The 57671-nt window shown below is 36.6% G+C and carries 60 protein-coding genes, 1 tRNA gene and 2 pseudogenes (1 of these 63 running past the window's edge); 54 read left to right on the top strand and 9 right to left on the bottom strand.

From position 1 onward, the window contains the following. From FEZ13_RS18825 to spoVT, 20 genes are all read left to right on the top strand, one after another. Positions 1-762: the 3' portion of a TatD family hydrolase gene (locus FEZ13_RS18825; RefSeq protein ID WP_146553929.1), read on the top strand. It extends 3 nt beyond the left edge of the window; 762 of the gene's 765 nt are visible here — the last part of the coding sequence; its start codon lies off the left edge, out of view; its stop codon occupies positions 760-762. Positions 763-907: 145 nt separating this feature from the next. Then, the gene (locus FEZ13_RS20340) at positions 908-1900 is read left to right on the top strand and encodes a 3D domain-containing protein (RefSeq protein ID WP_186725987.1); all 993 of its coding nucleotides are present in this window, start codon (positions 908-910) and stop codon (positions 1898-1900) included. Positions 1901-2159: 259 nt separating this feature from the next. After that, on the top strand, positions 2160-2345 hold the full coding sequence (locus FEZ13_RS18815; protein ID WP_146553928.1) for a hypothetical protein: 186 nt from the start codon (positions 2160-2162) through the stop codon (positions 2343-2345). Positions 2346-2451: 106 nt separating this feature from the next. Then, positions 2452-3021: a ribonuclease M5 gene (gene rnmV / locus FEZ13_RS18810; RefSeq protein ID WP_146553927.1), complete on the top strand. Its 570-nt coding sequence runs from the start codon at positions 2452-2454 to the stop codon at positions 3019-3021. After that, entirely contained in the window at positions 3014-3895 is an 882-nt protein-coding gene (gene rsmA, locus FEZ13_RS18805) for a 16S rRNA (adenine(1518)-N(6)/adenine(1519)-N(6))-dimethyltransferase RsmA (RefSeq protein WP_146553926.1), read from the top strand. The genes rnmV and rsmA overlap by 8 nt, the downstream gene beginning before the upstream one ends. A gap of 143 nt (positions 3896-4038) precedes the next feature. Next, complete coding sequence (gene veg / locus FEZ13_RS18800) at positions 4039-4302, top strand: biofilm formation stimulator Veg (protein WP_146553925.1); 264 nt, start codon at positions 4039-4041, stop codon at positions 4300-4302. A 142-nt stretch (positions 4303-4444) separates the two neighbouring features. Next, positions 4445-4627, top strand: a complete 183-nt coding sequence (locus tag FEZ13_RS18795) for a small, acid-soluble spore protein, alpha/beta type (protein WP_304621406.1) — start codon at positions 4445-4447, stop codon at positions 4625-4627. Positions 4628-4857: 230 nt separating this feature from the next. After that, on the top strand, positions 4858-5724 hold the full coding sequence (gene ispE, locus FEZ13_RS18790) for a 4-(cytidine 5'-diphospho)-2-C-methyl-D-erythritol kinase (protein WP_146553923.1): 867 nt from the start codon (positions 4858-4860) through the stop codon (positions 5722-5724). Between the two features lie 57 nt (positions 5725-5781). Next, on the top strand, positions 5782-6609 hold the full coding sequence (gene purR / locus FEZ13_RS18785; RefSeq protein ID WP_146550901.1) for a pur operon repressor: 828 nt from the start codon (positions 5782-5784) through the stop codon (positions 6607-6609). A 1-nt stretch (position 6610) separates the two neighbouring features. After that, the gene (locus FEZ13_RS18780; protein WP_146550902.1) at positions 6611-6982 is read left to right on the top strand and encodes a RidA family protein; all 372 of its coding nucleotides are present in this window, start codon (positions 6611-6613) and stop codon (positions 6980-6982) included. Between the two features lie 1128 nt (positions 6983-8110). Then, entirely contained in the window at positions 8111-8404 is a 294-nt protein-coding gene (gene spoVG, locus FEZ13_RS18775) for a septation regulator SpoVG (RefSeq protein ID WP_146550904.1), read from the top strand. 405 nt (positions 8405-8809) lie between these two features. Continuing rightward, complete coding sequence (locus FEZ13_RS18770; RefSeq protein ID WP_370467737.1) at positions 8810-9859, top strand: FecCD family ABC transporter permease; 1050 nt, start codon at positions 8810-8812, stop codon at positions 9857-9859. A gap of 7 nt (positions 9860-9866) precedes the next feature. Continuing rightward, positions 9867-10628, top strand: coding sequence for an ABC transporter ATP-binding protein (locus FEZ13_RS18765; protein ID WP_146553922.1), 762 nt, complete (start codon positions 9867-9869; stop codon positions 10626-10628). Positions 10629-10637: 9 nt separating this feature from the next. Further along, positions 10638-11693 carry an ABC transporter substrate-binding protein gene (locus tag FEZ13_RS18760; protein ID WP_146553921.1) on the top strand — a complete coding sequence of 352 codons (1056 nt, stop codon included), beginning with the start codon at positions 10638-10640 and terminating at the stop codon, positions 11691-11693. 224 nt (positions 11694-11917) lie between these two features. After that, positions 11918-13288, top strand: coding sequence for a bifunctional UDP-N-acetylglucosamine diphosphorylase/glucosamine-1-phosphate N-acetyltransferase GlmU (glmU, locus tag FEZ13_RS18755; protein ID WP_146553920.1), 1371 nt, complete (start codon positions 11918-11920; stop codon positions 13286-13288). A gap of 23 nt (positions 13289-13311) precedes the next feature. Next, positions 13312-14271, top strand: coding sequence for a ribose-phosphate diphosphokinase (locus tag FEZ13_RS18750; RefSeq protein ID WP_146550909.1), 960 nt, complete (start codon positions 13312-13314; stop codon positions 14269-14271). Between the two features lie 257 nt (positions 14272-14528). Then, complete coding sequence (pth, locus tag FEZ13_RS18745) at positions 14529-15086, top strand: aminoacyl-tRNA hydrolase (RefSeq protein WP_146550910.1); 558 nt, start codon at positions 14529-14531, stop codon at positions 15084-15086. A gap of 58 nt (positions 15087-15144) precedes the next feature. Further along, entirely contained in the window at positions 15145-15372 is a 228-nt protein-coding gene (locus FEZ13_RS18740) for an anti-sigma-F factor Fin family protein (protein ID WP_146553919.1), read from the top strand. 96 nt (positions 15373-15468) lie between these two features. Then, on the top strand, positions 15469-18996 hold the full coding sequence (gene mfd / locus FEZ13_RS18735; protein ID WP_146550912.1) for a transcription-repair coupling factor: 3528 nt from the start codon (positions 15469-15471) through the stop codon (positions 18994-18996). Between the two features lie 86 nt (positions 18997-19082). Beyond that, complete coding sequence (spoVT, locus tag FEZ13_RS18730) at positions 19083-19619, top strand: stage V sporulation protein T (protein ID WP_146550913.1); 537 nt, start codon at positions 19083-19085, stop codon at positions 19617-19619. A 61-nt stretch (positions 19620-19680) separates the two neighbouring features. On the opposite strand, the gene FEZ13_RS18725 is transcribed toward spoVT, so the two are convergent. Continuing rightward, positions 19681-20013 carry a hypothetical protein gene (locus FEZ13_RS18725; RefSeq protein ID WP_146550914.1) on the bottom strand — a complete coding sequence of 111 codons (333 nt, stop codon included), beginning with the start codon at positions 20011-20013 and terminating at the stop codon, positions 19681-19683. A gap of 207 nt (positions 20014-20220) precedes the next feature. Between FEZ13_RS18725 and FEZ13_RS18720 the strand changes: the two genes are divergently transcribed. Continuing rightward, complete coding sequence (locus tag FEZ13_RS18720) at positions 20221-20412, top strand: hypothetical protein (protein ID WP_146553918.1); 192 nt, start codon at positions 20221-20223, stop codon at positions 20410-20412. Beyond that, positions 20384-20542, top strand: a complete 159-nt coding sequence (locus tag FEZ13_RS20555) for a transposase domain-containing protein (protein ID WP_370467740.1) — start codon at positions 20384-20386, stop codon at positions 20540-20542. Before FEZ13_RS18720 ends, FEZ13_RS20555 begins: the two co-directional genes overlap by 29 nt. 397 nt (positions 20543-20939) lie before the next feature. Here FEZ13_RS20555 and FEZ13_RS18710 read toward each other — a convergent pair. After that, a pseudogene (locus tag FEZ13_RS18710) lies at positions 20940-21235 on the bottom strand (AAA family ATPase); the annotation flags it as partial. A 10-nt stretch (positions 21236-21245) separates the two neighbouring features. On the opposite strand from FEZ13_RS18710, the gene FEZ13_RS18705 reads away from it, so the two are divergent. Continuing rightward, positions 21246-21620 carry a P-loop NTPase family protein gene (locus FEZ13_RS18705; protein ID WP_146553917.1) on the top strand — a complete coding sequence of 125 codons (375 nt, stop codon included), beginning with the start codon at positions 21246-21248 and terminating at the stop codon, positions 21618-21620. A gap of 115 nt (positions 21621-21735) precedes the next feature. Here the strand turns inward: FEZ13_RS18705 and FEZ13_RS18700 are convergent, their stop codons facing one another. Next, positions 21736-22317: a C40 family peptidase gene (locus tag FEZ13_RS18700; protein ID WP_146553916.1), complete on the bottom strand. Its 582-nt coding sequence runs from the start codon at positions 22315-22317 to the stop codon at positions 21736-21738. Positions 22318-22410: 93 nt separating this feature from the next. On the opposite strand from FEZ13_RS18700, the gene FEZ13_RS18695 reads away from it, so the two are divergent. After that, positions 22411-22716 carry a hypothetical protein gene (locus FEZ13_RS18695; protein ID WP_146553915.1) on the top strand — a complete coding sequence of 102 codons (306 nt, stop codon included), beginning with the start codon at positions 22411-22413 and terminating at the stop codon, positions 22714-22716. A 384-nt stretch (positions 22717-23100) separates the two neighbouring features. Here FEZ13_RS18695 and FEZ13_RS20280 read toward each other — a convergent pair. From FEZ13_RS20280 to FEZ13_RS18680, 3 genes and pseudogenes are all read right to left on the bottom strand, one after another. Next, positions 23101-23547 (bottom strand): annotated as a pseudogene (locus tag FEZ13_RS20280) (AAA family ATPase); the annotation flags it as partial. 32 nt (positions 23548-23579) lie between these two features. Then, positions 23580-23966, bottom strand: coding sequence for a hypothetical protein (locus FEZ13_RS18685; RefSeq protein ID WP_146553914.1), 387 nt, complete (start codon positions 23964-23966; stop codon positions 23580-23582). A 95-nt stretch (positions 23967-24061) separates the two neighbouring features. Next, positions 24062-24529 carry a hypothetical protein gene (locus tag FEZ13_RS18680; RefSeq protein ID WP_146553913.1) on the bottom strand — a complete coding sequence of 156 codons (468 nt, stop codon included), beginning with the start codon at positions 24527-24529 and terminating at the stop codon, positions 24062-24064. A gap of 115 nt (positions 24530-24644) precedes the next feature. Here FEZ13_RS18680 and FEZ13_RS18675 point away from each other — a divergent pair, with 115 nt between their 5' ends. Further along, on the top strand, positions 24645-25454 hold the full coding sequence (locus FEZ13_RS18675) for an Ig-like domain-containing protein (protein ID WP_146553912.1): 810 nt from the start codon (positions 24645-24647) through the stop codon (positions 25452-25454). Positions 25455-25731: 277 nt separating this feature from the next. Here FEZ13_RS18675 and FEZ13_RS19740 read toward each other — a convergent pair whose 3' ends face one another. Beyond that, positions 25732-25902: a hypothetical protein gene (locus FEZ13_RS19740; RefSeq protein WP_186725986.1), complete on the bottom strand. Its 171-nt coding sequence runs from the start codon at positions 25900-25902 to the stop codon at positions 25732-25734. Positions 25903-26008: 106 nt separating this feature from the next. On the opposite strand from FEZ13_RS19740, the gene FEZ13_RS18670 reads away from it, so the two are divergent. After that, positions 26009-26758: a hypothetical protein gene (locus FEZ13_RS18670; protein ID WP_146553911.1), complete on the top strand. Its 750-nt coding sequence runs from the start codon at positions 26009-26011 to the stop codon at positions 26756-26758. 256 nt (positions 26759-27014) lie between these two features. Then, complete coding sequence (locus FEZ13_RS18665; protein WP_146553910.1) at positions 27015-27470, top strand: GNAT family N-acetyltransferase; 456 nt, start codon at positions 27015-27017, stop codon at positions 27468-27470. Positions 27471-27610: 140 nt separating this feature from the next. Here the strand turns inward: FEZ13_RS18665 and FEZ13_RS18660 are convergent, their stop codons facing one another. Continuing rightward, positions 27611-28837 (bottom strand): IS110 family RNA-guided transposase, encoded by a 1227-nt coding sequence (locus tag FEZ13_RS18660; RefSeq protein ID WP_146551745.1) that lies wholly within the window; start codon positions 28835-28837, stop codon positions 27611-27613. A 715-nt stretch (positions 28838-29552) separates the two neighbouring features. Between FEZ13_RS18660 and FEZ13_RS18655 the strand changes: the two genes are divergently transcribed. The 12 genes from FEZ13_RS18655 to FEZ13_RS18605 all read left to right on the top strand — a co-directional run bounded on the left by FEZ13_RS18655 (position 29553) and on the right by FEZ13_RS18605 (position 38535). After that, complete coding sequence (locus tag FEZ13_RS18655; RefSeq protein WP_146553909.1) at positions 29553-31181, top strand: putative polysaccharide biosynthesis protein; 1629 nt, start codon at positions 29553-29555, stop codon at positions 31179-31181. A 5-nt stretch (positions 31182-31186) separates the two neighbouring features. Then, positions 31187-32674 carry a bifunctional methyltransferase/pyrophosphohydrolase YabN gene (gene yabN / locus FEZ13_RS18650; RefSeq protein ID WP_146553908.1) on the top strand — a complete coding sequence of 496 codons (1488 nt, stop codon included), beginning with the start codon at positions 31187-31189 and terminating at the stop codon, positions 32672-32674. Then, complete coding sequence (locus FEZ13_RS18645) at positions 32661-32945, top strand: RNA-binding S4 domain-containing protein (RefSeq protein WP_146550919.1); 285 nt, start codon at positions 32661-32663, stop codon at positions 32943-32945. Before yabN ends, FEZ13_RS18645 begins: the two co-directional genes overlap by 14 nt. 572 nt (positions 32946-33517) lie before the next feature. Then, positions 33518-34789 carry a helix-turn-helix domain-containing protein gene (locus FEZ13_RS18640; protein ID WP_146553907.1) on the top strand — a complete coding sequence of 424 codons (1272 nt, stop codon included), beginning with the start codon at positions 33518-33520 and terminating at the stop codon, positions 34787-34789. A gap of 28 nt (positions 34790-34817) precedes the next feature. Further along, on the top strand, positions 34818-35048 hold the full coding sequence (locus FEZ13_RS18635; protein ID WP_146553906.1) for a hypothetical protein: 231 nt from the start codon (positions 34818-34820) through the stop codon (positions 35046-35048). Between the two features lie 204 nt (positions 35049-35252). Then, positions 35253-35516 carry a hypothetical protein gene (locus FEZ13_RS18630; RefSeq protein ID WP_146550921.1) on the top strand — a complete coding sequence of 88 codons (264 nt, stop codon included), beginning with the start codon at positions 35253-35255 and terminating at the stop codon, positions 35514-35516. Positions 35517-35710: 194 nt separating this feature from the next. After that, positions 35711-35860: a hypothetical protein gene (locus FEZ13_RS19735; RefSeq protein WP_186725985.1), complete on the top strand. Its 150-nt coding sequence runs from the start codon at positions 35711-35713 to the stop codon at positions 35858-35860. Between the two features lie 81 nt (positions 35861-35941). Next, complete coding sequence (locus tag FEZ13_RS18625; RefSeq protein WP_146553905.1) at positions 35942-36616, top strand: HAD family hydrolase; 675 nt, start codon at positions 35942-35944, stop codon at positions 36614-36616. A gap of 123 nt (positions 36617-36739) precedes the next feature. Then, a complete protein-coding gene (yabP, locus tag FEZ13_RS18620; RefSeq protein WP_146550923.1) occupies positions 36740-37039 on the top strand; it encodes a sporulation protein YabP in 300 nt (99 codons plus the stop codon). Further along, positions 37036-37494 (top strand): spore cortex biosynthesis protein YabQ, encoded by a 459-nt coding sequence (gene yabQ, locus FEZ13_RS20550; RefSeq protein WP_146553904.1) that lies wholly within the window; start codon positions 37036-37038, stop codon positions 37492-37494. The genes yabP and yabQ overlap by 4 nt, the downstream gene beginning before the upstream one ends. Before the next feature lie 76 nt (positions 37495-37570). Continuing rightward, positions 37571-37987 carry an FtsB family cell division protein gene (locus FEZ13_RS18610; RefSeq protein ID WP_146553903.1) on the top strand — a complete coding sequence of 139 codons (417 nt, stop codon included), beginning with the start codon at positions 37571-37573 and terminating at the stop codon, positions 37985-37987. Positions 37988-38103: 116 nt separating this feature from the next. After that, a complete protein-coding gene (locus FEZ13_RS18605) occupies positions 38104-38535 on the top strand; it encodes a S1 domain-containing RNA-binding protein (RefSeq protein WP_146550926.1) in 432 nt (143 codons plus the stop codon). Between the two features lie 311 nt (positions 38536-38846). Here the strand turns inward: FEZ13_RS18605 and FEZ13_RS18600 are convergent. After that, a tRNA-Met gene (locus FEZ13_RS18600) sits at positions 38847-38920 on the bottom strand. A gap of 184 nt (positions 38921-39104) precedes the next feature. On the opposite strand from FEZ13_RS18600, the gene FEZ13_RS18595 reads away from it, so the two are divergent. From FEZ13_RS18595 to lysS, 15 genes are all read left to right on the top strand, one after another. Continuing rightward, positions 39105-41513: a SpoIIE family protein phosphatase gene (locus FEZ13_RS18595; protein WP_186725984.1), complete on the top strand. Its 2409-nt coding sequence runs from the start codon at positions 39105-39107 to the stop codon at positions 41511-41513. 15 nt (positions 41514-41528) lie between these two features. Further along, positions 41529-42938, top strand: a complete 1410-nt coding sequence (tilS, locus tag FEZ13_RS18590) for a tRNA lysidine(34) synthetase TilS (protein WP_146553901.1) — start codon at positions 41529-41531, stop codon at positions 42936-42938. A 30-nt stretch (positions 42939-42968) separates the two neighbouring features. Then, positions 42969-43511 (top strand): hypoxanthine phosphoribosyltransferase, encoded by a 543-nt coding sequence (hpt, locus tag FEZ13_RS18585; RefSeq protein WP_146553900.1) that lies wholly within the window; start codon positions 42969-42971, stop codon positions 43509-43511. Positions 43512-43640: 129 nt separating this feature from the next. After that, on the top strand, positions 43641-45662 hold the full coding sequence (gene ftsH / locus FEZ13_RS18580; RefSeq protein ID WP_146553899.1) for an ATP-dependent zinc metalloprotease FtsH: 2022 nt from the start codon (positions 43641-43643) through the stop codon (positions 45660-45662). A gap of 114 nt (positions 45663-45776) precedes the next feature. After that, positions 45777-46565 (top strand): type III pantothenate kinase, encoded by a 789-nt coding sequence (locus FEZ13_RS18575; protein ID WP_146553898.1) that lies wholly within the window; start codon positions 45777-45779, stop codon positions 46563-46565. Beyond that, positions 46558-47448: an Hsp33 family molecular chaperone HslO gene (gene hslO / locus FEZ13_RS18570; RefSeq protein WP_146553897.1), complete on the top strand. Its 891-nt coding sequence runs from the start codon at positions 46558-46560 to the stop codon at positions 47446-47448. Before FEZ13_RS18575 ends, hslO begins: the two co-directional genes overlap by 8 nt. A 211-nt stretch (positions 47449-47659) precedes the next feature. Continuing rightward, the gene (gene cysK / locus FEZ13_RS18565) at positions 47660-48589 is read left to right on the top strand and encodes a cysteine synthase A (RefSeq protein WP_146550933.1); all 930 of its coding nucleotides are present in this window, start codon (positions 47660-47662) and stop codon (positions 48587-48589) included. Positions 48590-48897: 308 nt separating this feature from the next. Continuing rightward, on the top strand, positions 48898-50289 hold the full coding sequence (locus tag FEZ13_RS18560; RefSeq protein WP_146553936.1) for an anthranilate synthase component I family protein: 1392 nt from the start codon (positions 48898-48900) through the stop codon (positions 50287-50289). After that, positions 50286-50870, top strand: coding sequence for an aminodeoxychorismate/anthranilate synthase component II (pabA, locus tag FEZ13_RS18555; protein WP_146553896.1), 585 nt, complete (start codon positions 50286-50288; stop codon positions 50868-50870). The genes FEZ13_RS18560 and pabA overlap by 4 nt, the downstream gene beginning before the upstream one ends. After that, on the top strand, positions 50867-51706 hold the full coding sequence (gene pabC, locus FEZ13_RS18550; RefSeq protein WP_146553895.1) for an aminodeoxychorismate lyase: 840 nt from the start codon (positions 50867-50869) through the stop codon (positions 51704-51706). Before pabA ends, pabC begins: the two co-directional genes overlap by 4 nt. A 5-nt stretch (positions 51707-51711) precedes the next feature. Further along, positions 51712-52539 carry a dihydropteroate synthase gene (folP, locus tag FEZ13_RS18545; RefSeq protein ID WP_255473248.1) on the top strand — a complete coding sequence of 276 codons (828 nt, stop codon included), beginning with the start codon at positions 51712-51714 and terminating at the stop codon, positions 52537-52539. Between the two features lie 352 nt (positions 52540-52891). Further along, the gene (gene folB, locus FEZ13_RS18540; protein WP_146553894.1) at positions 52892-53260 is read left to right on the top strand and encodes a dihydroneopterin aldolase; all 369 of its coding nucleotides are present in this window, start codon (positions 52892-52894) and stop codon (positions 53258-53260) included. Then, entirely contained in the window at positions 53257-53796 is a 540-nt protein-coding gene (gene folK, locus FEZ13_RS18535) for a 2-amino-4-hydroxy-6-hydroxymethyldihydropteridine diphosphokinase (protein ID WP_146553893.1), read from the top strand. Before folB ends, folK begins: the two co-directional genes overlap by 4 nt. Positions 53797-53961: 165 nt before the next feature. Next, a complete protein-coding gene (dusB, locus tag FEZ13_RS18530) occupies positions 53962-54981 on the top strand; it encodes a tRNA dihydrouridine synthase DusB (RefSeq protein WP_370467739.1) in 1020 nt (339 codons plus the stop codon). Positions 54982-55352: 371 nt separating this feature from the next. After that, positions 55353-56843, top strand: coding sequence for a lysine--tRNA ligase (gene lysS, locus FEZ13_RS18525; protein WP_146553891.1), 1491 nt, complete (start codon positions 55353-55355; stop codon positions 56841-56843). Positions 56844-57671: the final 828 nt, after the last annotated feature.

Here is a 57671-nt window from a genome sequence, read left to right as displayed (position 1 = left end):
TTTATAGATACGCATGTCCATTTGAATGCTGAACAATACGATAATGACTTACAAGATGTAATCGATCGTGCTCTAGCAGCCGATATCAAAAAAATGATCGTAGTGGGTTTTGATCGTCCAACAATCACTCGCGCAATGGAATTGATTGATCAATATGATTTCCTGTATGCGGCGATAGGATGGCATCCGGTTGATGCGATAGATTGCACAGAAGAAGATTTGCGATGGATCGAAAAATTAGCAGCACATTCAAAAGTTGTGGCAATTGGTGAAACAGGATTAGATTATCACTGGGACAAGTCACCAAAAGACATTCAACAAGAGCTGCTACGAAAACAAATCCATTTAGCAAAACGTGTCAAATTACCAATTGTGATTCATAATCGTGAGGCAACAGCAGACTGTGTGCGTATTTTACAGGAAGAACACGCCGAAGAAGTTGGCGGTGTCATGCACTGTTTTAGTGGTAGCGTTGAAACAGCACAAGTATGTATCAAGATGAATTTTATGATTAGTCTAGGTGGTCCTGTTACATTTAAAAACGCAAAAAAACCAAAGGCAGTAGCAATGGCAATCCCTTTACAATATTTGATGATTGAAACAGATGCTCCGTATCTTGCACCACATCCATATCGTGGTAAAAGAAATGAGCCCTCGTTTGTGCCATTAGTCGCGCAGGAAATCGCACGATTGAAGGGTTTAACGATGGAAGAAGTAGCGCAAAAAACGACTGAAAATGCGCATCGTTTTTTCAAAGTGTAAGCTTAAAAAGAGTTAAATAAACAAATGTCTCCCACATTCAAAATAGGATCTTCAACTCTTTTTCAATAATTTGTAAAATAGAATATCTGTTAACCATCAAAAAAGAGTCTATATAATCCAGAGTGAATGATAAGGAGACATTTATATGATAAATAATTCCACAAGAAAACTATTTTTAAAAGCATTAAAAAAACATCGAATAACAAGTAGTATAGCTATATTTTTATTCAGTATTACGGCTATGGTAAGCATAATATTTGCTGGCTTCATAGAGTTTGGACAAGTAGATGGTCAACAATCAGAAAAATGGATGGCAGCAAATACAATGAGTGATGGACATGCTAGCAACATAGGGAAATGGATTTCACTGAATAGCAATCATTTGTATGAGCAGAAAAATGATAAAATTTATAAGCAACCATCAGGAGAAACTTCGACTACGGTCGCTGACTTTTTAAAGCAACCTTCAGTTGAGTCAGGAGAAAATAGCGCAATTCTAAAAAATGAAGATACGCAAAATGCAAATGACACTACTGTATCTAACGTTCGAGTAGAAAAGGCCATCGATGTAGTGGAAGACTCCCATTATTCTGCCAATAAAAATTCTAACAAAAAAATTACGCTCGTAAGTAATCCAAAGAAATATCATACAACTGGAAATTTAAATATGCGTAAGGGGCCAAGTAAGAAATATAGAATCATCAAGGTTATACCTAAAGGTAAAAACGTTACGTATAAGGGCAAAAAAGGTAGTTGGTATAAAGTAACATATGGTGGAAAAACGGGCTATGTATCAAAATCCTATTTGCGATCAGGCTCTATCAAAAAAGTGTCCAATTCACTTGACGGCAAATCTATGTACGTTACATCAACTGCATATACTGCATATTGTAATGGATGCTCTGGCAAAACAGCCATTGGTATTAATCTACGAAAGGATCCATATAAAAAAGTTATCGCGGTAGATCCAAGAGTCATCCCGTTGCGTAAAATGGTTTATGTAAGTGGCTATGGTTTAGCAATAGCTGGTGACACAGGTGGTGCTATTAAGGGACATAGAATCGATGTATTCATGCCAACAAAACGACAAGCATACAGCTGGGGACGTCGAACAGTTAAAATTACCCTTCAAGATTAAAATGATCAGGCTGGGACATAATTAGCTTCAAATAGTGGTAAAGGAGAATTTGAGTGAATTCAAATTCTCCTTTACCTATTTTTGGCTACTTACCAGCGGAAGCAACCGGACTGAGCAAAGCAAGGGAGAAGGCTGGAGCGTGCCAGTGGAAAGCCTCTGCCGTAGCGGAGAACAACGGCTACAAAGGCTCAAGTATCTTGATTAACATTTCTCCCGCGTTAACGGGCAGTAAGATCCCCACCTCAAGGTTTAGAGAGAAGTGAGAAAGATAGGTGGGGGATCAACTGCCGCATGCGCCCGATTGGTTCGGGCCAACAAGATGGTTGGTCCCTCAGGTGCTGCCACAGGACGTGGCGCTTTTAACCTGAGTTCTTCTATTGGGGGAGGAAGAAAACCCCCACTGATGGAAACTTTACTTTATAAAAATTTGTTTAAAAATGAATAACCTCAGAGTGATGCCATGTTTAATTTATCTCGCGTTACTGTACAATAAGTGTAAAATCGAAGTAAAATGGTCAAAGGAACTTTTTAGAAAAGAGGATTTGATATCCGTGGATATAAAAGAAATCATTGTTGTTGAGGGAAAAGATGATACGACAGCTGTTAAGCGGGCAGTCCATGCAGATACAATTGAAACAAATGGTTCGGCTATTTCAGAAGAAACGATCCGTCATATTCAACATGCTCAGGATGTGCGAGGAGTGATCGTATTTACAGATCCTGACTATCCAGGACGTCGTATACGTGCAATTATCGAAGCGCATGTAGCAGGTGTAAAACATGCATTTTTGCCAAAGAAAAAGGCTATTGCTAAGAATGGTAAAAGTTTAGGAATTGAACATGCGAACGATGAAGATATCCGTTATGCATTATCCAAGGTCTATACACCACAGGAGATAGGTCAAGAAACTCCATGTCCCATTACTTTAGATGACTTAATTGCAGCTAAGTTATTATCGCATCCTGATGCACAACAGCGACGCGAACGCTTAGGTGAACTTTTAAATATTGGTTCTACAAACGGGAAGCAACTCGTAAAAAGATTAAAGATGTTTCAAATTACAGAAAAGCAATTTGGCGAAGCAATTGCAAAGATTAATCAGGAGGAACGAAATGCATAAAGATATCGCAACACCTGTACGCACAAAAGAAATATTGAAAAAATATGGTTTTTCATTTAAAAAAAGTTTAGGACAAAACTTTTTAATAGATCCTAACATTTTACGGAATATTGTTGGTTATGCCGATCTGACAAAAGAAAGTGCAGCAATTGAAATTGGACCGGGCATCGGAGCGTTGACAGAACATTTAGCCCGTGCTGCTGGGAAAGTGGTATCGTTTGAAATCGACCAGCGTTTATTGCCAGTATTAGAGGATACCTTAAGTCCATATAGCAACGTTAAAATCGTACATTCCGATGTTCTAAAGGCAGATGTTGTCAATATCATTAAAGAGGAGCTGGCTCATTATAAAGACATAATGGTTGTAGCGAATCTTCCGTATTATGTAACGACACCAATTTTATTAAAACTGATCACAGAAAACCTTCCAATTCGTGGAATGGTCGTTATGATGCAAAAAGAAGTAGCGGATCGTATTTCAGCGACACCTGGGACAAAAGCATATGGCTCTTTGTCCATTGCTGTGCAATATTATATGAACGCAGAAGTCGTGATGACTGTGCCTAAAACAGTATTTATGCCCCAACCAAATGTTGACTCAGCTGTATTGCGTTTAACACGTCGTGAAGAGCTTCCTGTAAGGGTAATAGATGAGTCATTTTTATTTGAAGTAGTTCGTAGCTCCTTTGCACAAAGACGTAAAACGATTTTAAACAACTTACAATCCCAATTACCAAATGGCAAAGAGAAGAAAGAATATATTTTATCAGCATTAGCTGAAGTAAATGTTGAACCAACAAGACGGGGAGAAACTTTATCCATTGTTGAGTTTGGGCAATTAGCGGATGCACTGTATCCATATTTCAAAAAATAAACCATATATTAGTATAATAAATAGAAAAAATAAGATTTATACAAAAAGTAATTGACATAGCTTATATGGATTGTTAAAATATAAATTTATATTGACAAGAACGACTGTATTATGTATACTAGATATTAGTGAGGTGTAAGCGAATGCCAAAAACTTTAGCTGACATTAAAAAGTCGTTAGATTGTCATTTGGGTAAACGTTTGCAATTAAAGGCAAACGGTGGTCGCAAGAAAACGATTGAGCGCGCTGGAATATTACGTGAAACATATCGCGCAGTATTTGTAGTTGATCTTGATCAAGACGAAAACGCTTTTGAGCGTGTGTCTTACAGCTACACAGATATTTTAACAGAAGCAGTAGTGATTACATTTGATGACGAGGCAACTCAAATTGCTGCCATCAAATAAGTAAGTGTCATATTATTTATAATTGAATTTTTTTGTTCGGACGCTTGTAAAGCATTCTAGGTAGTTCAAGAGAATGTTTTATGAGTGTTTTTTATTTTTGAGGACATACTATTATTGTCAGTCGTTAAAGGGGGAATTTCGTTTGGCGAGAAAGTCGATCATGTCTGACCGTTTAAAAGTAGAGATTGCAAAAGAGTTAGGGTTTTATGATACTGTTGAACGTGAAGGATGGGGCGGGATCAAAGCACGAGATGTCGGAAATATGGTGAAGAAAGCAATTGAAATGGCAGAACGCCAGCAAACAGCGGGCAATAGCCAAAAATAGGGCCATCTAAACCAAGCAACTATTATGAAACGTACTGACAAGAAGCAGTTCCCTTTCCGTTTTAAAGGTGAACTGCTTTTGATGTGCGTAACATAATGGATGAGCAAATTTTTAAAGATCGACATAACGATTTTCCTCAATTTTCTTTTCCTATGGTAAAATATGATTTAGTGAAAAAAGAACGGAGACCTGCATCTTCTTTTTTATATTTTTCGGGAGGAGGCGGAGATATGCTTTATGTAAAAGCACCTGCCAAGATTAATTTGACACTTGATGTACTTTATAAACGTCCGGATGGTTATCATGAAGTTGAAATGATTATGACAACAGTTGATCTAGCTGATCGTGTAGGTTTGAAAAAAAGACATGATGGACAAATTCAAATCCATTCGAGTAGTAATTTTGTTCCCGATGATGGACGTAATCTAGCATATCAAGCAGCACAGTTATTGCAAGATACATATGATGTTCAAGATGGTGTATCGATTACAATTGATAAGCAAATTCCTGTAGCAGCAGGTTTAGCTGGAGGTAGTAGCGATGCTGCTGCTACATTAAAAGGACTCAATACTTTATGGAATTTAAATTTAACCGTTGATGAATTAGCAGAGTTAGGCGCCAAGATAGGTTCGGATGTTTCGTTTTGTGTTTATGGAGGAACGGCAATTGCTAGAGGACGTGGAGAGAAGATTGAACATATAGCTGCACCACCAGCATGTTGGGTCGTTTTAGCAAAACCGTCAATTGGTGTTTCAACGGCAACAGCTTACGGTAATTTAAATCTCGATGAAGTTGAACATCCAAATACAAAGCAAATGAAAGAAGCTATTGAGGCTAAAGATTATGCGCAAGTATGTGCTACTGTTAGTAATGTGTTAGAGAGTGTTACACTAAAACTACATCCGGAAGTATCAATTATTAAAGAACAAATGACTAGATTTGGAGCAGATGCTGTATTAATGAGCGGGAGCGGTCCAACAGTGTTTGGACTCGTACAAAATAAGGCACGCGTTAGTCGAATTGTAAACGGTCTTAGAGGTTTTTGTGATGAAGTATATGCTGTACGCATGTTAGGGGAATTAGATATTCTTGCTTAAATGCGTATGTTTGTGTTATTTTTTGTATAAAATATTCGTGTTCAGGAGAGGGTTTTTATGAAATGGAAGCGTAGTGAACGTCTTGTTGATATGACGTATTATTTGATGGAGCATCCTCAGCAGTTAATTCCCCTTACATTTTTCGCAGAATTGTATCAATCTGCAAAATCCTCTATCAGTGAAGATTTGTCGATTGTTAAAGATACATTTGAAGAGAGAGGAATCGGACTCCTAATGACTGTCCCGGGGGCTGCAGGGGGAGTAAAGTATATACCTAAAGTACCGGATGCAGCTGTAAAAGATGTAATACAAGAGCTGATTAAAGAATTGAGTCATTCCGATCGTTTATTGCCAGGCGGTTATCTATTTATGACTGATTTATTGGGGAATCCACAATTGATCAATCGAGTAGGTAAAGTATTTGCCTCAGCCTTTTGCGATCAACAAATAGATGTCATTATGACAGTAGCAACAAAAGGAATTTCAATTGCACATGCAATTGCTAGACATTTAAATGTCCCAGTTGTGGTTGTGCGTCGTGACAACAAGGTTACGGAAGGTTCTACAGTAAGTATCAACTACGTATCTGGCTCATCACGTCGTATACAAACGATGGTCCTCTCCAAACGTAGTATGAAAAGTGGCCAGCGTGTTCTTATTACGGATGACTTTATGAAGGTCGGGGGCACAATGAACGGAATGAAAAACTTATTGGAAGAGTTCGACTGTACGCTAGCAGGGGTTGCTGTATTAGTAGAGGCTGAACATCCCGATGAGCGTTTAGTGGACGATTATTATTCATTGGTCAAATTAAAAGAAGTCAATGAAAAAGATCGTACCATTGCTTTATGTGAGGGAAACTATTTTGAGAAAGGTGGAAATTAGTATGAATGTAGTAGCAACAAAAAATGCACCAGAAGCTATTGGACCATATGTACAAGGTGTAATCGCTAACAATCTTTTTTATAGCTCAGGACAGATTCCACTAACACCAGCAGGGGAATTTGTTGGTGGAGATATCACCCAACAAACCAATCAAGTTTTCGAAAATCTTGAAGCCGTTTTAGCAGAAGCTGGATCTTCTTTAGACAAAGTTGTCAAAACAACTGTTTTTATCGCGGATATGGAAGATTTTGCGGCCATGAATGAAGAATATGCAAAACACTTTGGTGCACATAAGCCCGCACGTACTACAGTAGAAGTTGCAAGACTACCAAAGGATGCTAAAGTAGAAATTGAAGTTATTGCATTAATTTAGATTTATCCCGTATTAACGGGCAGTATACTCCTTCCTTAAAATTCAGCGAAAGCAAAGGGGGGAGGAGGAGATCAACTGCCGCATGCGCCCGATTGGTTTAACTAATAATCAGTGGGGATGAAGAAAATCCTCCACTGATTAAAGTTTTACTTTATCCTACTCTATCAATCGTGAATCACTTACGAAAAACAAGCCGCTATTGTAAAAGGGGCTTGTTTTTTATTACTATAGTGTTATTTTTCTATAAAATGACAGACGTGTTGATGATCCAATTTAATCCATAAAAAAGAGGAATTCGTTGATTGCAGCGAAGGCTTGCTCGCTTTCCTGCGGGCGAATGCTGGGGGCAACAGGATGTTGGTCACGGAGTCGTTGCCACAGGACGTGGCGCCCTTAGCCCCCGTTCCTTAATCGCTACGCTGCGGAGTCTCATCTATTCGCTTTTCCCGCGGGACGTTGAATTTTCTTCCTCGAATCACACCGCACGAAGGAAATGCTTGCATTTTCGAGGACTCGAGCAAGCCGCAGCGAAGATCTTTATAAATGGTCCTGAAAATACAAGGCTTTTCAAAAATTACACCAAATAAGAATTCCCAATTTTTGTAAAATCAACACACGTGATAAAATGAATTTTCACCTAGTCAGTGCCTCCTTCCGCTCTTGCTGTATATGAGTTGAACGGTTTGAACTTTTTGCAAGAGGTTGATCTTCACCTGTCCTTCTTCTTTTTATTGGAGTTTTGAAATGTGCCAACGATAAAGCTCATTCGTTTCCAAAAGCAGATATAAATCAATCTTTTAGTTGAAACTGTTTCATAAATCATTTCCCTCTTAAAAAATAAGAACATTTTCATGCTTTTTTATCTGGATTCCGCATTATGAAATTTTTTAGTTCATAAAACATAAGAAAAGATGGATTTTTGTCTATAAAACTGCCAATGCGATAGCTTTTAGCAGCCTACTAGAAGTATGGGAAGAAGTTTACCGCTCGTTCCTGAGAGATAAAAACTCAATCATTTTTTAAATTATGAAAAAATTGTTTAAAATTAAGAAGGAGATAGTTATACTTTTCTTGAATATATAGTTAATAGATTCTGTTTCAACATCCAAGATGAGAGGTGGTGATAAAATGGAAGTAACAGATGTAAGACTTCGTCGTGTAGAGACTGATGGCCGCATGCGTGCCATTGCTTCCATCACACTGGACAACGAATTCGTCGTGCATGATATCCGTGTCATTGATGGAAATGCGGGATTGTTTGTAGCAATGCCAAGTAAAAGGACACCAGATGGTGAGTTCCGTGACATTGCACATCCGATTAACTCGAGTACACGATCAAAGATTCAGGAATCTGTCTTAGCAGCATACGCTGATTCTAGTAAGGAAGAAGTACAAGTACTTGAAAAAGAAAAAGCTCAATAATACGTGAAGCAGAGAGCCTTTCAATATCTGAAGCAGGCTCTTTTTTTATTGCCTGAAAATTACGTTTTACAGGGCGTTCCTTCAATTATTTGCTCCATGGTCTCTACTGGACACGAATCCTCCTAAGAGTTACACAGGCTCCTCTCAGTCCATTTACACTACATGCTAAATCAGCAATCCCCTGACTTTTGGTGAAGGCTCATTTATAAAGGGCTCATTCCATAATTCGTTTTTTGATCCATTTCGTTAGAAAGAAACCATTTTTCTTTAGTATTCATATTGTTTTTTGGGGAGATTTGTTTTACAATCAAAAAGCCGATAATGATAATCATTATCAGTTCGCTTTGTAAATTTTAAAATAATTGAGGTGACATCTTGGATACACAAAATAGAAGCAGAATAGGCATGGGTAACATGTATTACGTTGTGATTGCTCTTTTAATCGTTTTTATACTGTTATCCGCTGTTTATTCTGTATCAATTGGACAAGTCCATATCCCGTTTAGACAGTCCATGGATATCCTATTGCACACCATTACAAATGGCAAGTTTGGTTCGCTTGACAACGTGCAAAGTGAGTCCTTTTTAAATATCATTTTACAAATAAGAATGCCTCGCGTTGTTTTCGCTTTATTAATTGGCATTGGGCTATCACTTTGCGGGACTGTTATGCAAGCAGTTGTACAAAATCCACTTGCTGACCCATACATACTAGGAATTTCATCAGGAGCCTCATTAGGGGCAACTTTTGCTATTTTAGTTGGCTTTGGTAGTAGTGCTCTTCTCGCTCAATTTGGCGTAGCATTCGGAGCCTTTGTGGGGGCAATGTTGACTTCAGTGGCAGTGTTGGTGTTATCGAGTATTGGAGGTAAAGCAACATCTGTAAAGTTAGTTTTATCAGGGGTTGTCATCGGAGCATTATGTAGTTCGTTTTCTAGCTTGATCATCTTTTTTGCTAATAATGCTGAGGGAATAAAAACGGTCACCTTTTGGTCAATGGGGAGCTTAGCATCTTCAAGTTGGGACAAGGCACCGATCATGGTGATTGTTGTTTTATTGGGCGCTATTTTATTTCTATTTCAACATCGAATATTAAACACCATGCTATTAGGTGATGAATCGGCGATTACATTAGGAATCAATTTAAGTGCTTATAGAAAATTCTATATGATTGCTACTGCTCTCGTTACAGGAACAATGGTGGCCTATGCAGGAATGATTGGGTTTGTAGGGCTGATTATTCCACATATAGCAAGAGGGATTTTTGGCGCAGATCATAAACGATTGATGCTTGGAACTTTGTTATTAGGTGGCCTTTTCATGATTTGGGCAGATGTTTTGTCACGAATTTTAATCGAAAATGTTGAGTTGCCAATTGGTATCATTACTTCTGTAATTGGATCACCATTGTTTATCTATATGATTGTAAAAAAAGGATACAATTTTGGAGGGTAGATAGAAAATGGAGTTAGTCGTAAAAGATATTGATGTCAATATAGGAAAAAAGGAAATCGTCAAAAATATATCTCTTCAAGTGAAAAATCAGCAGTTTGTAGGTCTAATAGGTCCGAATGGTTGTGGAAAGTCTACATTCTTGAAAAGTATTTATAAAAGTTTAAAGCCACAAAAAGGGCTTGTTTTATTGGATAATTTAGATGTCTTGAAAGCCTCCGAAAAGAAAGTTTCACAAAATCTAGGAGTTGTTGGACAGTTCAATGAGATGCATTTTGATCTGACAGTACAGCAAATGGTCATGTTAGGGAGAACACCGCACAAAAAACTACTTGAGTCAGATAGACATGAGGATTTTGAAATTGTAGAGGAAGCACTAACGCGAACTAATTTACTAGATTACAAAACTCGCAGTTTCTTATCCTTATCTGGTGGTGAAAAACAGCGCGTTATCTTAGCGCGAACTATTGCACAGCAGCCAAAATTTATGATTTTAGATGAGCCGACAAATCACTTAGATATCCGCTATCAAATTGAAATTTTATCATGTGTCAAAAATTTAAATATTGGTGTTTTAGCAGCCCTTCATGATTTAGAACTCGCAGCACATTATTGTGATTATTTATATGCAGTAAAAGACGGTGAAGTCTATGCGTATGGTACACCCGAAGAAGTTTTAACACCAGAAATCATTGAAGCCTTATACCAAATCAAATGCCAAACCTATAAAAATCCAATTACAAATGGATTAAGTTTCGCGTACGAAATATAGGAGGAAATCATGAAAAAGAAACTATTTATAGGAATTTTATTAGCCGCATTATTAACATTAACCGCTTGTGGAGGAACAGAGAAAAGTAAAGATACATCTTCTTCAAATGATAAAAAAACAGAGGAAAAAACGGAGTATCCTGTCACAATTCATAACTATGCAAAAGCTGAAGGTGGAACAGAGTGGAAAGAAAAGGACCAAACATTCGATAAAGCACCAGAACGTATTATGGCAAATACAAAACCAGCAGCTGAGTTGTTATTACACCTTGGATTAGGAGATAAAATTGTCGGAGTGGGTGCAGATTTTGGCGCTTCAGATGAATCAGTCGCAAAAGAATATGCAAAGCTAAAAATTCTTAGTGGGGACTATGTAGGAAAAGAAACAACACTTGGCACAAGCCCAGATTTAGTATTGGGTAGAGGTGATTTATTCGACAATGCAGAGTGGGGCGTCGGGACAGTAGACTCGCTCAATGAAATGGGTGTTAAAACCTATGTCTTAGGATCATCTGTTACAGGTGGTACGTACGATTCTATTTATACAGATATCGAGAATATCGGTAAAATTTTCAATGTTCAAGATAAAGCAGAAAGTTTTGCGAAAGAATTAAAAGATAAAGAAAAATCAATTGAAAAGAAATTAGCCAATATTCAAGAAAATAAAAAATTTGCACTTTTATTTATCTCAGATCCAAAAGATGTATCTATATATCCAGCGAACGGTGAAACTTTCTTCAATGAATCTTTTGAAAAAATGGTAAGATTAGATAATGTATTTAAAGATGTAAAAGGCGATAGTGTAGCTATTGAGAAATTAATCGATGCAGATCCTGATGTACTCATTATTCCTGATTGGCAGACATACAATGGTGATGATGCTGAAAAGGATCCCGAAAAAATTAAAAAGGCTCTTTATGCAAATCCTAAATTATCAGGCATGAAAGCTATCAAAAACAAACAAATTTATGCTGTTGATTATAATTATATGTTTGGTTATGGTTATGATACTATTGACGGTATGGAAAAATTGGCTAAAGAAATGTATCCAAATCTATTTAAATAAGGTCGATTGGGAATAAATAAACGGCTATCTAAAAGTGGAGGTAATCTATTTTTAGATAGCTTTCTTTACTTAAAAGGCTAAAAATTCAATTTTATTAGTAAAAAAGAAAAGAATTAATATAATAATGGTTTTGTAAATGTTTTGTCAAGTCATAAAGTCTTGAAAATTAATGAAATTTGCTTTATAGTCTAAAGAGAAAATCTGCTTAATGGAGGACTTATGAAATGACGAATATTTATGCTGTAGTTTTGGCTGCGGGCCAAGGCACTCGTATGAAGTCCAAATTATATAAAGTTCTTCATCCGGTTTGTGGTAAGCCAATGGTAGAACATGTGGTAGAGCATATTCGAGAATTGAATGCAAAACGCATTGTGACAGTTGTTGGTCACGGTGCTGAGAAAGTTCAAGAGCAATTGAAAGATAAAAGCGAATATGTGTTGCAAGCTGAACAATTAGGTACAGCCCATGCGGTTCAACAAGCAGAGTCGCTACTCGGTGATTTAGAAGGTACAACAATTGTTATTTGTGGCGATACACCATTGATTCGTCCAGAAACAATAAAAGCATTGTATGAATATCACGAAGCAAATCAAGCTAAAGCGACGATTTTAACGGCGATAGCCGAAGATCCTACAGGTTATGGTCGTATTTTACGAGAAGAAAATGGTCAGGTAGCGCAAATCGTCGAACATAAGGATGCAACACCTGAACAACGAAACGTAACCGAGATCAATACAGGAACATATTGTTTTGATAATAAGGCATTGTTTGCTGCATTGAAACAAGTCAACAATGATAATGCACAAGGTGAATATTATTTGCCAGATGTGATTGAAATTTTGCAAAAACAAGGTGAAGTTGTAGCAGCATATGTAACAGATAACTTCTCCGAAACACTTGGTGTAAATGATCGAGTTGCTTTATCGCAAGCAGAAAAGATCATGCGGACTCATATCAATGAAAAGCATATGCGTAATGGTGTTACCATTATTAATCCAGAAAACACTTATATAAGCGTGAATGCGCAAATTGGTCGTGATACAGTTATTCAACCAGGTGTCGTGATCGAAGGTACTTCTGTCATTGGGGAAGATTGTTTAATAGGACCTAACAGTCATATTCAAAATAGCCGGATTGGCGATCGAACTTCCGTACATTCTTCTGTTGTTGAAGATAGCCAAGTCGGAGATGATGTTGCAATTGGACCATTTGCACATATACGCCCAGCATCAAATGTTGGCAACCATGCGAAAGTTGGTAATTTTGTCGAGTTGAAAAAAACGACACTTGATGAAGGCAGCAAAGTATCGCATCTTACTTATTTAGGGGACGCGAAAGTTGGAGCTGATGTCAATATCGGCTGTGGTACAATTACTGTAAACTATGACGGGAAAAATAAATACCAAACAGTCATTGAGGATCATGCGTTTGTTGGATGTAATGCGAATTTAATAGCTCCTGTCACAGTTGGCAAAAATGCATTTGTCGCTGCTGGCTCAACCATTACAACGGATGTTCCGGAAAATGCACTTGCTATCGGTCGTTCTAGACAAGAAAACAAAGAAAACTATGTGAACAAATTAAATTTAAAATAATTAAACATTAACAGGAGGCCATTATGCCGTATCAATATGCTAACTCAAATTTAAAAATCTTTTCACTAAATTCAAACGAACCACTTGCAGCAGCAATTGCTAAAGAAGTAGGGGTAGAGTTAGGAAAAAGTTCTGTAAAACATTTCAGTGATGGAGAAATTCAAATTAGTATTGAGGAAAGTATTCGTGGTTGTGACGTATTTATCGTGCAGTCAACTTCAGCTCCAGTAAATGAAAATTTAATGGAACTACTTATTATGGTTGATGCTGTGAAACGTGCTTCTGCACGCACAGTAAATGTAGTAATGCCATACTATGGCTATGCTCGTCAAGACCGTAAAGCACGCTCACGTGAACCAATTACGGCAAAATTAGTGGCAAACTTATTAGAAACTGCTGGTGCAACTCGTGTAGTTGTTCTTGATTTACATGCTCCACAAATTCAAGGTTTCTTCGATATTTTAATCGATCATTTAATGGGGGTACCATTATTATCTGATTACTTCAAACAAAAAGGCTTCAATCCAGAAGATGTTGTCGTTGTATCACCTGACCATGGTGGCGTAACTCGTGCTCGTAAAATGGCAGAACGTTTGAAAGCACCGATCGCTATTATCGATAAACGTCGTCCAAAACCAAATGTAGCAGAAGTGATGAATATTGTCGGTAATGTTGAAGGAAAAGTTTGTATCTTAATCGATGATATTATTGACACAGCAGGTACCATCACAATCGGTGCGGAAGCTCTTGTCAAAAGCGGTGCAAAAGAAGTGTATGCTTGTTGTACACATCCTGTATTATCAGGCCCAGCAATTGAACGTATTGAAAACTCTGTGATCAAGGAATTAGTTGTAACGGATTCAATTCAATTACCAAAAGAAAAGAAAATACCAAAAATTAAAGAATTATCAGTTGCTACATTACTTGCAGATGCAATCGTTCGTATTTATGAAAATAAATCTGTAAGTAAATTATTTGATTAATCGTCAGTTTTTAAGCAGCTGTTTAAAATAGGATTTCAGTTTCACTTATGTGATGTAGAAAAACGAATCCTAAAAGAAAAAATAGCATGTTAGGAGTGATGCTAGCATGCTATTTTTTGATATACAGATACATGCTTTTGGAGAAAAATAAGAAGTGTGGGATAAGAACCATAGAAATAGTTCAACATTGAATTTTTCTAATTTTAAAAGCATATGTTAAAATAACAGGGATTAGTTAAAAAAGGAAGATACCAAATATGAAATTAATAATTGGTCTAGGAAATCCTGGAAAAGAATACGAACATACACACCACAATGTTGGGTTTGCTACCATTGATTTACTAGCAGAAAAGTGGAACATTCCATTAAATCAACAAAAATTTAATGCGCTGTATGGTATGGCTCACCGTCCAGAGGGAAAAGTAATGCTGCTGAAGCCGCTAACATATATGAACTTATCTGGTGAAGCTGTTCGCCCTATGATGGATTATTTTGATGTTGATGTAGAAGATATTGTTGTCATTTATGATGATCTAGACTTAGAAAAAGGCAAATTGCGCCTCCGTCAAAAAGGAAGTGCAGGTGGTCATAATGGAATTAAATCTCTGATCCAACATATAGGCACGCAAAATTTTAACCGTATTCGTATAGGGATTAGTCGTCCACCAGCAGGAATGAAAGTGCCAGATTATGTACTCTCAAGATTCTCAAAAGAGGAACAATCATTGATGCAAGATGCATTTCGTCGTGCCGCAGATGCATGTGAATATTGGTTGGAAAAACCATTTATCGAAGTGATGAATCGTTTCAACTAATCATGAAGCATAAAAGATGCCAAAGCTGTCTATACTTCTTATAAAGGGAGGTATGCTTATGGCTATTCGTTACAGATGTCGTCATTGCAACACGGAAATAGGCGTATTGCCATTTGATTCTGAAGAGAGTATTCGTAAACTTCATCAACTAAGTGAACAAGAAGCCAAAGAATTCATCCATCATGAGCAAAATGGTGACACCACCGTAGAAAGTATTTGTGAACATTGCGAAAACTCACTGAAGAAGTTCCCAAATTATTATGCATTAAAAAATTGGTTACAGTAAAATCGCTTTGGCGCTTCGTGCGTCCAAGGCCTTTTTCTGTATTTGTACATTGACGATACATACATGGAGTTGTCAAACAAAGAAGGGAGGCCCATTATGGAAATACTACGCCAATTGTTATCTCAAGATCCACATGTACAACATTTGTTAGAAGATATTAAAAGTGGTCAAGAAGCACAACTAATTACAGGACTTTCAGGAAGTGCAAGACCGGCTTTTTTATATACAATTTATGACACGATTCAAAAACCGATTTACATCATTTCTCCGAATTTATTACAAGCCCAAAAGACATTTGATGATTTAGTAAAACTCTTAGGGGAGGATAATGTTCACTATTATCCAGCAGATGAATTTATCGCAGCGGATATGTCTATTGCTAGCCCAGAATTACGTGCTCAACGTATTGAAACATTAGATCATATGCTACATCAACAAAAGGGGATATATATTATCCCTATAGCAGGTATGCGCAAAATACTACCCCCAAAAGAAGAATGGCTAAATTTACATCTAACGGTAGCGGTTGCTGAAGAAATAATTGTTGAAGAATGGCTGCAAAATTTAGTAACAATGGGGTATACAAGAAGTCAAATGGTTACAACGCCTGGTGAATTTGCTTTACGCGGCGGCATTTTGGATATTTACCCTCCGTATGTTGAAAATCCTATTCGTATTGAATTATTTGACACAGAGGTCGATTCTATTCGTACATTTTCAGCGGATGACCAACGTTCGATTGAAAAATTAAATCAGGTCGATATTTTGCCTGCGTCTGAGTTGGTTTTAACAAAAGAACAACGTTTAATCTTTGCGCAAAAGCTGGAAGAAGCTTTATCGGATAGTTTGAAAAAGGTGAAAAAGAAAGAGATACAAGAACAGCTTTATCAACATATTCAGGCTGATATCGAATTATTGAAGCAAGGTGAGCTTCCTGAATATGTGAATCGATATGGTTCACTATTATATGATCGAGCATCATTTTTAGGCGATTACTTTGTTCAAGATGGCCTTGTAGTTTATGATGAGCTTGGAAGAATCCAAGAAGTAATGGAAGCTTGGGAAAAGGAAGAAAAAGAGTGGTTCCTGTCTTTAATTGAAGAGGGAAAAATGGTGCATGCGGTGAAGCCTTCCTTTTCATTAAAGGAAATAATCGCTATGATCCATCAGCCATCTATCTATTTTGCTCTTTTTGCTAGGACATTTTCAGGTCTTCGCTTTAAGAAGACAACCAGTTTTTCTTGTAAACCAATGCAGCATTTCCATGGACAAATGCCTTTACTAAAAAATGAAGTAGAACGTTGGCAATTTGGGAAGTTTACGGTTCTTTTTGTGACAGAAGATGAAGAACGTCTAGCAACGATACAGACCACTTTAGAAGATTACGATATTCATATTCAAATCGGTGAACCAAGGGCAGAAGGTATTTTTGCTGTTACAGGTAAATTGACGGCAGGCTTTGAGTTACCTTTACAGCGTTTAGCCATTGTGACGGAAGAAGAACTTTTCAAACAAAAAACAAAGAAAAAAAGAAGCCGTTCTCAAAAAATGACCAATGCTGAACGGATAAAAAGCTATACAGAGATTAAACCAGGCGATTATGTTGTACATGTACATCATGGTATTGGAAAATATATAGGTATTGAAACGCTTGAAGTCAATGGCAAGCATAAGGATTATTTACATATCCGATATCGTGCGGATGATAAATTATATGTTCCTGTCGATCAAATTGATTTAATCCAAAAATATGTTGGTTCAGAAGATAAAGAGCCTAAGCTCCACAAACTGGGCGGAACGGAATGGAAGAAAACAAAGAGCAAGGTATCATCAGCGGTACAAGATATTGCAGATGACTTGATCAAATTATATGCAAAACGGGAAGCAGAGAAAGGTTTTGCATTTACTCCTGATGGGGATGAACAACGTGCCTTTGAGGAAGCGTTCCCATATGAGGAAACGGAAGATCAATTACGGACGATCCAAGAAGTAAAAATAGATATGGAAAAAGAACGCCCAATGGATAGGCTTATTTGTGGCGATGTCGGTTATGGTAAAACGGAAGTCGCTATTCGAGCAGCATTTAAGGCGGTTATGGACGGTAAGCAAGTAGCCTTTTTAGTTCCAACGACGATTTTAGCACAGCAACACTTTGAAACATTCCAAGAAAGATTTCAAGATCAGGCAGTTACGATTGGCCTTTTAAGCCGTTTCCGCACACGCAAACAACAACAAGAAACATTAAAAGGGCTAAGGGATGGAACCGTAGACATTGTGATTGGAACACATCGCCTATTATCAAAAGATGTTAGCTATAAAGATCTTGGTTTGCTTGTCGTCGATGAGGAACAACGCTTTGGGGTTACGCATAAAGAGAAAATCAAACAATTAAAAACAAATGTAGACGTGTTAACGTTAACAGCAACACCGATTCCACGTACACTACATATGTCAATGGTAGGGGTGAGGGATTTATCTGTTATTGAAACACCACCTGCTAATCGTTTCCCTGTTCAAACATATGTCATGGAATATAACGGAGCTCTTATACGAGAAGCTATTGAACGTGAAATGTCTAGAGGTGGGCAGATCTTTTATCTACACAATCGTGTAGACGATATGGCTCGAAAAGTAGAGGAAATTCAAATGCTTGTACCAGATGCTAGAGTAGGCTATGCACATGGACGAATGTCCGAGTCCGAGTTAGAGTCTGTTATTCTACGGTTTTTGGACGGAGATTATGATGTTTTAGTAACAACGACGATCATTGAAACAGGTATTGATATTCCAAACGTTAATACACTAATTGTCAATAATGCGGATCGTATGGGGCTATCACAACTCTATCAATTACGAGGACGTGTTGGACGATCCAATCGTATAGCATACGCCTATTTCATGTACCAACGTGATAAAGTATTAACAGAAGTTGCTGAACAACGTTTACAAGCAGTCAAAGAGTTTACAGAGCTTGGTTCAGGTTTTAAAATCGCGATGCGGGATTTATCTATTCGAGGTGCAGGCAATTTATTGGGCTCTCAGCAACATGGCTTTATCGATTCAGTTGGGTTCGATCTGTATTCACAAATGTTAGAAGAAGCTATTGCTGAACGGCAAACGGGTGTGAAAAAAGAGGAAGAAAAAGATATTGAAATATTGCTTCCATATGATGCATACATTCCAGATGCGTATATTCCAGATGGCTATCAAAAAATCCAAATGTATAAACGGATAAAAGGAATGGAAGAAGAGGAAGATTACTTCGAAATTATAGAAGAATTGCAAGACCGTTTTGGAGATTTGCCAGTCGAAACAGAACGTTTGCTACGTATTGCACGTATAAAAGTATGGGCGAAAAAAGCAGGTGTCCATTCGATTAAGACCAAAAATAAGGTCATTACGATTGATATTTCAGAGGAAGGGACAGCAAGCTTAGATGGCAGTAAAATCGTTTCAGAATCGATGCAATTTGGGCATGCGGTAGGCTTCCAATTAGAAGAGCAACGGTTAATTTTAACGATTGATGAGAGAAAAGCAGAAAAGCAGCTACCATTTGATATTTTAGAATCATTAATGAAAGTATTGCCGACTGCCATTCGAGAAAAAGCAGAGGTAAGAGACTAATTTTTGTCATGTATAATTTTTATTTCATTGCCCCATACTAACGACAAGTACTATTATGAAAATTTGTCGAAAGTGAGGCAACATGAATGAAAGCAACAGGCATTGTGCGTCGAATTGATGATTTAGGACGTGTAGTTATCCCAAAAGAAATCCGAAGAACTTTACGCATTCGTGAAGGAGATCCATTAGAAATATTTACGGATCGAGAGGGAGAAATTATATTAAAAAAATATTCTCCGATTAATGAATTAAGTGATTTTGCGCTATCATATGTAGACACATTATTTGAAACATTAGGTGCAAGTGCATTGATCAGTGATCGAGATGAAATTATTGCTGTGGCAGGTGTATCTAAAAAGGATTATATACATCGTCAAATCTCTTCATTTGCGGAAGAATGTATTTTACAGCGTACAGTTCTTGTAGAAAAACATGAGAATTCCATTGAAATTGTACCAGGTCAGATTGAGCAGATTAAATCTTATTGTATAGTACCGATTGTTGTAGCAGGTGATGCAATAGGGGCTGTTTATATTTTATCGAAGATGCATTTTATCGGTGATACAGAACAAAAAGTGGCAGAAACAGCAGCACATTTTTTAGCAAAACAGATGGAAGATTAATGATAAAAACCATTCGACTATTGATAGATGAAATAGCGAATGGTTTTTTCTTTGGATTCGATTAATCTTTTAAGCGAATGGATTTTAATGCAGACGATGCATTCAGATGATCTAACATTTCTTTCGCATTGCTGCTAGCTGTAGAAGAAAACTGTGAAGGCTTTTCTGAGGATTGTATTTCTTCATTCACACGCATTTCAGCAATTAAAATCTTTGTACCATTTGCTTTGACAAGATATTTACGAACATAACCGTTCTTTCTCTCCGTAATAATACGAAAAGATTTGTTTTTTAATCTTTCTTCAACTTGTAAATAATTTTCTTGAGTAAACGGTGATTGTTTGAATGTTGCTGCATTTTGAAATGTATCTACTTTTGTGACGGAAAACTTCATAGAAATCCCCTCCTTAGCCTTAATGATCAATATACATATCGTCGGAAATTTCTAAAAATAAATAGAAGGTCTTATTTTAATAGGAAAAATAAGGAAAAGGTATTAGAGGAAAGGAGTTTTTGCTTATTTTTTTGACAAAGTAACAGTGTTTCAATACGTTCTTGAACATATTCTCTCATATAGTGGAAGGCACTTGGTACAGATGAAATGGCAACTAGTCGTAAATTCTTTGTTTCACCAGGCAATCCAGAATCTAAAAACAAGATTTGGAATTACTTCCTAACAAAAGGGCAAACCATTTTTACAGAACTAACAGCAATGACTTGGAAAGTTGGAGGACAGCTGCAAACAAGTGTGAACTTAGAAAGCCATCTGTTTAAGCTTAACAGAAACGGCTAAGGCAAATGGTATCGATTTTTATCAATACCTCGTGAAGCTCTTGACTGATTCCCCGATTTATCGGCAAACTGAGATTTTACAAGATTACATGCCTTGTTCCAAGAATATTCAAGCGGCTTGTGCAAAATAGCCATCTATCAGAAAAAATCAAAAGATAGATGGTATTCGTCGTGCATACCATTGAAGGGTGCTTATTTTTTATATTCCGGGCATACATTACACTGTTATCTGAAATGTGGGGATCGGAAGTCGAATAGAACAATTACTTAATAGCATGGGAATATGTGAAGCTGTGGTGAGAAGGAAACGAGAAGTTTTTCAGGTAGGTCATAATACTATTCTTAGGATTGTCTTATTATTGAGTGGGAAAAGATAAAAATAATTCTAGGGGTAGTACCCGCATAGCTGACACCATCCCTATTAGCTGGTCTAATTCAATAAACACTGTAGCCACTTAGTTTTATCTAAAGTGGATTTTGTTTTTTAATGTAAGGGTTATGAAAACTGATTTTTTAAGAGCTAGCCATTTAAAGATTTGACAAATAATCTTCTTCGAATAATCGTTCTAACATTGTATGTCTATTGTTTAAAAAAACTTGGAAATTTGATAATGTTGTGTTTCCTCATAAATTACTTCTTTCAAACCATCCTCCTCAAAACTTATTATAGAAGCCCCTGGATAACCTAAAAGGATAGGGCAATGGGTTGCTATGATAAATTGTGCTCCATCTTTTTTTACCAAGTCATTAATTATTTTAAGGAATGCCAGCTGATTTTGAGGTGATAGAGCTGCTTCAGGCTCATCTAATAAATAGATGGCTTTTCTAAAAGCAATGAATGTTAAATCATTTAGCGAAGGACAGGCTATCATTCATTATCTCTTTTCTTTTTTACAAGACATCAAAGAACTTGAAACGGATAAAGATGTTGTTGTGCTGCTTGATGAAATAGATAGTGGATTAAGTGCTGAAAATATCAATATGTTGTTGTGGCAAATGAAAGAGTTATCGGAATCAAGAAATATTCAATTTTTTATTTCCACGAATCATTATCATTTTGTCTATGTAGTCAAAGAGGTTCTTAACATGTATGATGGAAAATTTATAAAAATTGATTCATATGGGAAATATTTCAAGATATTAAATGATGGGATTCAAACAATGGATAAGAGTCATAAAAGAGATTTTACGTTTTTGGATGTATATTAATAGATGGTATCTGCATATAAAAAGTAGTGGCAGGAGACCAAAAACGATTTTTTAATCGTTAAATAAGTCACCTGCCCTTATATTTTTAGATAACTCAAATGATTAAAATTAGTTATTACCATTTTTTATCCACCAATTTGAAGGAGTTATATTTTAGATATTTTTTATTGGAGAATTCATAAGGTTTTATAATAGATGGCGTTACAAATTTCGGATTTTGGAAATAGCTTTGTATTTTATATGTTTTACCAGATTTATAATAAGCATACCAAACCAATTCACTACAGTAAGTTCTAGTTATATCTTTGGGGTTTGGAGATATACGGTAATGGATTTTTTTACCTTTAAAATATTTCATAGCATTTTTAGCAGCTAGTTTACCTAAATGTTTTGAATTTGGTCTAGCCACTTTTGTTTTTGGATATCTTTTAAACCAAGAGGTTTCCTTTGAATTTTTTGATACCTTAATTTTTATTAATTTGGGGTATGGTTCATTCTTCCAACCAGATGTATGTAAAATTAAATTTTCTCCAACCACTATTCCAGTATGACCTACAATACCTTTTCCACTACTTCCGACGCTACTAGTTATAAAAATATCCCCTTTCTGATATGACATTGCTTGTACCTTTGTATTTGAATTGAAAGTGACTAATATAATTAGGAACATCAAGAATGAAATAATTATTTTTTTCAAAAACAATTCCTCTATTTCCATTTTTTATTAGTGTATAATAAAAATGTAAGAAGGTAAATAAGATAAATTATTGATTTTAAAAGGAGAATTACTTTGAAAAAAAACATAAATATGTTTATTGTATTAATAATTTCATCTTTTTTGGGTATTTTTGCCCAATCCATAGCAGATTTTATAAAAGACAAAGTATATAATATGCCATCAATATATTATCTAAGTTTCTTTACTTTTTTAAGTGTATTTTTGTTTTTATTTGTCTTAGTTAGAACCTTTATCTTAATGAAAAAAAATAAAAGAAATCAGAATGATTTTATTCTTATGATATTTTTAGTAGCTTTGTTAGGTATTCCAACGACGCTTTGGTCGTTATTTGTACTAGGCATGTGGTGGTCATATTAGTTCGGAATTTGACAGGGATGTAAATGCGAGTATTCATTTGCTAAACTAGTAATGTAATTGGTATCGTCTTTTAGAGGAACGAAGGATACTTATAGTTTGATAAATAGTTAAAAAGTGTCTAGATTCTGCATGATGAAATATGTATAAGAAACAAGGATATATGCTCATATGTTGAACATAGTATCCTTGTTCAATTAAGTCTATTTAATATGTGGAATATCTTATTTAAAAAAAAGAATAAAATGAATCAAACAAAAAAGGTGTACCTATTTGTACAAATATAAAAAGGAGTAATAACACATGTATAAAGTAAAAAAATTCCAATTAACGAGTAGACAAGCCTTCATAAACCAAACCTTTTATATGCAAATTCAAGCCTGTGTGGATATACCAAGATACGGCACTAAATCTATTTAAAAACAAAGAAATAAACGACTCACCATGCGATTGATGATGTAACGAACGACCTCCATATGCTGCAAATGCCCCAATTCCATCAATATGTGTAGCAAAATCATAAAAGGATTCAGCTCTTAAGAAGAAATCATTTGTGACTTTGGGCATCCATGATAGTCTTTATATGTTGTCCAAGATCGGATCCTGAAGCATGAAGTTCGTATTTATTATTTCTTCCACCTCCTGCAGTATTAAAATCACATTTATAAGCTATTGCTTCAAGTAGAGTTGATTTGCCAGTTCCGTTTTCACTTACAAAAAGGTAACATCACTTTTAATGTTTAGTTGTTCAAACTTATTAATAGAGGGGATAGAAAATGGATATTTATTGTGGTTGTTATTATCTTTAATTAACTTTATCTCTTTAAGAAACATAAATACCACCTAGTATATTTTGTTTGTCCAGATTACAATTGATCAAATACCATGTTCGTTTTTAAGTGGTTGACAATATTGGTTTTAACACCCTGGCATAACATTGAATCAAACATTTTTTCAATTAATCCACTTGTTTCTACATCTAAAATCTTTTTTAATGTGTTCATAACTTCTGTATATCTAATTTCATTCTTTTCATCAAGAATAGATTCTGCTTTTAGTTCTTTTAATACTTTAATGTGTTTGTCTGTTAACTTCCCTTTTATTAGTTCTGACAGTACCAAAAAAAATAAATTGATTGATGATCTTTGACTTGAAGTAATTCCTGAGGTTACCAGGAAGTTATAGTAAGGAAATTCATCACTTGTCACTTTACATATACTTAAAAGCCTAATTTGCTCTTTTACAGTATTCAATTGCTCTTCAAGCTTCCATGATAGTAACTCCTTTTAAATAAGATAAAAGTAGAAAGAATAATCTTTCTACCTTTCCATTCTAATCTTTAGCTACTTTAAAATGCAAGGAAACTTACAACAGCAGCCATGTTCTCAGCAATATCTTCAGCGTATGTAGCTGGTACATTTACATCTCTTAGCCCTTGGTAAATTATACTTCTTATTGTACTTTGAGCATAATTTTGAGCATCATCTAATCTATCAATAGCTTTATCTAATCCCTTATTTACTTTCGAAGTATTGTTTTTCAAATACTTTATTGCCCCATTACTCATATGTTCTTCAATTAAGCCTAAAATCCAATCTCCAGCCTTAACAGCACCTTTAATAGTATATAGTGCACCTTTTACTAATAGTCCTTTTGCTCCAGCAGCTTCAACTTCTGGTGAAGTCGTTTCCTTCTCAACAACTAATACATTTGAAGGTTCCTCATTAGATGAAGCTACATAAGTAGAAGTTGTTGGTAATATTACTCCAAGTGATAATGTTGCTGCTGTTGTACCGATTAATAGTTTTTTCAACAAGATTTCCATCCATGTAATAGGCGTTAGCGTTCCTACTGTAGCAGGTACTTATTATGCAAAATTAGCTATTGCAGGTAGTCCTTTAGGTGCGACAACTTCCAATTCGAAGGCAGGGATGTTCACTGTATCTACTTCAGACCATTCAACACCAGAAGTGCCAGAACCAGAAACACCAGTAGTATCCGTGCCAAAAACACCAACGATCCCATCAACCATATCAGACAAAACAAAAGTGGTGAGGGGGACAACGACACCAAATGCTACAGTTGTCCTTAAAAAAGGAAGTAAAATAATTGCCAAAACCAAAGCAGACAAAAAAGGAAACTATCAATTAACCATACCAACGCAAACGGCTGGTACGACATTGACGATTTTGTCCACATTGGATGGCAAAGTATATAGCAAAGCTAAAACGATTAAAGTAAAAGATCAAACAGCACCTAAAGTGAATCATGTTCTAGTAACCGATAAATCAAATAAAATCACGGTAAAAACAGAAAAAGGTGCAACCATAAAGCTAACGATTGCTGGTAAAAATTATATCAAAAAAGCAAATAAGTCAGGAACTTATACATTTACAGTCAAAAATATAAAGGCAAATGTGAAATGGAGTATTATCGTTACAGATGCTGCAGGAAACGCTAAAAAGATTTCAGGTATCGTAAAAGACAAAACAGCTCCTAAAACAGCTTCTATCTTAACCAAAGTAACGAAAAATACGAAACATATCATCGGGAAAGCTGAAAAAAATGCGACTGTCTATGTTTATAAAAAAGGAAAGAAAATAAAAACGGCTAAAGTATCGAAAACAGGAAAATTTACGTTAGCCATTCCTAAACAAAAAACAGGTACAGTTTTAAGTATCATTGTAAAAGACAAAGCAGGCAATAAATCAAAAACGAAAAAAATCGTTGTCAAAAAATGAGGATTTCAGCCACCTCTATAAAACGAATTTCAATCATTCGTAGAGAGATCTATAAGTAAATTTGAATAAGCCGAATAAGGAAGCCGAGAATGTTGTTCCATCAATATTCTTGGCTTTTTATTTATCCCGCTTTAACGGGCAGTAAGATCCTCATCTCAAGATATAGAGAGAAACGAGAAAGATAGATGGGGGAACAACTGCCCGTAAAAGTCCGATTGGTTTAGCTGATCATCAGTGGGGGATGAAGAAAACTCCCACTGATGGAAGCTTCACTTTATTACTTTTTACTTTTTTCAGGGATAGGAGCAAATATTATAGCAATTACTGGACCTAGATATAAAAAGGACTTATTTAGATTGTTTGTGGTATACCCCATTAAATAGGGCAATCCTATAAAAATCATGATAATGCCTATTATAAAAAAGATATATTTCACTTTTTTACTCATAGTTCATTATACCTCCTTCTATAAAAAATATAGACATAAATTCTTATTTTCCTTTTATTTGTTAATTTTACATGGATTTTAATGTAAAATATGTAAAATGAGTGTTTTGAATGAAAAAATTATTAGTTTATTAATGGTTATTACCCTAGTTTTTATGTCTAGCATTACACTTGTTCCTAATAAAGTAAGTGCTGACAGTAATCCGGCTATAGATCAATATATATCGGTAAAATCTGTAAAGAAAAATAAAAATGGATCTATTACCATTAAGTATAAAGTAAAAAAGGGTTTTTCTCCAGGCCATTCGTTAACATCTGTAAATATCTCAGCAGGATATTCATGGCCCGCAAAATATAGAATTGGAAGCCAACATAACTACTATAAGGCAATTAAAAATAAAAAAGGAACTTATAGTACGACTATTCCAAAACCTAAATTAAAAGTGATAGGCACGCAACAAATGCAATTAAAGTTGTGGTCTGACAGATATGCAACATCAAAATATTTAAAAAATGTATTTAATTATCCTTCAAGTATTACAACAAAAAGATTTAAAATCACTAAATCTTCAGCTATAGCAGAATATATTGGGGTGACAGGTATAGGATATGTAATAAAGCTTTACCCTGGTGGCAGAATAACTACAGCAGCAACAGGATGGATGATGGCATATACTGGAACGGGGTTGGGCGTTATAAAAGGGTTCCCTCCAAAAGCAGCTGGTCAGTATTATCAAGTTAAAACTTATTACAATAGCAAAGGACTAAATGTTCAAACTAAAATTTGGTCTTCGAAAAAGTCATATACGAAGAAAGAAACACCTATTTATAATAAAACTAGAGTATCAAAATGGTAGTTCGTTTTAAAATCATATTGAGTGTGCTTTGTGGGATGCCTATGGCTACATAAAGCTCTTTTTGTGTACGCCAATCCCAATCTCACATGACAGTATTCTTCCCCATATCAAAGATTAAATGGCGATAAATAGAGAATCGAGAAGTCCCTCAAAGATTGAAGGTTTCTTTGCTACAGAATATGCGGTTACTCTATAATAAAAGGAGCATATTTTGCACAGTTAACAGAGAGTAAATTCTAAAGTTTGGAGGTAAAATATGTCTTTCATGAGAATGGATAGAGATGAAGTTTTTTTAGATTTCTATAAGGATCAATATAAAGAGAGGCTCAGCAATTATCGTTTAACGAATGAACAAATAATATATAGTGGACTTCCTATGGAATCAATAAATGAATGTAAACAGGATCCTGAACGACATCCCGTTGTTATTCTGTACGATCATAGACCTGTTGGCTTCCTCGTTCTTCATGGTTGGAACGGTGTTAGACAATATAGTCAAAATCAAAATGCATTGCTTTTAAGCGCCTTTTCTGTGAATGGTGATTTTCAAGGTAAGGGAATAGCAACAAAATCATTACAACTATTGGATACTTTTATTAAAAAACATTTTCCAAAAACAGAGGAAGTAATACTTGCCGTAAACCATAAAAATAATATGGCGCAGCATATTTATAAAAAAGTAGGCTACGTTGATAAAGACTTGTGGTATTAAGTCAAGTATAGGATTGATAAAAGCTAGAGAAGAATTTCTAAAAAAGAGCACAAGAAACTAAACTTCAGAAAAAACAAACACTTGTTCTTATTTCTGAAGCTATCTTGAAAGGATATCAAAAGCAGTGGTTAGCTTTTGATTTACACACTCCTTTCTGGCATGTAGAGTTGGTGGTTGCGTAGTAGCACATCCACCAGACGCACTAGTTTTCTCGCAGTTAAGACAAGGGCTCTTTTATGTTTGTATTTCGGAACTTCATCATATTTCTTTAAATAATACGAACGGTAAGTAGCTTCACGAAGTTGTACAGAGTTGGCAGCTTCAACCATGTAATAACGAAGATACTGGTTTCCCGTTCGTGTCAGGGGTGTTCGTTCCGATTCAAAATTTCCAGATTGCGATTTTTTCCAGTAAAGACCGGTATATTTGGCTAATTGGGCTTCATTTTCAAAGCGTTCTATTTGTCCAATTTCCGCGATGATTCCTGCCGCGTATACGATGCCAATGCCTGGAACACTTGTTAAACATTTGGCTTCTGGAATAGCTTCGAATAAGGCGGCAATGCTTTTTTCTAACTCTTTGATTTGCTTTTTCAAGGTTTGAATCAATCGCACATAAGTGGCTAATACAACGTCTACAGAGTCTTGAACAACCTTACCTAGCCGGTAGGAATCACGTATGGCTTTCTTAATGGTTTTCGCTAATTGTTCTGGGTCACTAAAGCGGCCTTTCCCCTTTTTCTGAAGAAGGGTAGCGAGTGATTCCAGTTCCATTTCTACGATTTCGTCCAACGAAAGGGAGTCTGAAAGTATTTCCATCATCGTTGCACCAAAAACAGACGTATTTAACTCTTTCGATAGTGTATTACATTTGTAGTAAAGGTTTTCCAGAAAGTGTTGTTTACATTCTGTTAGTTGGTGAACGAGTTGATATCTGGAGCGTGTTAAACGTTGAAGGGCAACATATTTTTCCTCTTTGATAAGAGACTTATTATAACGCCCAATGCGTAAAAAATCGGCAATTCGAAAAGCATCTATTCTATCGGTCTTATCTTCTTCAAACAATCTTTTATACCGATGGATGGCCTTTGGATTTTGCACGACTACTTCAACATTTAAGTTCTTCAGTTCCTTATCTTCTGCTAGAAACATGGCAGGGTGGAAACTGTAGATGGAAGTAGACTCCATGCCAATGACAATTTTTTCATAATGGTACAACTGCTGAAAATGGAGAACATTTTCCTGAATGGCACTGGCCCCATTCACATCATTTGAAAGACAGATTTCTTTCAAAACGGTGTCATGACTATCAAGAAAACATACATCAAGTTTTTCAGAGCTTACATCAATACCTACGAATAGTTTCATGGAAAGGACCTCCTTTCTTTAGATGATATTTAGAAATAGCTTGGATACTGTGGGATTTCCCTAGAGTCCCAAACATACCACAACCTCGTGTATGAGTATTCAATGATTCCCTTCCCCTAAGCTGCCCTCCCACTACTCTGAGAGGTAAGTGAAGGAAATCGATACAGCTTGTGCGTATGCAGTGCAATATTGGGTCTGGGTCACAGTCTTTCAACGTAGTTAAACTACAGGAGTGAAAAGCATATTCCCGATGGATCCATTTCCATAAATCCATTATCTAAGGAAATCCCCCAGTATCCAAGACGAAAGTTTTCCATCTATCATTTTTGGATGTAGCCCTGAAGATAAAAACTATTCAATTTTCAAGGAACAGTTATTAACTTAAAATTTATTATACGAGTTATTAACTTAAAATTTATTATACGAGGAATGAGAGCAATGGGGAAATATGGTGAAATGCTTATTTTAAGTAAGGCATTAGATGAAACGGTTGCTAAAACATAGGCATGTATTAATATTAGCGGATTGCTAGAATCTCGCATGAACAGGCAGTACGTTCCCTAGTATATGATTGAACTTTATAGAGTACATGCTTATTGCCAAGTAAATTGTGTAGTATAAATCAGAAGACATTATGAGGAGTTTGGTGGATATGCTATACTGATGGCACATATAATTCGTATGATGACAGATGAGATAAGGAATGAGGGTTTACATGTCCGAAAATTGGGGGATGAAGGCATATTTAAAAGGAGTTGCTTTGCTGACGATCGCGGCTCTTTTTGTAAAGGTATTGAGCGTAGTATACCGTGTGCCATTTCAAAACTTAGTAGGAGATCATGGCTTTTATATTTACCAGCAGATATACCCCTTTGTAGCGATTTTTGTTACATGGACATCTAGCGGTTTAGCTGTGGCCATTTCTAAAATTCTAGCAGATTTAGGACAAGATCAACGTCAGTATGAAAAAAACGCAATAGTACATATTCTATTTCTTTTTTTACTTGCGTTATCCATTATATGTTTTGCCATCTTGTTCTTTGGTGCCGCCACTTTTGCGCATTGGATGGGAGATCCGAAACTAGCAGATTTACTTCGACTTGGATCTTTTGTTGTGTTTAGTATGCCGGCATTAGCGGTTTACAAAGGACTCTTTCAATCGGCTGGCATCATGTGGCCTGTAGCGTATGCTCAAATGGTGGAACAGATTGTTCGAGTGGCTATTATTTTAGGCGGGACATGGATCATTGTATCAACCACTGGATCTTTATATGATGCTGGGAAAATGGCATTAGCAGGAACGGTTGTGGGAGAATTTGCGGGCATTCTACTGCTGATGATCTTTATCAAAAAGCATACCTCATTAAAGATCAAGATGACTCCTATTGAGAAACGAACATCATCGGCATGGTCCATCATTAAAAAGCTAATGGTTTTAAGTATCAGTATAAGCATGAGTAGCCTTGTGCTATTAGTATTTCAATTAATCGATTCTTTCACGGTATATAGTACCTTGAGAAAATTAGGAATTTCCTCGCTTCAGGCAATGGAGATGAAAGGTGTTTATGATCGAGGGCAGCCATTGGTACAGGTAGGTTTAGTGATTGCTTCTTCACTATCACTGGCTATTGTACCACTTGTAGCACAAGCCTCTAAAAAGCGTCATGGTCAAGAGGCTGAACGTTATATACAGCTTACCTACCGCACATCTTTGTTATTTGGTGTTGCAGCGGCTGTTGGTTTAATACTTGTCATGCCAAATGTAAATGTTACACTATTTGAAACACCCGAATTATCCGATGTATTATCCATCTTTGTCTTACAAATCATTTGGTTATCACTTATTATGACATTGACAGCAATACTGCAAGGATTAGATCGATTGAAAATACCTGCTTGCTTACTAGTGATAGGTGTTTTGGTTAAACTATGCTTGAACAAGTTTTTGATCTTGCATTATGGTATTGTCGGAGCGGCTTGGGCTGGAAATTTGGGCCTTTTTATAACAGCAATAGGTTTAATATGGTATTTTAAAAAAGAGGAAAAAATGAATTTAGCTACTGCGCGTTTTTATAGCGGCATGGCATTTGCTACACTTGCAATGGTGTTTATCGTTTTACTATTTACGTTGTCTGTGGAACCATTGATCTTTACTTCCATGGATGGACGTATGCGGTCACTTCTATTATGTATTTGTAAAGCTGGGATAGGTGCTTTTGTTTTCGTGACAATGCTCGCAAGGATGAGAATCGTTTCAACTAGGGATTGGTATCTATTCCCTTTTGGACGTCGCATGGCAGGTTACCAGCTTTTATTACAACGAAAAAATAAAAAAACTAGGTGAAGAGTATGCATCAACTTACGGTTATTGGATTAGGCGCAGGAGATTTTGAACAGCTTCCGATTGGCGTCTATCGACAATTAAAACAAGCGAAGAAAATTTGTGTTCGGACAAAGGAACATGCTGTACTAGATGAACTAGCAAATGAAGGAATTCAATTTGAAAGCTTCGATGCCATTTACGAAAAACACGATGATTTCCTACCTGTATATGAAGAAATTGTTGCAACACTACTCAAGTATGTACAAACAGAAGATGTTATTTATGCTGTTCCAGGTCATCCATTAATGGCAGAAATGACTGTGCAACTATTGATCGAAGCAGAAAAAGAAGGGAAAGTTCAGCTTAAAATAGAAGGGGGCCAAAGTTTTCTAGATGCCGTTTTTGGTGCACTTCGTATTGATCCGATTGATGGTTTTGAGCTTGTCAATGGAACGACTTTCTCGATTCATCAAGTAAGTATGTATAAACATTTATTGATTGCACAAGTATATGACCCATTTAGTGCTTCTGAAGTTAAACTCACATTATTGGAAAAATATCCACCAGAATATCCAGTAATGATCATAACAGCTGCTGGATCAAAGGATGAAAGAATCCGTACTGTGCCATTACATGAGTTAGATCATGTCGCAGAGTTGAATAATCTAACAACAGTCTATGTTCCACCCGTTAAAGAACAAAAAGAGGCCCTTCGCGAATGGTCAACATTCCGTGATATTATTTCCACTTTACGTGACCCGCAAGACGGCTGCCCTTGGGATCGAGCACAAACACATGAAAGCTTAAAACGGTACATGCTCGAAGAAGTGCATGAATTTTTACAAGCTATCGATGAGCAAGACGATGAACATATGATTGAAGAACTTGGTGATGTATTACTCCAAGTATTTCTACAAGCACAGATCGCTGAGGATGCTGGTTATTGGAACTTAGAAGATGCTCTAGAAGGTGTCGCAGGGAAAATGATCCGCCGACATCCGCATGTGTTTAGTGGTGTGCATGTAGAGAGTGTGGAAGATGTTAATGCTAACTGGGAAAAGATCAAGAAAAAAGAACATCAAGATGACGGTCATACAGGATCTCTATTAAAAGGGGAATATCGTGCAACCTCTTCCTTGCAGACATCCTATAACTATCAACGTAGAGCAGCAAAAGTAGGATTTGAATGGCCTGATACGAAAGGCTTTTGGGATAAAGTAGAGGAAGAATGGCAAGAGTTCCGCCAAGAGATCGAAAAGGGTACACAAGAAACTAGATTAGATGAATTTGGGGATATTCTCTTTACACTTGTCAATTTAGCACGTGTCTATAAAATTTCTGCGGAAGATGCAATGCTTCACGCAAATACTAAATTTGCGAAGCGATTTGGTTATGTTGAAAAACAAGTAATGGCAGGTCGAAAAGATTTTAAAGCTTATTCACTAGAAGAATTAGATCAATTTTGGCAGCAAGCAAAGCAAAAAGAAAAGGGGATCATTGATGAGATTAGATAAATTTTTAAAAATTTCTCGCCTGATCAAACGACGTACATTAGCAAAAGAAGTGGCAGATCAAGGGCGTATTACGATTAATGGCAAGGTAGTAAAAGCAAGCAGTGCAGTAAAAGTAGGCGATGAACTAGCCATTCGTTTTGGGCAAAAAATCGTCACAGTCCGTGTCGAAGAACTAAAAGACATCGTTCGAAAAGAAGACGCAGCCAAAATGTTTACGATTTTAAAAGAAGAAAAACTAGACAAAATCGAACCCCAGTTTATAGACGATTAAAATAGAAAAACAACGATTCGCCATATTTATGGAAAATCGTTGTTTTTATTTTGCTTGGTATTAAAGGGTAGCCAGTTCTATTAGATGAATGAATACATAGTAAGGAAGGAAGAAATCCTTACTGTATGAAGTTTTACGCTACTCTCTTTCAATATAAAGTGATAAAATGCAAAAACACAAATCTATAGATATTCGATCCCAAATAAATTAATCATATATTCAGAAAAGAAAATAATTTCAAAGAAGGTGCTGGAGCGCTTCCCTATGTCTTTTGAAAGATAATGGCCCAACGTTTTCGCCATACGTTGTCATATCGTCTTATATCAAGTGCGTGCTACAGTAGAGGAGTTGTTCAAGAGCTACACAAGTTTATATGATCAGGAGGCGCCAGCATAAAATTTTACTGGTATTGTGTAAAATTATTTGTACAACACAAATATAACACTATATATAATGAAAATATATAATCGGAAGTTGGGAAATCGATAGGGCAAATAACGCTATATTTATAGAAAAATGAGATTCATTTTCCCAATAAAAAATAGTACAAAAGTAAGGAGGGACGTTTTAAGATGAATGATATAGGATTTCTTATCAAAGAAGAAAGAATCAAACAAGATATAAAGCAATCAACCTTGGCAAAGGGAATTTGCTCGGTCTCTTATCTTAGTAAGATAGAGAATAACACATCGAAGGCTAGTCAGGAAGTAATTGCTTTATTATTAAAAAGACTGGATATAGCCATTGATTCTTTGGAAACTCCTTCGATAGAAGAAGAAAAGAAGATACAGGAAGATTTATTAACGATATACAAAGAACTCACCATTAACAAAGACAAGAAATATGCGAAAGAAAAAATTAAGTGCATACAAGATCAATTTACCTCGCTATCTGCAAGCTCTTCGTTGTTGATTTATAAAAACTTAGTTTTGTTAAGATTGTTTTTAACGTTAAATGATAAAGACAATTGTGGTAAGTACCTAAAATGGCTGCTAAGTATTGATGATAGATTAGATGATTTTCAACAATATTTACTCTCCAAGTTACAAGCGATTTACTATTATCAAAATCTAGATATAAAAAAATCGATTTTCTTTTTAAATAAAATAAGCGAAAAGAATTTTTCAATTTCCTTAGCGGAAGAAGCTGATCTCCATTTTATTAGTGGCATGATTTATATGGCAGATCATGAAGTCATAAAAGCGATTGAATCAATAAATACAGCTCTCCATTATTTTACGAGTCATTTTTATATGGCTAGGGCTGTTGAATGCTATATATGTTTGGGGATATGTTACAAAAATGCTAATTGGCTACGAAAAGCTCAAGATAGTTATTCTTTAGCCATCAAAATAACAAATGAACTACAACTCGATCAATTTAAAGGTATTATCTATCACAATTTAGGCGTGCTATATTCCGCTCAAAATGATAGTGAGAAAGCAATCGAATACTTTAAAAAAAGTATCCAGCATAAAAATGACGATACGAAAAAAATCGTCTCAGTACTTTATATACTGAAAGAACTCTCCAAAAATGGTTATCCATCTCATCAAGAAGAGTTAAAAAACTGGATTCTATTTGTTGAAAGTATACTTAATCCAAGTAATATTCGGTATCAAGAATATAAATATCATTTGACGATGTTTAAAGGATTACTGGACCAAAAATTTAATGAAAAGAATGTAAAAGAATCTTTAGCTTTTTTTAAAGAGAAGCATGATCACAAGAATTTTAGTTATTATAGCAACATGTATGGGGGATATCTGTATAAAAACGGCCAGTATAAAGCAGCTGCAGAGTATTTTCAACAAGCTTACTTATCCCGCGTTAACGGGCAGTAAGACCCCCCACCTCAAGGTTTAGAGGGAAATGAGAAAGATAGGTGGGGGATCAACTACCCGTAAAAGCCCGATTGGTTCGGGGCAACAAGATGTTGGTCACTCAGGTGTTGCCACAGGACGTGGCGCTTTTAACCTGAGTTCTTCTATTTCAATGGGGGATGGAAGAAAACTACCACTGATGGAAGCTTCACTTTATCCCACGTTAATGGGTAGTAACCTCCACTGGGTGAAGTTTTACTTTCATAAGGCTCTGTTATAGTGCAATGTTGATATAGAATACTTTTTGTTCATGAAGCGAAAGGCGGTGGCATTAACAGGAGAGACAAGCAAAATAAGATCTTCCATTTCAACGTAGCGAGAGAAGTAAGGGCTGTTTGTCTATGGATGCCCGCCTGTAGTGACATAGTGAAAAATCGATCAATTTCTATAACGGAGTAAAAAATATACAAATGGAGGAAAGAACATGAAAAAAACAATCATTTCACTTCTTTTGGTTTTCACTGCATTCTTTTTATCTGTTGACTACACTTTAGGCCAAAAAATTCAAAGCTCTCTTTCACCATTAACAAATTTATTCAAACCACTTGATGAGGTGCCAGATATTGCGTTGAAGATCAAACCGTTAGATGAAGTACCAGAAATAGCGTTCAATATTGAACCACTTGACGAAGTACCAGAGATTGCATTCACCGTTGAACCACTTGATGAAGTACCAGAGATCGCTTAAATTCTAGTATGATGAAAATATAAATTTATCTAGTTCTAATAGAGGCGCTACGTTGATGATAAAAGACTCTCTAAGAGCAAATAGCTATATCAAAAGAGCACCGCAGGAAAAATCGCTGCTGGTGCTTTTTAAACATCTGTTTGTTTTTCCGCTTTAACGGGCAGTAAGACCCCCATCTCAAGATATAGAGAGAAATGAGAAAGATAGATGGGGGATCAACTGCCCGTAAAAGTCCGATTGGTTCGGGCGGGCAGGATGTTGGTCACTCAGGTGTTGCCACAGGACGTGGCGCTTTTAACCTGAGTTCCTTTATTTTAGTGGGGGATGAAGAAAACCCCCACTGATGGAGTTTCACTTTATCTAGTTTTTGCCAATCTTACAAAAGTTCATGCAGCATTTACTCTAGTTAATGAGAGGAGATCATGATGATATTTTTTGATATTGATGGTACTTTATTCGATCATGATAGAGCTGAAACATTGGGAGCTTTAGATTTCTATCATAAATACGCGAAAGAATTAGCTTATACTGTGGACGAATTCGCCGATATATGGAGTAATCTATCAAAGAAATATTTTGAAAAGTATTTAAAAAAAGAATTAACATTCCAGGAACAAAGAAGAAAAAGAATGGAAGAATTATTTGCTAAGAACTTTACGGATGAAATTGCCGATGAGAAATTTAGTGAATATCTTTACTTTTATACTCAAAGATGGGCAATTTATGCCGATGTCATAAATTGTTTAGCGTTCTTAAAGGAATCGGGTTATTCTCTAGGGATCATTACGAATGGGGACAATCAACAACAAACAGAAAAACTAAAAAAATTAGGCATCAAAGAATATTTCGATCATCATATTTTTGCATCTAGTAAAATGGGCTTTTCTAAACCTCACGCCAAAATATTCGAAGCTGCCTGTAAAAGAGCGGGGTGTCAGAAAGAAAATTGTTACTATATTGGTGATAATCTAGAAATAGATGCAATCGGCAGCATGAAAGCAGGTTTAAAAGGAATTTGGTTAAATAGGAAACATAAAAAGACTTCTCAAGATGTTATAACCATTCATACGCTCGATCAAATAAAGGAAATACTCGCTTGACAGTTTTGAATTTTCTATACATATTTTATCAATTTCATCATGTAAGTCTATTTTTATATTTCCCCTCATATATTAGAATGTCCAAGCATACAGTGATAGAAAGGACAAGGAGGGGAAATGAAAATGACATTTCAACAAGATAATGCGACTTATACTATTCCAACAGGAGATCATTTATTAACGGTGCGTAATCGCAAAAGAATGGACGTTACATCTGTAAAATCAATTGAACGGTTTGATCAAGAGGAGTTTTTAGTACTCACCTCTCAAGGTCATCTCCAAATTCGTGGGGAAGACTTAAGGATTGTACACTTAGATGTAGATAAGGGGTTGCTCACTTTAGAAGGAACTGTGAAAAACCTTCAATATGATGAAGAGGAAAGTGGACTATCTCGTAGCATTTTGCATAAATTATTTGGATGACAGTTTCTGAACAATTCCTCAGCATAGCAGCACTAATTGCGAGTGGTGTTATCGGAGCAGCTTGTATTGATTTAGTACGCACATTCAGTCATTACGCGCCACCGAAATCTTTATGGCGAAAAGGCTACATCATATTTGAATTATCTACATGGATTCTATTAGGAATTGGCACATTTCTATTATTGATGATCGTGAGGGATGGGGAGTGGCATTTTGTGGATTTCCTCTCCCAGCTAGCAGGTTTTTGCCTTTACCAGTTATGTCTGCAAGGAATTTTTCGCTTTATAGGGCGGATGATTGATAGATTGGTTATACAACCTATATTTTTTATGTGGCATTTATTGATAAGCCTCATACGACAAATCATTCGGCTAATCGTTGCTATATTCAAGATTATTACATTTCCAATAGCGTTTGTTGTCAAAAAAATTAAAAAGTTAACTCTTAAAAAATAGGTAAAAGTTAGATATAATAACATTGATATGTAAATAAAGATGATTGCCACTAACCATACTCAAGGAGGGTACCCGCATGCCACTAACATCTAAACAACCGTATAAAAAAACAACCCAAATGCCAACTGATTATACGAAAACGGAAACACGAAAGAAAATGATAAGCCGTAATCGTAAAATTGGTTTGTATCGTCGTTTAACATTAATGACACTAGTATTTACATTAATTGCAGGTTCCCTTATTTTTATGTTGATCAAGCAAAAACATGTATTGGCAGAGAAAGAACAGCAAAAAATTGAATTGCAACAGGATTTAGCAAAACAAAAAGAGAAACAAGATGATTTAAAAATCCAAATTGCGAAATTAAAAGATGATGACTACATTGCTAAGCTTGCACGCAAGGATTTATTCTTATCTGAAGATGGGGAAATTATTTTCTCAATCCCAAAAGCCTCAGAAAAAGATAAGAAAAAAACAAATTCAAAAGAGTAGTCTTATTGACACTCTTTTTTTGTTGGCTATAATAAAAGGTAAGAACCACTAAAGTTTTACAAATTGATTATAAGGCTTAACAAGTCGCTTAAATTTTAAGGAGGAGCATTTTTTTTATGTCAATTGAAGTAGGCAGCAAGGTACAAGGTAAAGTAACAGGTATCACAAATTTTGGAGCATTCGTGGAGCTGCCAAATGGCTCAACAGGTCTTGTTCATATTAGTGAGGTTGCTGACAACTACGTAAAAGATATTAATGACCATTTAAAAGTTGGAGAAATGGTTGAAGTGAAAGTTATGAATGTTGAAGCTGACGGTAAAATTGGTTTATCCATCCGTAAGGCAAAACCTCAAGCTGAACGACCAGAGCGTCCTCAACGTTCACGCCATAATAACCATCGTTCAAATGATCGTGGTGAACATCGTCAAACAAAAGAAAACTTTGAACAAAAAATGGCACGATTCTTAAAAGATAGTGAAGATCGTCTTGCTACATTAAAACGTGCGCAAGATTCTAAACGCGGTGGCCGTGGCGCAAGAAGAGGATAACTTGCTGGCTACTTTAATCGTAGAAAAAGTGTTTTATTGATATGATGGAGACTATTAGAAACCCTTAGGGAAATATTTTCTAATAGTCTTTTTTAATTGAATCAATTATAAGAAAATATACTCTTTACCGCACATTAACAGACAATAAGACTCCACTGTATGAAGCCATCTTATTTTCCTAGGGTATTATGCCAAAAATGATAGATGAAATATCGACAAAAGAGGCAAAAGAAAAGAAGCTATCTTATTTGGAATAGCTTCTTTTAGTGTTTGTTCTACAAATAGTTTCGTTTACTAGCTGTATAAAAGTATGGCGGCAGAGGGGATCGAACCCCCGACCTCACGGGTATGAACCGTACGCTCTAGCCAGCTGAGCTACGCCGCCGTTTGAAACAACATAATAAATAATACAAGAGGATATAATTCAGTGTCAAGCGGTTTTTGTTAAAAAAATATGGTCTATGCTATTTATCGTCGAACGATTTTTTGTATGCACCTTCAGGAACAGACAAACTTTACACAAATTTCTAGGTATACTAGCAGAAATATATAATGGAGGTTTTGTCACAATGAGAAAAGTGTTTATACAATCAAACAAACTATCATTTCCGAAAGTAGCTTTGAATTTACAACAACAATCCCCTATCCTTTTTGCCATGACGCTATGTTTTGCCGCCTTTTTCTTATCTAAAGCTATTCTTTTTGAAGCGATTGTCCCCTTTTTCTTACCGACACTAGCTGTTGTATTTGTGAATCACCGAGATTATTTTATGTGGGCGCTCATCGGAGGAATTATTGGTAGTATTACATTAGGAATGGGTGAACTGTTTATTCATATCATTGAATTACTTCTCTTTTTACTACTGATCAAAACATTTATCCGTAAATGGTCTGTTTCATTTGTAGTTGGATTGTCCGTATTTCTTACTCAAATGGGATGGCAAATGATTTCTTATCATGCAGAACCCCCGACAATGATTCTAGTATATGTTGGCTACGAGAGTGTATTATCCATTTTTATGACTTTATTTTTAATGCAGCTTTTATTGCCCATGCCAGCTTTGTGGAAGGCTTCTTGGTCTTTAGAAAGAATAGGAGCGGCACTAATTGTACTAGCTGTCATGCTAACTGCAACGAACAATGTGGTTTGGAAGGTGCTATCTCCTACGTATATAGCTTTACAGTTTATCATACTGGCTTCCGCTTATGTTGGAGGGGTTACATTATCAACCGCTATTGCTGTTTTGATGGGGACTATTATTAGTTTATCTCATTTATCTTTCAGCGGAATGATCGCGGTGTATGCTTTGACAGGTCTTTGTGCAGGAATATGCAAAAAATTAGGACGTTTTGGAATTGTGTTAGGAAGCGGCATTGCAACAGCATTTTTTACACTCTATGATGTCACATTACCAATTGATAAAACATACTATATAGCTTTAGGTGTGGCAGCTCTTTTATTCTTTACAATGCCTAAAAGCTGGCTACAATATTGGCAACGGCAATTATATCCAAATCAAGAGGATGTGTTGTTGGAAAGGCAGCGCTGGCTTACTGAAAAAGTAACGACCAAATTAACCAATTTCAATGATTTTGTTATTTTTATGAAAGAATTGGTGAATGATCGCTTTAGTATTGCCGAGCAACAGCAGGAAGTGGAGATAGAAGCAAGACCGTTATCTCCTTGTGAAAGTTGTTATCGATTTGAAAAATGTTGGGGAAAGGGAAAAGCAGAAATGGAACCTTTGATGCAGCAGTGGTTAATGGCACAAACAATTGGTCATAATGGTTCTAGGTTGCAATATGACGATAAAATTCGTAACAAATGTGTGCGTTCATCATTATTTTTAAATTCTCTGGCAGAATATGTTTCAAAACAACAGTTGAGTGGTCAATTCCAACATGGTAAGAAGATGATTGCTTTACAGCTAAGAGATATGTCTACCCATATCGATCGGGTTATGAAGGACATGACAAACGATACGGTTTCATTTCAACAACAAGAAGATCAATTAGCCAATCGCTTTAGAGAAATAGACATTGATTTCTTTCAAATTGATATTTTGACGAATGATCCCGGTTATAGAAAGATTGTTTGTTGTATTCCATATAAAAAATCTCAATGGGAAACAGACCAAATGGTTTCAGAAAGATTGATCTTACCAGTTCTCCAAGAAGTTTTCAAAGAACCATTTGAAATCCATCAAACGATCAAGAAGACAAAGCCTTATGCACATTTGCAAATCACTTTCCAATCAGCGATACGATTTGAGATGCAGTATGATGTATTATCAATGTCTAAAAATAACACGATGTATTCTGGAGATTCTCATGCCGTATTTTCACTTAACCCCGGTTTGACCGTTATTCTGTTATCGGACGGAATGGGGCATGATAAACGCGCGCATAAAGAAAGTAGAAAACTGATCCGCTTGATGCGGCAATGTTTAAATCATCAAATGTCACCTGAAACAGCTATGCATACGCTACATTATGTCATGTCGCTCAAGCAAGATGAAGAAATGTATGCGACGATGGATTTTGCATTGATCGATCTACAGCATGGAAAACTATGGTCTTGGAAGGCGGGAAGTATGGCAACATATTTAGTAAGAGGAAAAGAAGTCACTAGGGTTGAAAGTGCCAGTGAGCCGTTTGGATTGTTTACATCATTTTCAGTTGAAGCTGAACAAAGAAATTTAAAGGCGGGAGATATTATCTTCATGTGCACAGATGGCTTGTTCTTTGAGGATATGCCATGGGTGCAACAAGAAGAGCTATTACGCAATAGTTTATTACGGCATAGGCATCTTCCTATTCAAGAGATTTGCCCCCAAATTTTAAATACTTTTCGTCATAATAATCAACCAATGGATGATTGTACCATCGTATGTGTTGAAATCCAACATAAAACAGTAAATTGGTCATTATTTAAGCCTACTTTACAAGAAATTTCCCGGGAAAGAATGGTAAAATAATGATGAGGTGAGAAGATGACGAAACTCGAGCAAAAAGTATCTGAATATATCCAACAATATAGGTTGTGTCATGTAGGAGATCGTCTTCTTGTAGCTTGCTCTGCCGGAGCCGATTCGATGGCTTTACTGCATTATTTACATCATCAACAAGAGAAATTAGGTGTTTCTGTTGCAGCTGTGCATGTCAATCACATGTTAAGGGGTGAAGATGCAGCTGGTGATCGACACTATGTAGAATCTTTTTGCAGGGAACGTGGCATCCCGGTATATGCCACTGATATTCCCATCCCATCTATTTTAGAAGCGGAACAAGGCAATATGCAGGCGGTTTGTAGAAGAGAGCGTTATGCCTATTTTGAACAGGTCATGACAGAAACAAACAGTTCTAAATTAGTCGTAGCGCATCATGCAGATGATCAAATCGAAACAGTTTTAATGGCGTTGATCCGTGGATCGCATGATATTGGGATGCAAGGGATCTTACGCCGTCGACCATTTGCAAATGGAGAATTGATTCGACCATTTCTTTCAATAACTAGAGAGGATATTCTTGAATATTTGCAAGCCCACAATCAAGATTATAGAGAGGATTCCAGCAACAAAAAGGACTCCTACACTCGAAATCGAATGAGACACCATGTTGTCCCATTATTAAGAAATGAAAACCCAAAGATAGCAGAAGCGGTTATGCACTATACTGAAAAAGTACAAGCCGATGAAGAATTATTGCAATCAATGGCTAAGGAAGCTTTGCAAGATGTATTGATTGAAAAACAGAGCGATTTATGGAAAATTAATATAAATACATTCCAAAATCAGCCGCTTGCTTTACAAAGGAGAATCATTCTACTACTATTAAATTATCTCTATAAAGATACAATCATGTTACAAAGTTACACCCTTTGGAATTCCATTCTAAAACTAGTACGAACAACAACTGGAAATGCGACGATTGATTTACCTAAAGGAGCAAAAGCAATTCGCCAATATGATGAGTTAATCCTGATGAAAAAGGTAAGTACATCTCATCCAACATCTAAGATTTTGCCATTTGGACATTGGATTGAATTACCTAATCAGTTGCGCCTTTATATCGGGAAAGTGGATGACAAGATGCCATCAGATATATCATCACAGGCAAAAAGCTACTTTGTAAATGCAACATGTTTCGCATTACCATTACATATTCGTGGCAGAATGGATGGAGATCGCATACAATTGCTTGGAGCAAATATACAAAAGCGAATTTCCCGTCTTTTTATTGACGAAAAAGTTCCAATGGCGCTTAGAGAAATTTGGCCGATTGTTGTTACCAATGACAATGAGGTCATTGCCGTCCCAGGGCTCCGTGTAAGTAGCTATTTTTCGAATAGCAAACGATTAACGGATGATACAATATTCATCGTTGATCAGCAAACTTTGTAGTGTCTATATATAATCAAGGAGGAACTAAAGATGCTTCAGAAGGACATCGAAAAAGTATTAATTTCAGAGGAAGAGTTACAAGACAAGATTAAAGAGCTTGGGGAATCTCTAACAATAGAATACCAAGATAAGTTTCCATTATTGGTGGGTGTACTTAAAGGTGCAATGCCATTTATGGCAGATTTGATGAAACGAATTGATTCTTATGTGGAAATCGATTTTATGGATGTAACTAGCTATGGTAATGCAACCGTTTCTTCAGGAGAGGTAAAAATTGTTAAAGACCTGAACACTAGCGTTGAGGGTCGTGATATTATCATTATTGAGGATATTATTGATAGTGGTCTTACACTAAGCTATCTTGTCGATTTATTTAAATATCGTAAAGCAAAATCTATCAAGATCATTACTTTGTTAGATAAACCATCTGGTCGTAAGGTGGATTTACGAGCAGATTATGTTGGCTTTGAGGTTCCAGATGCATTTGTGGTAGGTTATGGCTTAGACTACGCAGAAAAATACCGTAATTTACCTTATATAGGTGTTTTAAAGCCATCAGTTTACTCGTTTTAAGAAAGATGTATCTTTTTAGACAATTTTAAAAGGAAACATCTTGAATAAGAGGCTTTTCATTGTACGACCAAAACTTCATATGTTAAGATTTACTATAGTTTTTCTGTTTATCTTGTGAGGAGGCTGGGGATGAATCGAATATTTCGATACACCATATTTTATTTATTAATTTTCCTCGTGATTATCGGGATCTTTGGGACGTTTAATAATGCGAACCAACCTACGAAAGAGATACAATATCACGAGTTTATTACAGCATTAGAGAATGGCAAAGTAACTAAAGCTACAATTCAACCAGATAATGCGGTTTATGTAGTAAAAGGTGAAATGGAAGGGTATAAAAAAGGCGAGTCTTTCGTTACCAATATACCCCTTGATGATCAAGAATTGATGAATGAGATTCATAAAGAAGCGAAGGCAAATACTAAGATCCAATTTTTAGGGGCTCCAGAATCGAACGGATGGATTCAATTTCTGACTGGGATTATTCCATTTATAGTCATCTTTATCCTGTTCTTCTTCTTGTTGAATCAGGCTCAAGGCGGCGGAAATCGTATGATGAGCTTTGGCAAAAGTAAAGCAAAATTATATGATGACCAAAAGAAAAAAGTTCGTTTCACAGATGTAGCTGGTGCCGATGAAGAAAAACAAGAACTTGTAGAGGTTGTAGATTTCTTAAAAGACCATACCAAGTTTGATGAAATTGGCGCACGTATTCCAAAAGGGATCCTATTAGTAGGACCTCCAGGTACAGGTAAAACGTTATTGGCTCGAGCAGTAGCTGGTGAAGCTGGCGTTCCTTTCTTCTCAATCAGTGGTTCTGATTTTGTTGAAATGTTCGTTGGTGTCGGTGCTTCTCGTGTGCGTGATTTATTTGAAACTGCTAAGAAAAATGCTCCATGTATCATCTTCATCGATGAAATTGATGCAGTAGGCCGTCAACGTGGTGCAGGTTTAGGCGGTGGACACGATGAACGCGAACAAACGTTGAACCAATTACTTGTTGAAATGGATGGTTTCAGTGGAAATGAAGGTATCATCATCATCGCTGCAACTAACCGACCAGATATACTAGACCCTGCATTATTACGTCCAGGTCGTTTTGACCGACAAATTACTGTAGGTCGTCCAGATGTAAGAGGTCGTGAAGCAGTACTTAAAGTACATGCTCGTAAAAAACCATTAGATGAAACAGTAGACTTAAAGGCAATTGCACAACGCACCCCAGGATTTTCCGGTGCAGATTTAGAGAATTTATTGAACGAAGCTGCATTAGTAGCAGCCCGTGAAAATAAGAAGAAAATCGATATGGGCGATATTGATGAAGCAACCGATCGTGTTATTGCTGGGGTTGCTAAAACAAGCCGTGTCATTTCGGAAAAAGAACGTAATATTGTTGCATTCCATGAAGCCGGACACGTAGTGGTAGGCTTGACATTAGATGAGGCAGAAAAAGTGCATAAAGTAACAATCGTTCCTCGTGGTCAAGCTGGTGGTTATGCTGTAATGCTTCCAAAAGAAGATCGTTATTTCATGACAAAACCAGAACTACTAGATAAAGTGGCAGGGTTACTTGGTGGACGTGTATCAGAAGATATTGTCTTCGGTGAAGTTTCAACAGGTGCTCATAATGACTTCCAACGTGTAACAAGTATTGTTCGTTCAATGGTTACTGAATACGGTATGAGCGATAAACTTGGACAATTGCAATTTGGCTCTAGCCAAGGTGGCAATGTATTCCTAGGTCGTGACTTAAATTCTGAACAGAACTATTCCGATCGCATTGCATACGAAATTGATCAAGAAATGCAACAAATCGTGAAGGAACAATATGAACGTACAAGAAAAATTTTGACAGAACGTCGTGATCTTTTAAATCTAATTGCTACAACTTTACTTGAAGTTGAAACATTAGATGCTGAACAAATCGAGCATTTAGAAAAATACGGTAAGCTTCCAGAACGCTCTTATGAAAGAAAAAGTCATAAGCTTGGAAACGAAAACGATGCTCAAGAGATTGAATCTACTGATGCTAAAATTGTTCAAGAAACAAAATTAGATATAAACGGTAAATCTGATCCGACAGTTAGCGATCTGCCTAAAGATTCTAACGGTGAGCAAAAAAGCGATGGAATTCAAGAAGAACATTGATCATTGCAACAGTAAGGGCTGACTCCTACATTCAGTAAGGTAGTCAGCTTTTTTTCATCTATGTAGATATGTTATGATTCATGAAGAATGACATAATAAGTGAGGATAATTTTCATGATTTTAGTGATGGATGTAGGAAATACGAATATCTCAATAGGAATTTATAAAGAGGATCATCTTGAACACCATTGGCGAATGAAAACAGACACCTTAAAAACAGAAGATGAGTATGCTATGCAGCTTAAAACTCTGTTTATGGATGGAGACTTATCTTTTAAAGACATACAGGGTATTATCATTTCTTCGGTCGTACCGCCAATCATGTTTTCGCTTGAAACGATGTGTCGGAAATATTTTTCTATCGAACCTATAGTAGTAGGACCTGGGGTAAAAACAGGGCTCAATATCAAATGTGAAAATCCAAGAGAAATCGGTGCCGATCGAATTGTCAATGCTGTTGGAGCTATCCAAGAATATGGGTCCCCAATAATCGTTGTAGATTTCGGTACAGCAACAACATATTGTTATATCAATGAAAATAAAGAGTACATGGGTGGTGCAATTGCCCCGGGGATGACAATATCTATGGAGGCACTTTTTACGCATTGTTCGAAACTGCCGAGAATAGAAATTGCGACACCTCAAAACGTTATTGGAAAAAATACGGTTTCTTCTATGCAAGCAGGTATTGTATATGGTTATGTAGGACAAGTGGAAGGAATCATTGGACGCATACGCCAACAAGATAGAGAAGATGCATTAGTGATTGCAACAGGCGGTCTAGCAAATTTGGTTGCAAAAGAATCTACTATTATTGATATAGTTGATCCGTTTCTAACGTTAAAGGGATTAAACATTATTTATAAAAGAAATCATGAAGAAAAGGAGAAAAAGAATGGCTGATTATTTAGTAAGAGGGCTTGGATTTAACGGGAGTGTCCGTGCGTTTGCGGTTCGTACAACTGATACTGTAGGTGAGGCACAACGCCGACATAACACATGGCCTACCGCTTCTGCAGCACTTGGGCGAACAATGACTGCAACTGTTATGATGGGAGCTATGTTAAAAGATGATGCTTCTATTACGGTGAAAGTAGATGGTAATGGTCCAATTGGTCCTATGGTCGTTTGTGCAAATGCAAAAGGAGAAGTGCGCGGATATGCGATACACCCACAAGTTCATTTTGATTTAAACCCACAAGGTAAGCTGGATGTTCGTCGTGCAGTTGGTACAGAAGGGACAGTAACAGTTGTAAAAGACCTTGGTATGCGCGATCCTTTTACAGGACAAGTACCCATCATATCTGGAGAAATTGCAGAAGACTTCACCTATTATTTTGCCAAATCTGAACAAGTTCCGTCATCTGTTGGATTAGGCGTATTGGTGGATACGGATGACACCATTCTTGCAGCTGGTGGTTTTATTATTCAAGTATTACCCGGTGTCGATGACGAAACCATTACAGAAATTGAAGAACATTTATCAACCATCGAACCTATCTCTAAAATGATTCAAAAAGGGTATACGCCGGAACAGATTTTAGAAGCAATACTGGGCGAAGAAAATGTTCAAATTTTGGATCAAATGCCGGTTAAATTCCAATGCACATGTTCTAAACAACGTTTTGGGGCTGCCATTCTTAGCCTTGGTGAAAAAGAGATTCAAGAGATGATAGATGAAGATGGTATGGCGGAAGCACATTGTCATTTCTGTGAAGAAAAATATCACTACTCTAAAGAAGAACTAGAAGGTTTTATCGAAGAAATTCACTCACAAAAGAACTAATTTCCATAATTTGAATCAATTCCATAAATTTTTTATATCAATTTTATATACACTTGAAATGATATTATTATATTTGGTTCATTGAATAGACAAAAATAGTCTATATTTATTAAAAACGTAAGATGTTTTTATTGACAAACTATTTTCAAAAGTTGTAATATAAAGACAATAAAGCATATTAAAATACTAGGGATTAGGAGAGGAATAGTAGATGAGTAAAATCGTAAATTCAGTAGTAGAATTAATTGGCAATACACCGATCGTAAAATTGAACCATGTAACAGGACCTAACGATGGGAATGTTTATGCAAAACTAGAATATTTTAACCCAGGCAGCAGTGTAAAAGACCGTATCGCAGCAGCAATGATTGAAACAGCTGAAAAAGAAGGAAAATTAAAACCAGGTAGCACAATTGTTGAACCTACAAGTGGTAACACTGGTATCGGTCTTGCTATGGTAGCAGCAGCAAAAGGCTATAAAACTGTTATTGTCATGCCTGATACGATGAGTGTTGAACGTCGTAATCTATTACGTGCTTATGGTGCTGAACTTGTTTTAACTCCAGGTGCAGATGGTATGAAAGGTGCTATTGCTAAAGCAAACGAGCTAGTAGAAAAAAATGGCTGGTTTGTACCACAACAATTTGAAAACCCTGCAAATGTTCAAGCACACCGTGCAACTACTGGCCCAGAAATTATCGAAGCATTCGAAGGCTTAAACTTAGATGCTTTCATCTCAGGTGTTGGTACTGGTGGTACTGTAACAGGTACTGGCGAAGTATTAAAAGAAAAATATCCAAATATTGAAGTCATCGCTGTAGAACCAAAAGATTCTCCAGTACTTTCAGGTGGTAAACCAGGTCCACATAAAATTCAAGGTATTGGCGCAGGTTTCGTTCCTAAAGTGTTAAATACAGAAGTTTATGATTCTATTTTCCAAGTTGCAAATGAAGATGCATTCGATGCAGCTCGTAAAGTAGCAAGAGAAGAAGGCGTGTTAGCTGGTATTTCATCTGGTGCAGCATTGTATGCAGCAATTGAAACAGCAAAACGTCTAGGAAAAGGCAAAAATGTTTTAGCACTTCTTCCTGATACAGGTGAACGTTACTTCAGTACAGCTTTATATCGCTATGATGACTAATTGATACTTATCCTATTAAGAAAGAGTACTCAAAAACAATGAGTACTCTTTTTTCTGTGGGAAAAACTTTTTCATGTACAGGTTGGAGCAATTGTTCATGGATACCGTTATGGCAAAAGTAAAGTGCCAGTCATAGTGATTAACTGAATGATCTTATAGGTCTTAAGTAAGCATAATTCAAAATCCATATACAATTACGTCTTATGATGGATTGATCAAGTGGATAAAATTATTACTTTGTTAAATACATAGGTGTTGTTATACTGAAAGCAGATTTAGAAAGAGAATATGGAGGTTTTCAATTGGTCATTCAACTGATAAAATCTGAACCTTTTCCAATACAAAAAGATGTCTTTTTTAATAGCTATAAAAAGAGAATAGAAAATGAAACACATAGTGTATTTTTAGAAAGTGGACGAGGTGGCACCAAAACAATTGCTGCCTGGAACCCGCTTGCTGTCGTACAATCTACAGAAAATGGATTACAAATCGATTGGCGAAATGGTAGACGAGATCTACACATAGGGGAACCCCTCCAATTAGTTGAACAATTGCTTTTACAATATAAAGTTGATGCGCCAAGCGATTCTTTTTATGGGGGTGCTATTGGTTTTATAGCATATGATTATGTGCGGAAGATTGAAGTACTTCCGAATATCGCTAAAGATGATCTACAAATTCCAGATATATACTTTTATATAGTGGACTGTTGGACGGTATTAGATGTTGAACATGAAAAGGCAACTGTTATGAAATTATCTACATCTGATATAGACGTGGAGGAACTAGCAAAAAGCTGGCAAACTGACTGTTCAAAAAGTTACTTTAATCATACAACTGCTCAGGCAGTAAAAAATGATGACTCTCGCTTGGTTTCGATGACATGTGACCAGTTTAAGGAGGCTGTTGAACAAATTCAACGCTATATTGCTCAAGGGGACGTATTCCAAGTCAACTTATCTGTCCGTCAGGCCCAAAAAGTAGATGTGGATCCCATCATCATGTATGAAGCGCTCCGCACATTTAATCCCTCTCCGTATATGGCGTATATCGCTTCACCTCATTTTTCGATTGTATCGGGATCGCCAGAATTGTTACTTCAAAAATATGGAAACAACCTATCAACTCGCCCAATTGCAGGAACACGTCCACGTGGCAAGGATGACGCTGAAGATAGGACGCTTGCGGACGAATTGATCCATCATGAGAAAGAACGTGCTGAACATATCATGCTTGTCGACCTTGAGAGAAACGATTTGGGGCGCGTTTCTGAATACGGCACCGTTCATGTTGATGAATTGATGGTGATTGAAAAATATTCACATGTTATGCATATTGTTTCGAATGTGCGCGGGAAGGTGTCAAAAGATAAAAGCAATGCAGAAATTATTCGGGCGGTTTTCCCTGGAGGAACCATTACGGGTGCTCCCAAAATACGTACAATGGAAATCATTGAAGAATTAGAACCTGTGCGACGCGGATTGTATACGGGGTCAATTGGCTGGATCGGATTTAATGGAGACATTGAACTAAATATTGTTATTCGTACATCTTTTATCAAAAATGGATTAGCCTATATTCAAGCGGGTGCAGGTGTTGTTATTGATTCAGTGCCTGAGCGTGAATACATAGAATCACTCAATAAAGCAAAAGCGCTATGGCAGGCTAAAACAATGGCGGAAGGAGTAAAAGAACGATGATTTTAATGATTGATAATTATGATTCCTTTACATACAATTTAGTTCAATATTTTGGTGAGCTAGGTGAGCAATTGCTTGTTAAGCGTAATGATGGCATTAGTATCGAAGAAATAGAAGAAGTGCGGCCTGAAATGATTGTAATATCACCGGGACCCTGTAGTCCAAACGAAGCTGGAATCAGCCTTGAAGTCATTCAACATTTCACAGGGCAAATTCCCATATTAGGGGTATGTTTAGGACATCAAGCGATTGCGCAAGCGTTTGGTGGGAAAGTGATACGTGCCAACCGTTTAATGCACGGTAAAACATCGGCGATCTATCATGATGATAAAGGTGTAAATAAAGATTTATCGAACCCTTACACAGCAACAAGATATCATTCGTTAATCGTTGAAAAAGATACACTCCCAAGCTGTCTTGAAATCACCTCTTGGACAGCAGAGGGAGAAATCATGGGCATCCGCCATAAGGAATTTGCAGTGGAAGGCGTACAATTCCATCCGGAGTCCATCATGACCCAAGATGGTAAAAAACTTTTAAAAAATTTTATCACTACCTATTGCAAGGAGAGAGTACAATGATTTGTTGGATGAATGGAGAGTATATTGAGAGTACAGAATTATCTGTTTCGCCAACTGACCATGGTTATTTATATGGATTGGGCTTTTTTGAAACATTTCGTACATACAACGACAAACCCTTTCTTTGGAATGAACATTGCGCACGTATCCAAAGGGCTTTAAAAGAATATCGAATTACGATGTCCTACACTTTCGAAGAATTACGGGATGTTATAATAGAATTGAATAAACGAAATGGACAGACAGATGGCTATTTCCGCTTAAATATTTCTGCTGGCGAAGGTGGTATTGGATTAAGTAAAACACATTATTCAAACCCTAATGTTATTATTTTTCGTAAAGAACTTCCAACAGCTTCAAGAGGTCACGAGAAAAATGCAGTTTGGTTGAACACGATACGTAATTCACCAGAGCAGGCCATTCGCTATAAATCCCACCATTATGCCAATAATATACGAGCTCGTTTTGAAGTACCTTCCTTGAAAGAATTAGAGGGCTTCTTTGTTAATGCAGAAGGCCATATAGCAGAAGGGATTACTTCGAATATTTTCTGGGCAATAAAAAAAGAACTATATACACCTTCTATTTCTACAGGAATTTTACCAGGTATTACACGCCAACATGTATTACGCTTGGCTCATGAGGTAGGACTAAATATACATGAAGGAAAGTATAGGCCGCAGGATTTAGAAAAGGCTGATGAATGTTTTATCACAACTTCAATTCAAGAGTTGATTCCTATTAAAAAATTGGACGAAAAATGCTTTCTAGGTAATGTAGGAGACATCTATCGGCAATTACATACCATGTATATCGCATCTATTGAAAGGGAGTAAGAAGATTGAATCTTGACAAATATAAAGTATTAACAATTGATGGTCACACATTAGATTTTGCAAATGAAACAGTCGTTATGGGAATTTTAAACGTCACACCTGATTCTTTTTCAGATGGTGGTCAATATGATTCTGTTGAAAATGCAGTGAAGCATGCTAAGGAAATGGTCGCTGATGGTGCTAAAATTATTGATGTTGGTGGAGAGTCTACTCGACCAGGTCATACCCCTATTTCAGCAGAGGAAGAACTTTCTCGAATCATTCCGGCAATAAAAGCTATTCGCTCAGAAGTCGATGTATTAATCTCTGTTGATACATTTAAGTCACAAGTGGCACGTGCTGCTATTGAGGCGGGTGCACATATTATTAATGATATTTGGGGAGCGCAATACGATCCTAAAATGGCGAATGTAGCAGCAGAGCTTCATGTGCCTATTATTTTAATGCATAATCGTACAAACGAAGATTATGGAGAAGATTTTTGGGCAGATGCTAAAAGGGATTTAGAGAAAAGTATTGATATTGCCCATAAGGCAGGAGTAAAAGACGAATATATCTGGTTAGACCCAGGTATCGGATTTGCTAAGTCACACGAACAAAATATTGAGATGATGAAAGCTTTACCGCGTCTTGTAGATATGGGATATCCGGTATTACTAGCGACATCGCGCAAACGTATGATCGGTAATGTGCTTGATCTTCCAGTAAGTGAACGTATGGAAGGAACTGGAGCAACTTGTTGCTATGGAGTAGACAAGGGTTGCCATATGGTAAGAGTACATGATGTAAAACCGATTGCAAGAATGATGAAAATGATGGATGCGTTGAAATAACAATGACAGTCAATTGTAATCAATTCTTTGCATGAATGGACGATAATTCTTCACTTCAATACGTAAAAACAGTCATGAGCGATTGCTCCCCAGCTGCATATCCTGCATGAAAGCTAGGGCAATAAAGCAGCAACAGATGTTTTATATGTCAACAGCAAAGCGCAGGTGGAATTGCCTAAGTGACTAACTTAGTGTTAAATCTGTTGAACCATGGCTTCCGGTGGCTGTCACGGATTTGAAAGAGGAGCTTTTCAAGCATACTCGAAAAATTCGGACGCAATACGCTGAGGCATAATTGATAAAGCGTAACTTTAAGTATTTAATACGATAAGCTGATGTTAGGAGAAACAAAATGGATTATATTCACATTAGAAATATGGAATTCTATAGTTTTCATGGTGTGTTGCCGGAGGAAACTAGGCTAGGGCAACGTTTTCGAGTGACCGTGTCTATTGCTACGGATCTACACCATGCTGGCGAAACAGATGACCTTCATCATACCGTAAGCTATGCAGAAGTTTATGAGGTTTGCCAAAAAATTGTAGAGGGAAAACCATTTAAATTGATCGAATCAGTTGCCGAGAAAATTGCTGCAGAAATACTAGGAACGTATTCAAATATAGTAAAGGGGATTCGTGTCGAGGTTATCAAGCCGGACCCACCAATTCCAGGTCACTACAAAGAAGTATCTGTAGAAATAACTAGGGGAGTGTTTGCATGAATGAGGCATATATTTCATTAGGGTCTAATATGGGGGATAAAGAGGAAACATTACGTCATGCTGTACAATTATTACAACAACATCCGGCAATCATGGTGGTGAAACTTTCATCGATTTATGAAACGGACCCAGTTGGCTACACGGATCAAGACGTTTTCTTAAATATGGTGATCCTTGTACATACGCCATTAGCTGCACAAGAATTATTGGAAGAATGTCAAAAAGTGGAGCAAGCATTAAAAAGAGTTCGTGTTATTCGATGGGGTCCACGAACGATAGACCTTGACATTTTACTCTATAATCATGACAATATTGAAACAGAGACGCTTATTGTACCTCATACTCGAATGCATGAGCGTGCATTTGTTCTCGTTCCTTTAGTGGAAATTGCACCAGAGCTTAAGCATCCAACGATTGGTGTAGCATTTCAAGCGCTACTTGAGCAAGTTGGGAAAGAGGGCGTCAGACGATGGAAGACAGCCACTGATTTATCAGGATTCATCCTTTCCAAGGGCTCAAAGAATTCATTAAGTTAGATTCTTTCAATGAACCAGATTGCTTCGTTTCATTGTGTAGAAACAGGGTCTAGAACATGTTGATTTTTTAGGAAATCATTATTGGATATATCGAAATAAAGTAATAAATATAAACCCAAAGACGAATGCATAATCGTCTATTAAGGAGGAAAAACGGTGACTTTAATGAACGATAAACCGTTTAAAATTGGCGATATTGTCATGGACAATCGTGTCGTACTTGCGCCAATGGCTGGCGTCTGTAACTCGGCATTTCGTCTAACGGTGAAAGAATTCGGAGCGGGCCTAGTATATGCAGAGATGATTTCAGATAAAGGGATCGTTCATCGTAATAATAAAACGATGAGTATGCTATATATTGATGAACGTGAAAATCCACTTTCACTCCAAATTTTTGGTGGCGACAAAGAAACATTAGTTGAAGCAGCGCGATATGTAGATAAATATACTACAGCGGATATCATCGATATTAATATGGGTTGCCCTGTCAACAAAATTATTAAATGTGAAGCAGGAGCTAAGTGGTTATTGGATCCAAATAAAATTTATGAAATGGTTTCTGCAGTTGTGGATGCTGTTGACAAACCCGTAAGCTGTAAAATGCGTATCGGTTGGGATGAGGATCACGTTTATGCAGTAAAAAACGCACAAGCTGCAGAACGCGCTGGGGCATCTGCCATTGCCATGCACGGTCGTACTCGTCTTCAAATGTACGAAGGAAAAGCAAATTGGGATATTTTAAAAGAAGTAAAAGAGAATATCCATATTCCATTCATCGGCAATGGTGATGTTGAAACGCCAGAAGACGCTAAACGCCTATTAGAATATACAGGTGCTGATGGTGTTATGATTGGTCGTGCAGCATTAGGAAACCCATGGATGATTTATCGTACAGTTGAATATTTAAAATCAGGTAAACTAATGCCTGAACCACCAATTCGTGAAAAAATGGATGTATGTTTACTGCACTTTGATCGTTTGATGAAACTTAAGGGAGAAAGCATTGCCGTACGTGAAATGCGTAAACACGCTTCATGGTATTTAAAAGGTGTAAGAGGCAATGGTAAAGCACGTAATCGTATTAATCAAGCCGAAACGGCATTAGAGTTGCACACGATCTTAAACGAACTTGTCGAGGAAATCGAGGAGCAAGAAAATGTTCCCGATTATATCCAATTGGGTTAATAGGTTATATGAATTCTAAAGAGGGGGTGTCTCAAAGGCGTTTTTAACACTTTTAGACATCCCTTAAGTTATGATGTTACTTTTCTATTGTTCTACCCTGTACCTGTATAAGGGACAGTAAGATCTCACACCTCCAAAGCGTAAGCAAACTTTCATTTTTGTGAGCGATTGCTCCCATCCGTATATGAAAAAAATCTATTAAAAATAATGATTAAATGGTAGTTTCTGAACACTTCTTTTTTCTCTATATCCCACATGTAATGTTAGATTTAAAGGGAAAATGAGTAGAAAGACGTGATTCATCTATGAAAATTGTGTACAATAAATACATTATGGACTGCTAAGCGCAACAAATATAAGGAGTGAAAATTGTGGCAGAAGAATTAAATGACCAACTTTTGGTGAGACGCCAAAAAATGGATTCTATAAGAGAAAAAGGCTTAGACCCATTCGGTCAACGCTTTGAACGCACACATTTATCAAGCGAATTAAAAAAACAATACGCTGATTTATCAAAAGAAGAATTAGAAGAAAATGAACATCCAGAACAAGTAGCGATCGCTGGCCGGATCATGACAAAACGTAGCAAGGGTAAAGTCGGTTTTGCGAACATCCAAGATCTTGGCGGTCAAATCCAAATCTATGTACGTAAAGATGCAATTGGTGAAGAAGCCTATGATATTTTTAAACATGCTGACCTTGGTGATATCGTAGGGATTAAAGGTACAATCTTTAAAACACACGTTGGTGAATTAACTGTTAAAGCACTAGAATTCACTTTCTTATCTAAATCTTTACGCCCATTACCTGAAAAATTCCATGGCTTACAAGACGTAGAACAACGTTATCGCCAACGTTATTTGGATCTAATCACAAATGAAGATAGTAAAGCAACTTTCATCACGCGCAGTCAAATCATCCGTTCCATTCGTAATTTCTTAGACAATAAAGGCTACTTAGAAGTTGAAACACCAATGTTAAACTCTGTAGCAGGTGGTGCAGCAGCTCGTCCATTCGTTACACACCATAATGCATTAGATGCAACGATGTATATGCGTATAGCAATTGAACTATACTTAAAACGTTTGATCGTAGGTGGTCTTGAAAAGGTATACGAAATCGGTCGCGTATTCCGTAACGAAGGTGTATCTACTCGCCACAACCCAGAGTTCACTTTGCTTGAACTATATGAAGCATACGCGGACTTCCACGATATTATGGATCTTACTGAAGATTTATTTGGACATGTTGCTCAAGAAGTACTCGGTACAACTCAAATTCAATATGGTGAAGATACAATCGATCTTTCTAAAGGCTGGAAACGTCTACACATGGTAGATGCGGTGAAAGAGGCTACAGGTGTAGACTTCTGGAAAGAAATGACGAAAGAAGAAGCACAAGCTCTTGCTCATGAACATCATGTGGAGATTAAGGATACGATGGAAGTAGGGCATATTATCAATGAATTCTTTGAACAAAAGGTAGAAGAAACATTAGTACAACCTACATTTGTTTATGGTCATCCCGTTGAAATTTCACCACTTGCTAAGAAAAATGCTGAAGATCCACGATTTACGGATCGTTTCGAATTATTCATCGTACGACGTGAACATGCCAATGCATTCACAGAATTAAATGATCCAATTGACCAACGCGAACGTTTTGAAGCGCAATTACGTGAAAAAGAACAAGGTAATGATGAAGCACATGAAATGGATGAAGATTTCTTAGAAGCATTAGAATATGGTATGGCCCCTACTGGTGGTTTAGGAATTGGCGTAGACCGTTTGATCATGCTTTTGACAAACGCTCAATCTATTCGTGACGTGTTATTATTCCCATTAATGCGTTCACGTGACTAATGAAATGATTCACAAATAGATTTTATACTGATACGACGTTCTTTTCATTTGAGAACGTCGTTTTTTGCTGTTTATCAACCTTCATTTATCCCGCTTTAACGGGCAGTAAGACCCCCACCTCAAGATGTAGAGATAAACGAGAAAGATAGGTGGGATCAACTGCCCTTAAAAGTCCGATTGGTTTAGCCAACCATCAGTAGGAGATGAAGAAAACCCCACTGATGGAATCTTCACTTTATTTAGCAGCTGTTTGTTGCAACAAAAGCGAAGTGGCAAGAGCATATGTTTTTCCGTGGCGAAAGCAAAGCGACAGGAGCACTATGTTTTCCTGCGACGAAAGCAAAGCGACAGGAGCATATGTTTTCCTGCGACGAAAGCAAAGCGACAGGAGCATATGTTTTTTAGCGAAGGTGAAGTGCCGATGTAGATTTTTATTTTAATAATTTTACTTGCATATGTAATGATATAGTGTTATATTGATTGAGTTGCTAATTTTCTTAACTTGTTAGCTTAGAAAATCATTGACATTAAAAAATGAAGATGATATAATATAAAAGTTGCTGTCGAAGATTTGCAACTTATTTATCAGAAACTTAAAAGTTAAAAAATATTGACAAAACAATATTGTTATGTTAAAATAACTAAGTCGCTGATAAGTGATGAGATATGAACCTTGAAAACTGAACAAACAAGATGTTAATCAATAAAATTTGTTCACTAACCTCCGTTAGTGATAAAGACAAAATAGATATCATCTTCGGATGATACGCTAGCAAAGCAAATGAGCTTTCAAACTTGACTTTTATGGAGAGTTTGATCCTGGCTCAG

Origin of the sequence: Rummeliibacillus sp. SL167, from assembly GCF_007896505.1 — a bacterium.
Lineage (GTDB): Bacteria > Bacillota > Bacilli > Bacillales_A > Planococcaceae > Rummeliibacillus > Rummeliibacillus suwonensis.
This window is presented reverse-complemented; position numbering and strand designations above follow the sequence as displayed.

Excerpts from the sequence above, each read along its gene's own strand:
- folK (WP_146553893.1), top strand. The coding sequence starts at position 53,257 with ATGAATGAGGCATATATTTCATTAGGGTCTAATATGGGGGATAAAGAG.
- FEZ13_RS18625 (WP_146553905.1), top strand. The coding sequence starts at position 35,942 with ATGATATTTTTTGATATTGATGGTACTTTATTCGATCATGATAGAGCT.
- hslO (WP_146553897.1), top strand. The coding sequence starts at position 46,558 with ATGGCTGATTATTTAGTAAGAGGGCTTGGATTTAACGGGAGTGTCCGT.
- ftsH (WP_146553899.1), top strand. The coding sequence starts at position 43,641 with ATGAATCGAATATTTCGATACACCATATTTTATTTATTAATTTTCCTC.
- FEZ13_RS18760 (WP_146553921.1), top strand. The coding sequence starts at position 10,638 with ATGAAAAAGAAACTATTTATAGGAATTTTATTAGCCGCATTATTAACA.
- ispE (WP_146553923.1), top strand. The coding sequence starts at position 4,858 with ATGCTTTATGTAAAAGCACCTGCCAAGATTAATTTGACACTTGATGTA.
- FEZ13_RS18675 (WP_146553912.1), top strand. The coding sequence starts at position 24,645 with ATGTTCACTGTATCTACTTCAGACCATTCAACACCAGAAGTGCCAGAA.
- FEZ13_RS18610 (WP_146553903.1), top strand. The coding sequence starts at position 37,571 with ATGCCACTAACATCTAAACAACCGTATAAAAAAACAACCCAAATGCCA.
- veg (WP_146553925.1), top strand. The coding sequence starts at position 4,039 with ATGCCAAAAACTTTAGCTGACATTAAAAAGTCGTTAGATTGTCATTTG.
- FEZ13_RS18595 (WP_186725984.1), top strand. The coding sequence starts at position 39,105 with ATGAGAAAAGTGTTTATACAATCAAACAAACTATCATTTCCGAAAGTA.
- FEZ13_RS18630 (WP_146550921.1), top strand. The coding sequence starts at position 35,253 with ATGAAAAAAACAATCATTTCACTTCTTTTGGTTTTCACTGCATTCTTT.
- FEZ13_RS18765 (WP_146553922.1), top strand. The coding sequence starts at position 9,867 with ATGGAGTTAGTCGTAAAAGATATTGATGTCAATATAGGAAAAAAGGAA.
- hpt (WP_146553900.1), top strand. The coding sequence starts at position 42,969 with ATGCTTCAGAAGGACATCGAAAAAGTATTAATTTCAGAGGAAGAGTTA.
- FEZ13_RS18720 (WP_146553918.1), top strand. The coding sequence starts at position 20,221 with ATGGCAACTAGTCGTAAATTCTTTGTTTCACCAGGCAATCCAGAATCT.
- yabQ (WP_146553904.1), top strand. The coding sequence starts at position 37,036 with ATGACAGTTTCTGAACAATTCCTCAGCATAGCAGCACTAATTGCGAGT.
- spoVT (WP_146550913.1), top strand. The coding sequence starts at position 19,083 with ATGAAAGCAACAGGCATTGTGCGTCGAATTGATGATTTAGGACGTGTA.
- pabA (WP_146553896.1), top strand. The coding sequence starts at position 50,286 with ATGATTTTAATGATTGATAATTATGATTCCTTTACATACAATTTAGTT.
- yabN (WP_146553908.1), top strand. The coding sequence starts at position 31,187 with ATGCATCAACTTACGGTTATTGGATTAGGCGCAGGAGATTTTGAACAG.
- pth (WP_146550910.1), top strand. The coding sequence starts at position 14,529 with ATGAAATTAATAATTGGTCTAGGAAATCCTGGAAAAGAATACGAACAT.
- FEZ13_RS18725 (WP_146550914.1), bottom strand. The coding sequence starts at position 20,013 with ATGAAGTTTTCCGTCACAAAAGTAGATACATTTCAAAATGCAGCAACA.
- FEZ13_RS18740 (WP_146553919.1), top strand. The coding sequence starts at position 15,145 with ATGGCTATTCGTTACAGATGTCGTCATTGCAACACGGAAATAGGCGTA.
- FEZ13_RS18780 (WP_146550902.1), top strand. The coding sequence starts at position 6,611 with ATGAATGTAGTAGCAACAAAAAATGCACCAGAAGCTATTGGACCATAT.
- dusB (WP_370467739.1), top strand. The coding sequence starts at position 53,962 with ATGAACGATAAACCGTTTAAAATTGGCGATATTGTCATGGACAATCGT.
- FEZ13_RS20340 (WP_186725987.1), top strand. The coding sequence starts at position 908 with ATGATAAATAATTCCACAAGAAAACTATTTTTAAAAGCATTAAAAAAA.
- FEZ13_RS18605 (WP_146550926.1), top strand. The coding sequence starts at position 38,104 with ATGTCAATTGAAGTAGGCAGCAAGGTACAAGGTAAAGTAACAGGTATC.
- cysK (WP_146550933.1), top strand. The coding sequence starts at position 47,660 with ATGAGTAAAATCGTAAATTCAGTAGTAGAATTAATTGGCAATACACCG.
- FEZ13_RS18660 (WP_146551745.1), bottom strand. The coding sequence starts at position 28,837 with ATGAAACTATTCGTAGGTATTGATGTAAGCTCTGAAAAACTTGATGTA.
- glmU (WP_146553920.1), top strand. The coding sequence starts at position 11,918 with ATGACGAATATTTATGCTGTAGTTTTGGCTGCGGGCCAAGGCACTCGT.
- FEZ13_RS18750 (WP_146550909.1), top strand. The coding sequence starts at position 13,312 with ATGCCGTATCAATATGCTAACTCAAATTTAAAAATCTTTTCACTAAAT.
- FEZ13_RS18640 (WP_146553907.1), top strand. The coding sequence starts at position 33,518 with ATGAATGATATAGGATTTCTTATCAAAGAAGAAAGAATCAAACAAGAT.
- FEZ13_RS18645 (WP_146550919.1), top strand. The coding sequence starts at position 32,661 with ATGAGATTAGATAAATTTTTAAAAATTTCTCGCCTGATCAAACGACGT.
- FEZ13_RS19735 (WP_186725985.1), top strand. The coding sequence starts at position 35,711 with ATGAGAAAGATAGATGGGGGATCAACTGCCCGTAAAAGTCCGATTGGT.
- yabP (WP_146550923.1), top strand. The coding sequence starts at position 36,740 with ATGACATTTCAACAAGATAATGCGACTTATACTATTCCAACAGGAGAT.
- pabC (WP_146553895.1), top strand. The coding sequence starts at position 50,867 with ATGATTTGTTGGATGAATGGAGAGTATATTGAGAGTACAGAATTATCT.
- FEZ13_RS18770 (WP_370467737.1), top strand. The coding sequence starts at position 8,810 with ATGGGTAACATGTATTACGTTGTGATTGCTCTTTTAATCGTTTTTATA.
- FEZ13_RS18635 (WP_146553906.1), top strand. The coding sequence starts at position 34,818 with ATGAGAAAGATAGGTGGGGGATCAACTACCCGTAAAAGCCCGATTGGT.
- folB (WP_146553894.1), top strand. The coding sequence starts at position 52,892 with ATGGATTATATTCACATTAGAAATATGGAATTCTATAGTTTTCATGGT.
- FEZ13_RS19740 (WP_186725986.1), bottom strand. The coding sequence starts at position 25,902 with ATGAGTAAAAAAGTGAAATATATCTTTTTTATAATAGGCATTATCATG.
- FEZ13_RS18575 (WP_146553898.1), top strand. The coding sequence starts at position 45,777 with ATGATTTTAGTGATGGATGTAGGAAATACGAATATCTCAATAGGAATT.
- FEZ13_RS18655 (WP_146553909.1), top strand. The coding sequence starts at position 29,553 with ATGTCCGAAAATTGGGGGATGAAGGCATATTTAAAAGGAGTTGCTTTG.
- tilS (WP_146553901.1), top strand. The coding sequence starts at position 41,529 with ATGACGAAACTCGAGCAAAAAGTATCTGAATATATCCAACAATATAGG.
- mfd (WP_146550912.1), top strand. The coding sequence starts at position 15,469 with ATGGAAATACTACGCCAATTGTTATCTCAAGATCCACATGTACAACAT.
- FEZ13_RS18705 (WP_146553917.1), top strand. The coding sequence starts at position 21,246 with ATGAATGTTAAATCATTTAGCGAAGGACAGGCTATCATTCATTATCTC.
- FEZ13_RS18665 (WP_146553910.1), top strand. The coding sequence starts at position 27,015 with ATGTCTTTCATGAGAATGGATAGAGATGAAGTTTTTTTAGATTTCTAT.
- spoVG (WP_146550904.1), top strand. The coding sequence starts at position 8,111 with ATGGAAGTAACAGATGTAAGACTTCGTCGTGTAGAGACTGATGGCCGC.
- purR (WP_146550901.1), top strand. The coding sequence starts at position 5,782 with ATGAAATGGAAGCGTAGTGAACGTCTTGTTGATATGACGTATTATTTG.
- rsmA (WP_146553926.1), top strand. The coding sequence starts at position 3,014 with ATGCATAAAGATATCGCAACACCTGTACGCACAAAAGAAATATTGAAA.